General features: G+C 50.5%; 34 protein-coding genes and 5 pseudogenes. 13 read left to right on the top strand and 26 right to left on the bottom strand.

Annotated elements, in window-relative coordinates; all coding sequences use genetic code 11:
- Together NDA02_RS17245 and NDA02_RS17250 are read left to right on the top strand one after the other, a co-directional pair.
- Positions 1–149, top strand: a pseudogene (locus NDA02_RS17245) (IS5/IS1182 family transposase); the annotation flags it as partial.
- 319 nt (positions 150–468) lie between these two features.
- Positions 469–1468: pseudogene (locus NDA02_RS17250) on the top strand (hypothetical protein).
- A 79-nt stretch (positions 1469–1547) separates the two neighbouring features.
- Here the strand turns inward: NDA02_RS17250 and NDA02_RS17255 are convergent.
- Positions 1548–1775 (bottom strand): annotated as a pseudogene (locus NDA02_RS17255) (CorA family divalent cation transporter); the annotation flags it as partial.
- A gap of 158 nt (positions 1776–1933) precedes the next feature.
- On the opposite strand from NDA02_RS17255, the pseudogene NDA02_RS17260 reads away from it, so the two are divergent.
- Positions 1934–2176: pseudogene (locus NDA02_RS17260) on the top strand (group 1 truncated hemoglobin); the annotation flags it as partial.
- An 893-nt stretch (positions 2177–3069) separates the two neighbouring features.
- Here NDA02_RS17260 and NDA02_RS17265 read toward each other — a convergent pair.
- Positions 3070–4158, bottom strand: a complete 1089-nt coding sequence (locus NDA02_RS17265) for a RuBisCO accumulation factor 1 (protein WP_348247358.1) — start codon at positions 4156–4158, stop codon at positions 3070–3072.
- Between the two features lie 63 nt (positions 4159–4221).
- On the opposite strand from NDA02_RS17265, the gene NDA02_RS17270 reads away from it, so the two are divergent.
- Positions 4222–4419 (top strand): hypothetical protein, encoded by a 198-nt coding sequence (locus NDA02_RS17270; protein WP_348255467.1) that lies wholly within the window; start codon positions 4222–4224, stop codon positions 4417–4419.
- A 23-nt stretch (positions 4420–4442) separates the two neighbouring features.
- On the opposite strand, the gene NDA02_RS17275 is transcribed toward NDA02_RS17270, so the two are convergent.
- The 10 genes from NDA02_RS17275 to NDA02_RS17320 all read right to left on the bottom strand — a co-directional run bounded on the left by NDA02_RS17275 (position 4443) and on the right by NDA02_RS17320 (position 24340).
- The gene (locus NDA02_RS17275; protein WP_348255468.1) at positions 4443–10832 is read right to left on the bottom strand and encodes an amino acid adenylation domain-containing protein; all 6390 of its coding nucleotides are present in this window, start codon (positions 10830–10832) and stop codon (positions 4443–4445) included.
- Complete coding sequence (locus tag NDA02_RS17280) at positions 10829–14164, bottom strand: amino acid adenylation domain-containing protein (RefSeq protein WP_348255470.1); 3336 nt, start codon at positions 14162–14164, stop codon at positions 10829–10831. Before NDA02_RS17280 ends, NDA02_RS17275 begins: the two co-directional genes overlap by 4 nt.
- A gap of 194 nt (positions 14165–14358) precedes the next feature.
- Positions 14359–14484 (bottom strand): hypothetical protein, encoded by a 126-nt coding sequence (locus NDA02_RS17285; protein ID WP_348255471.1) that lies wholly within the window; start codon positions 14482–14484, stop codon positions 14359–14361.
- A 151-nt stretch (positions 14485–14635) separates the two neighbouring features.
- Positions 14636–16270: an ATP-binding protein gene (locus NDA02_RS17290; protein ID WP_348255473.1), complete on the bottom strand. Its 1635-nt coding sequence runs from the start codon at positions 16268–16270 to the stop codon at positions 14636–14638.
- 438 nt (positions 16271–16708) lie between these two features.
- Complete coding sequence (locus tag NDA02_RS17295) at positions 16709–18736, bottom strand: response regulator (RefSeq protein ID WP_348255475.1); 2028 nt, start codon at positions 18734–18736, stop codon at positions 16709–16711.
- Positions 18736–19164: a response regulator gene (locus NDA02_RS17300; RefSeq protein WP_190793716.1), complete on the bottom strand. Its 429-nt coding sequence runs from the start codon at positions 19162–19164 to the stop codon at positions 18736–18738. Before NDA02_RS17300 ends, NDA02_RS17295 begins: the two co-directional genes overlap by 1 nt.
- Entirely contained in the window at positions 19121–21424 is a 2304-nt protein-coding gene (locus tag NDA02_RS17305) for an ATP-binding protein (protein WP_348255476.1), read from the bottom strand. Before NDA02_RS17305 ends, NDA02_RS17300 begins: the two co-directional genes overlap by 44 nt.
- 394 nt (positions 21425–21818) lie before the next feature.
- The gene (locus NDA02_RS17310; protein WP_348247352.1) at positions 21819–22256 is read right to left on the bottom strand and encodes a response regulator; all 438 of its coding nucleotides are present in this window, start codon (positions 22254–22256) and stop codon (positions 21819–21821) included.
- A 353-nt stretch (positions 22257–22609) separates the two neighbouring features.
- Positions 22610–22762, bottom strand: coding sequence for a hypothetical protein (locus NDA02_RS17315; protein ID WP_190793719.1), 153 nt, complete (start codon positions 22760–22762; stop codon positions 22610–22612).
- A gap of 36 nt (positions 22763–22798) precedes the next feature.
- The gene (locus NDA02_RS17320; protein WP_348255477.1) at positions 22799–24340 is read right to left on the bottom strand and encodes a heme peroxidase family protein; all 1542 of its coding nucleotides are present in this window, start codon (positions 24338–24340) and stop codon (positions 22799–22801) included.
- Positions 24341–24795: 455 nt separating this feature from the next.
- Here NDA02_RS17320 and NDA02_RS17325 point away from each other — a divergent pair, with 455 nt between their 5' ends.
- Both NDA02_RS17325 and NDA02_RS17330 read left to right on the top strand, forming a co-directional pair.
- Complete coding sequence (locus NDA02_RS17325; RefSeq protein ID WP_348255479.1) at positions 24796–25623, top strand: DUF2993 domain-containing protein; 828 nt, start codon at positions 24796–24798, stop codon at positions 25621–25623.
- Positions 25624–25705: 82 nt separating this feature from the next.
- Positions 25706–26329: a GerMN domain-containing protein gene (locus NDA02_RS17330; protein WP_348255481.1), complete on the top strand. Its 624-nt coding sequence runs from the start codon at positions 25706–25708 to the stop codon at positions 26327–26329.
- A gap of 230 nt (positions 26330–26559) precedes the next feature.
- Here NDA02_RS17330 and fusA read toward each other — a convergent pair whose 3' ends face one another.
- Positions 26560–28641: an elongation factor G gene (gene fusA, locus NDA02_RS17335; protein ID WP_348247349.1), complete on the bottom strand. Its 2082-nt coding sequence runs from the start codon at positions 28639–28641 to the stop codon at positions 26560–26562.
- Positions 28642–29229: 588 nt separating this feature from the next.
- Between fusA and NDA02_RS17340 the strand changes: the two genes are divergently transcribed.
- Positions 29230–31221 carry a GUN4 domain-containing protein gene (locus NDA02_RS17340; RefSeq protein ID WP_348255482.1) on the top strand — a complete coding sequence of 664 codons (1992 nt, stop codon included), beginning with the start codon at positions 29230–29232 and terminating at the stop codon, positions 31219–31221.
- A 41-nt stretch (positions 31222–31262) separates the two neighbouring features.
- On the opposite strand, the gene NDA02_RS17345 is transcribed toward NDA02_RS17340, so the two are convergent.
- Positions 31263–32063 (bottom strand): phytanoyl-CoA dioxygenase family protein, encoded by an 801-nt coding sequence (locus NDA02_RS17345; protein WP_348255484.1) that lies wholly within the window; start codon positions 32061–32063, stop codon positions 31263–31265.
- A 665-nt stretch (positions 32064–32728) separates the two neighbouring features.
- Here NDA02_RS17345 and NDA02_RS17350 point away from each other — a divergent pair.
- A complete protein-coding gene (locus NDA02_RS17350) occupies positions 32729–33922 on the top strand; it encodes a helix-turn-helix domain-containing protein (protein ID WP_190793725.1) in 1194 nt (397 codons plus the stop codon).
- A 74-nt stretch (positions 33923–33996) separates the two neighbouring features.
- Here NDA02_RS17350 and petH read toward each other — a convergent pair whose 3' ends face one another.
- Positions 33997–35253 carry a ferredoxin--NADP reductase gene (gene petH, locus NDA02_RS17355; protein ID WP_190793726.1) on the bottom strand — a complete coding sequence of 419 codons (1257 nt, stop codon included), beginning with the start codon at positions 35251–35253 and terminating at the stop codon, positions 33997–33999.
- An 839-nt stretch (positions 35254–36092) separates the two neighbouring features.
- Here petH and NDA02_RS17360 point away from each other — a divergent pair.
- Complete coding sequence (locus NDA02_RS17360) at positions 36093–37103, top strand: phosphoribulokinase (RefSeq protein WP_190793727.1); 1011 nt, start codon at positions 36093–36095, stop codon at positions 37101–37103.
- Between the two features lie 1007 nt (positions 37104–38110).
- Complete coding sequence (locus NDA02_RS17365; protein ID WP_190793728.1) at positions 38111–38554, top strand: ATP-binding protein; 444 nt, start codon at positions 38111–38113, stop codon at positions 38552–38554.
- Between the two features lie 34 nt (positions 38555–38588).
- On the opposite strand, the pseudogene NDA02_RS17370 reads toward NDA02_RS17365, so the two are convergent.
- The 3 genes and pseudogenes from NDA02_RS17370 to glgP all read right to left on the bottom strand — a co-directional run.
- A pseudogene (locus NDA02_RS17370) lies at positions 38589–38779 on the bottom strand (IS66 family transposase); the annotation flags it as partial.
- A 156-nt stretch (positions 38780–38935) separates the two neighbouring features.
- Complete coding sequence (locus NDA02_RS17375; RefSeq protein WP_348247346.1) at positions 38936–39811, bottom strand: DUF2382 domain-containing protein; 876 nt, start codon at positions 39809–39811, stop codon at positions 38936–38938.
- 779 nt (positions 39812–40590) lie between these two features.
- Positions 40591–43245 carry an alpha-glucan family phosphorylase gene (glgP, locus tag NDA02_RS17380; RefSeq protein WP_190790306.1) on the bottom strand — a complete coding sequence of 885 codons (2655 nt, stop codon included), beginning with the start codon at positions 43243–43245 and terminating at the stop codon, positions 40591–40593.
- A gap of 1070 nt (positions 43246–44315) precedes the next feature.
- Here glgP and NDA02_RS17385 point away from each other — a divergent pair.
- The gene (locus tag NDA02_RS17385) at positions 44316–45284 is read left to right on the top strand and encodes an RNA polymerase sigma factor, RpoD/SigA family (RefSeq protein ID WP_190790305.1); all 969 of its coding nucleotides are present in this window, start codon (positions 44316–44318) and stop codon (positions 45282–45284) included.
- Positions 45285–45612: 328 nt separating this feature from the next.
- Here NDA02_RS17385 and NDA02_RS17390 read toward each other — a convergent pair whose 3' ends face one another.
- From NDA02_RS17390 to NDA02_RS17410, 5 genes are all read right to left on the bottom strand, one after another.
- Entirely contained in the window at positions 45613–46422 is an 810-nt protein-coding gene (locus NDA02_RS17390; RefSeq protein ID WP_190790304.1) for a tetratricopeptide repeat protein, read from the bottom strand.
- Between the two features lie 225 nt (positions 46423–46647).
- The gene (locus NDA02_RS17395; RefSeq protein ID WP_348255486.1) at positions 46648–48507 is read right to left on the bottom strand and encodes an ABC transporter permease subunit; all 1860 of its coding nucleotides are present in this window, start codon (positions 48505–48507) and stop codon (positions 46648–46650) included.
- Positions 48476–49231, bottom strand: a complete 756-nt coding sequence (locus NDA02_RS17400) for an ATP-binding cassette domain-containing protein (RefSeq protein ID WP_348255488.1) — start codon at positions 49229–49231, stop codon at positions 48476–48478. The genes NDA02_RS17395 and NDA02_RS17400 overlap by 32 nt, the downstream gene beginning before the upstream one ends.
- Positions 49232–49268: 37 nt before the next feature.
- Positions 49269–50186: a putative selenate ABC transporter substrate-binding protein gene (locus NDA02_RS17405; RefSeq protein ID WP_190790302.1), complete on the bottom strand. Its 918-nt coding sequence runs from the start codon at positions 50184–50186 to the stop codon at positions 49269–49271.
- Positions 50187–50385: 199 nt separating this feature from the next.
- Positions 50386–51621, bottom strand: a complete 1236-nt coding sequence (locus NDA02_RS17410; RefSeq protein WP_348255489.1) for a methionine gamma-lyase family protein — start codon at positions 51619–51621, stop codon at positions 50386–50388.
- A gap of 165 nt (positions 51622–51786) precedes the next feature.
- Between NDA02_RS17410 and NDA02_RS17415 the strand changes: the two genes are divergently transcribed.
- Positions 51787–52602 (top strand): fatty acid desaturase, encoded by an 816-nt coding sequence (locus NDA02_RS17415; protein ID WP_348255490.1) that lies wholly within the window; start codon positions 51787–51789, stop codon positions 52600–52602.
- A 306-nt stretch (positions 52603–52908) separates the two neighbouring features.
- Positions 52909–53388: a hypothetical protein gene (locus tag NDA02_RS17420; protein ID WP_190794657.1), complete on the top strand. Its 480-nt coding sequence runs from the start codon at positions 52909–52911 to the stop codon at positions 53386–53388.
- A gap of 34 nt (positions 53389–53422) precedes the next feature.
- On the opposite strand, the gene NDA02_RS17425 is transcribed toward NDA02_RS17420, so the two are convergent.
- The 3 genes from NDA02_RS17425 to NDA02_RS17435 all read right to left on the bottom strand — a co-directional run bounded on the left by NDA02_RS17425 (position 53423) and on the right by NDA02_RS17435 (position 57563).
- Positions 53423–54682, bottom strand: coding sequence for a glutamate-5-semialdehyde dehydrogenase (locus tag NDA02_RS17425; protein WP_348247341.1), 1260 nt, complete (start codon positions 54680–54682; stop codon positions 53423–53425).
- 12 nt (positions 54683–54694) lie between these two features.
- Positions 54695–55102 carry a hypothetical protein gene (locus tag NDA02_RS17430; RefSeq protein WP_348247340.1) on the bottom strand — a complete coding sequence of 136 codons (408 nt, stop codon included), beginning with the start codon at positions 55100–55102 and terminating at the stop codon, positions 54695–54697.
- Between the two features lie 304 nt (positions 55103–55406).
- The gene (locus NDA02_RS17435; protein ID WP_348255491.1) at positions 55407–57563 is read right to left on the bottom strand and encodes a polysaccharide biosynthesis tyrosine autokinase; all 2157 of its coding nucleotides are present in this window, start codon (positions 57561–57563) and stop codon (positions 55407–55409) included.
- Positions 57564–57671 lie beyond the last annotated feature (108 nt).

Below are 57671 nucleotides of genomic sequence, written 5' to 3' on the forward strand. Positions count from 1 at the left end.
AATCGCGAGTGGTCTGTGAAAATGCGTTTGCTGGAGTCAAGCGTTACAATGCGGTGAGCGCTATCTATCGCAATCGAAAAGCGGAGTTTGATGATCACCTTATGCTAACCGCAACAGGATTATGGAACTTCTACCTGACTGCGGCATAGGAAGAACTTGAAAGGTCGCATTGGCTAGCTCTGTTCTTATTTCCCGACAACTCTAGTTTCTGCTGCTAGTGCTTCATGGGTGCGTGTCACGTTCTTGGTAGGAAAATCATAGCTGCTGATTGAGGTAAGCGCATCGCTGCGCCAACACTTTTGGCACATGGGCGGGCTTCCATCTCGCCCCTGAAATCTGCAAGCGACGGTCAATCTCTGGAGTTTAGACTAAACGAAGGATGGAACAGCTAAAAAAGAGCAGCCAAAATAAAGAAACTGGCTGCTCCTGCCATTCTGAGAAAAGCACTACCAATCCTCAGAGGCCGATATGAATGCTGACAAATTGCTTGCGTTTCGTCAAACTGCCTATGAGTGCTTAGGACGCGCTCATGATGCGATGTTTGAGTTGGGTGACGCAGTCTTGAGTAGTCCCAGGGTGAACAGCTTTGCTGAACTCAGTTGTAGTCCTCTGTTCCGACGGCAATGGTCGAGTCTGTACGAAGCCCTGCAAGATAGCCGACCGCAGCGTCGCAAGTTAATGCAGCTGTACATTGAGCAGATGAGTCAGATGGAGCGACCGGTAATTGCAGGTGACCACACGATCTGGGCACGCCCCTATGCCGTCACCTTGCAGGAACGCACCTACGAACATCAAGCCACAATGTTAGGCAACCGCCCGGTTGGGGTCGGACAGGGATGGAGTACGCTGACGTGGATTCCCGAAGCGGGCAGTAGTTGGGCGTTACCCTTACGACTCGAGCGCATCACCAGCTTTGAAAGTCCCATTAGCAAAGCCGCCTGGCAATTGCGCCAGGTGTGTCAGGCACTAAATGTCCGGGCGATCTCGTTGTGGGACAGTGAGTATGGCTGTGCCCGGTTTGTGCTGGCAACGGCAGATATTGCTTGTGATAAGTTGATACACTTGCGCTCGAATCGTTGTTTGTGGACAGCACCGCCTGCTTATGGGGGCAGGGGCAGACCGAGCGTGCATGGCGACAAGTTCAAACTCAATCACCCCACCACTTCATCACCCCGACCAGCAGAGCGAGGTGGATGACCCAAAACAGGGACGGTTGCGCTTACAGGGCTGGCACAAGATGCACTTTCGCACCACCGCTAATCATTCAATGCAACTAATCTTAGTGGAACGACTTGCTCAATCGATGGCTGCCCTTTTTACCCAGCTTGGCACACCGACCCAAGTTCCCAAACCGCGAGGAAAATCACCAGGCTGGATACCAGGACAATCTCGTACTCCTCGTGTTCGCGCGCCCATTGTCAAAAAACGCTACTCCAAACGCAAAAAGCAAGCTCAAACCTCTGCCTGAACGTTTAGCATCCAGTTCCTCTAACCTTGCTCAAGTCTGCATTACAGGCTGGGCTTATTTCCGCTTGGTCTAAACTCCAGTCATAACAATCGCGCAGGTAAAGGCGAACGTCGTCACTAATCAAATCACTGCCATCGCGAATTAGAGCATTGAGTGCCTCTCATTGGAGCCAGATTGCCCGTCGTAGGATCAGCAGTTCTCGCTTCACTTGATGAATTTTTTTCAGGGTCTGTTGAGTTGGGTTCTCTACCACCTCTCCTACGAGATCCTCGATCAATTCGCCGTAGGCTTCCAAAACAGGGAAGAATCGGTAATGTTCTAGACCTATGGACGTGAGAGAGAATAGAGCTACGTCCACCTCCAAACGTCCCGATGGTTTTAGAATCCGTACTGTACAGGAACGCTGGTGATGGCACGCGATCGCTCAGGACAGTGGGACAATCCTGTCCGCCTAGTGTCTACGTCCAGCATCAAAAAGCCTTTCTAACCTACGCTTTTGGTGGTGCTGAACACTGGAATGGTCGCCCTCTGAGGGACGCACATTAAGAATTAGTGGCTGAGATGGGCTTAACTGACAGTCACTTCGATGCGATCGCGGAGGATCTAGTCGCGACTCTAGTTGAGATGGAAGTTCCCCAAGCCTTAATTGAAGAAGTAGTGCAAATTGTTGGCTCCACTGCTTCTCGAAATGCTGTCTTAAATCGCTAAGACCTGCTTGTAACCACAGCTGAACTATAAAAAAATAGTTTTGGCGATAGTTCCTCCAGGTTTAGCAAGACACCTTTACAGGAACATCAAACATTGGACGTAGTTGCTAGGCGAATTTATTTTTAGTTAGTTTGACGACTAAAACAACCGCTAGAAATAGAGCGCAGCACAATACTGCGACTAGCGTTTCGTGGATTCTTGGTGAGACCACTACGATAAACCCCTGCCCTTTAATCAAAGCAGAAAAGCTTGAGACGCAGAATGGCATCAGATATAACCTGAATGTTTGCCAGGGATCACTTCTGCTAGTCTTGCCAGAAGAAACACTGAATAAGAGACCTGTCCCAATGACCGCACTGATACCAATTGAATTAATCCATATCTTCAGCGAAGGATCAAAATAGAAATAAAGGATTACAAGATACCAAATGAAATAGCACCAGAGAATCGCTTTATCTAATTTGATTTCATCAAGATATTGAATCAACCCTTTCATACATTACTGAACTACAGCAACGACATTCTTTAATTTCGCCACGACTGAGCAAATGGCTCTTTGTGTGTTAGCTGCAAAACTGAGAAAGAATTGATAACAGACCAACAAAAACGGTGCTACCTTTAAGCTTCTTCAAAGTAGAACTATCTCACTAATCGCCATGAGCTTTCTGTATAGAATGCAGCTTTAGGTGAACACCCTACCCATCTCCGTCAAGCTCAACCTCGCATACCTCACAGAGACGAGCGGGATCGTCAACATCAACTACCTCCTTGAATCAAGATAGAGCATGAGTAGACATCGGAGGGGATAAGGCAAAGCCAGGCTTGTTTGCCTTACCATCGATCGCTTTTGCGACACAGCCGCCTGTCTTCATCGTGATCGATCGCAGTAAACACTACTCATCAATCTGCCACAGCTCCTTGTTGTATCCTTCATCCAGCACCTTCTTCGGACGCAAAACTAAAATCACGCGACCCAGCAACGTTTTCTCTGGAGCTTCCTCAAACCAATCAATCTGAATCTGTCCCTCCTGCTCGATTGCAAAGTAGCTGTTGTCCTGCCATTCGCGTTCCGCCCGATCGATCACAATCATCACTTCTTCGATCGTTTCTAAGTCATTATTGGGAAGCCGATCGCTGTCTGCCAAAAACGCAACCGGATCTTCCGCCGCAAAAATCACCTGCCAACCCGGTAAGCTAACCCATACTCCTGTGCCCGAAAACTGAACAAGCTGAAACGTTCCCTGCGGCTCGACCAGCGGCACTGCCTGAAGATCGGCGATCGCCAGCGGTAATTTCCCTACCACAGGCAAAATTCGTGGCTGCTCAGTCGCAGACTCTAACCGATAAAAAGGCAATCGCGGAGCAGGACGACTGCGCGTAACCGAAAAATCAGTTAACAACTTTTCAACCTGCTTTCGGGCAGTCTCACTCTCTGCAAACCGCAACGCCTGGGCAATAAGGCGCGATCGTGCCTGAAGGTCAGTCTGCTGCCGCGCCAGCTTCCAGTAGTAGTAGGCAATTCCATCGCCAGCCGCAGCGGTAAACCCCGTAGGCGGATTAGAGAGCCGCGAATACTCCTTCATTGCTTTCGCCACATCCCGCGCCGCTTCTGAATCGATTCCTTTTTCAACCGCCAGGGTCGCCGCCGCCGCCCGATCTGCCTGAGTTAAGATTCGAAATTCATATAGCGTATCGCTCCCAGTCCGCTCGAACCGCGCCAGCACATCTGGACTCACCGTTCCAGAGGCGATCGACTGATAAACCTGAGCTGCCACAATCACCTGATTTTGCTGAACTGGCTCAAATCCCGTTTCCTCAAAAATTTGCTGCGGCGAATAGCCTGCCTTCTGCAACTGCTGACAGGCTTGCCCCCAGACAACCCAATTTTCTTCTTTGCGTCGGAGTTGCTTCAGCAGAACGGCTGCCGCTTCGCTATCTAATGAATTCGACTGCTCCGAAGAGTCGGGCGGTAAAACAGACATAAAACCAAACCTGGCAAACTTCACTTTAAATTTTAGAAGTTGGTGGGGCGATCGCTCTCCCTCATGCAACAATCTGTCGAAATTGCAGGGGCGATGCAAGGCTGTTTCTCCCAAGGCGATACGAAGCAGTTCCTGCTTTGGAGCGATCGAGCCCAGCAAGGATGGACTTTATTCTGCCCACCGGCTTACCTGCACTGGCGACGATTTGGCAGCAATACTTGCGTCGCTTTGCGATCGATCAAGCTAGTTTTGGGGCGTTAGATCTGCAACGTTTCAAACTGCTTCTAGGAAAGATAGGCTTGAAGCTGCTGCGCTAGAACCTGCACGTGGGGCAGTTTAAGCATCGATAAATGATTGCCCGGAACAGAATGCACCTGAACTCGATCGCATAATTGACTCCAGCCCAGTGTGGGATCAGAACTGCCGTAGTCCGAGGGATTCGTCGCTTTGAAGAGGGTTACAGAGCCAGGATAGAACTGCGGCATATAGCGATAAGCTGCCTGGCTGTTCGCATAAAAAATTCGCATCAGCGGCACGATCGCCGATTCATCTTGGAGCCGGAGCCGCGCATCGGGCATCAGGCGCGTAATTGCAGACCATTGCCAGCGCGAATACCAGGATTTCCAGCGTTGCGATTGGGGCAAAGCATTCGGCAGGGTATTCAGGACAGGAAATCGATTAGTGACGATCGCGCCATAGTCTAACAAGAACGGCAGCGTAGACCAGAGCGCAGTTTTCAGCAAAAACTTGAGGCTCTGTACCAGAGAGGGCTGCTGATGGGCAAGGGGGGCGGGCGTATCGAGAATTGCTAACAGCGCAACGGTTTCACCTGCTTGGCTAAGCTGCTGCGCCATCTCGAAGGCAACCAGCCCACCAAAAGACCATCCGCCCAGAAAATAGGGTCCGTGAGGCTGAACGGCTCGCATCGCTGTAATGTAATAGGCTGCCATCGCCTCGATCCGGTTAAACGGCAGATGTTTTCCGTCTAATCCGAGCGGCTGAAGCCCATAAAAACTGCGATTCACTGCTGAACTAGTTTCTAAAAGCTGCGCCAGTTCTAGATAGGGAAACACCACGCCAAATATCGGATGCACACAGAAAAAGGGCGATCGCGTAACGCTCCCAGGACGATATCGATTTCCCTCAACGGTTAGGGGAACTAGCGGCGATCGGGCTTTTGCAGAATTACTATTGATAATTTGATCAGTTAGTCGATCGTCATTCGATCGCGGAACAATTTCTAAATTAGATTTAACAGCCTCAGATTTAACAGCCTCAGATTTAACAGCCTCAGATTTAACAGCCTCAGATACAACTGATTGATCGAGCCGTGAATATTGATAGTTTGACGACAAGGATACCAGCGTTGATGACTGAGCCAATCTCTCTGTCTTTGTTCGGAGTGTGTCTGCTCGGGCTGTGTCTGTTCGGGCTATGTCTGTTTGAGCTGTGTCTGTTTGAAAATCGCTTTCTGACCGCTTCGATCGCTGCCATCGATAAACCGATCGATCCAGACGCCCAATTGGCGGAGACTGCATGAGAGTGCTATCGCGAAGTCTGTCAATCGCTGGAGCAAGTTGGGCGATCGTGGGAGTTTCAAAGACCCGGCGGAGCGGGAGTTCTACCTCAAACCGATCGCGAATCCGCGAAGTCATCTGGGTTGCCAGCAGCGAATGCCCACCCAGTTCAAAAAAGCTGTCGTGAATGTGGATTTGCTGAAGCCGCAGCAGCTCTTTCCAAATGTCGATCAGGGCGAGTTCGGTAGGAGTTTGGCTTGCTTCATTGGCGAGAAGATTTGGGCTTGGAGCCGATTCAAGCGATTGCCAGTCGAATTCATTCTGTTCGAGCAGGGCAGCGCGATCGATCTTGCCGTTGGGGGTGAGGGGAAGGGTTTCGAGCGGCACAAAGGCAGTGGGAATCATGTAATCAGGTAGGGCTTGTCCCAGAAAAGCGCGAAGTTCAGGAATAAGCTGCCGGGCAACCTGAGACTGAAGCGGACTATTGGTATAGCGATGCCAGGATGAATTCTGGGACAAATCCTGAGATGAATTATTCTGCTGAATTGTGCGTGAATGAATCCGTGAATAAATTGGTGAATTGAGCGGTGAATGAGTCGCAAAATTAACTTCCGAGGCAATGCCATTTCTAATTTCATTCTTGATGTCATTTCTAATTTCATTCCGAATCAAAACAACATCATAGGTTCCGGCTTGGGAATCGCTCGACCAGCTTATTTCAACCTGATAAGGCAAAACCTTTTCTAGATCCCACCAATCTTGTGGATCAATCGCAGTTTTAACAGAATTCTGTAGCTTTTCCCGAAATTTTCCTACTGTTTTAGGTAATGCTTTACTTGATAGCCATTCAGCCGTTTGTACAGCATTATCAACACGATCGTTGGCAATATTCCTTACCCCAAACAGATCAGGCTGATGCTCAAGCAAGTATCTTTGCGTATCGCTGACGGTTATCTTTTGAGTTTTCCAGTCTATCCATTGCATTTGCTGCAAAGGTGATCCGAAGCAGTTCTTCTTTTGGAAAAATTGGAATTCGTTCTCAGATAAATCATGCTGACCGATGTGCAGCAACACGTTATAGCGAAACTGTGTCATTTCGTTATGGCTGCGACCACGCGCAAGACGAATCTGTACCCGATGAATCCTGGGAAACGCATCGCGCAGGGCATGAAAAAAGGCAGGATCGATCGCCAGCTCTGATTCTTCAAACTGCGATCGTTCAACCTGTTGGCGAAGCTGAGTTCGTTCTGTAGTTTCATCTGCCTGAGACAAACCGACCCAGGCATGAAAAGCCTTCAGCAGCGGCAGGCTTCGCACATCGCCCAGAAACACTGTGCCGCCCGGACGCACTGCCTCGATCGCCCCTGCAATGACCTGCATTAAGTAATCCACATCAGGAAAATATTGCACCACCGAATTGAGAATCACGACATCAAACGCAGACGATGCAACGCCCTCAAAATCCGCTGCCGATCGATGCAATAATTTCACCTGAGACAATCCTCGATCATTCACCTGCCGCTGCACCGTCTCCAGCGAAACCGTCGAGAAATCGATGCCCCAGTAAGCCTCGCAGTGCGGCGCAATTTGAAAGAGCAGTAGCCCTGTGCCGCAACCAATTTCTAGCACTTGTTTAGGATGAAGAGCGAGAATTTGCTGCACGCGATCGTCTACCCATTCGCGCATCTGGGCTGCCGGAATTGGCTCTCCGGTGTAGCTGCTGTTCCAGCCTGTGATGTTGAATGCCGGATCAGCCGGACGATCAGGCGATCGATAGGTCTGGTTGTAGAGCGTCTGCCAGTGCTGGATTTGCTGGGCTTGAAGTAAGCCTGGTGTCGATTGTGTGCTGCCAGAATTGGAGTCGCCAGCGTTAGAAATCAAGGGACGAGTCAGACTGAAATAGGCAAGCAGCCGCTTGGCGTGGGAGGCTTCGCCCGTTGCTAAAACGATCGCCTCCTGAACTGCCGGATGACGTTGCAGCGCAGTTTCAATCTCGCCCGGTTCGACCCGAAATCCGCGAATTTTAATTTGATCGTCCGATCGTCCACAAAATTCTAAATTGCCATCTGCCCGATAGCGCACCCGATCACCCGTGCGATAAAGTCTCGCCCCCGAACTCGACAGACTGGCATCAAACGGATTGGCATCAAACGGACTGGAAATAAACCGGTTCGCCAGTTCAGGACGATTCAAATAGCCTCGTGCAACGCCTGCCCCGCCGATGTAGAGTTCGCCCACCACGCCGATCGGCACAGGCTGAAGCGCACCATCCAGCACGTACACCTGCATATTCGCCACCGGACGACCAATCAGCGGTGCATCACCGGGACACAGTTCGGCAACCGTTGCCCAAATCGTAGTTTCTGTGGGTCCGTAGGCATTGAAGAAGCGGCGATTGGCTGCCCACCGATCGATCACCGGACGGGGACAGGCTTCGCCTCCGGTAATCAGCGTTTGCAGCGCAGGCAGATCTGCAGACGGCAGCACCGCCAACACCGCCGGAGTGAGCAGCGCGTGGGTAATTGCATGATCCTGCAAAAACCTGACCAGAGCAGCTCCGGGCAACTGAACAGACTGCGGCGGAATGTAGAGCGTCCCCCCTGAACCGATCGCCAGCGCAATCTCAAACACTGACGCATCAAAGCTAAGCGAGCTGAACTGAAGCACCCGAATTTTGCTGGATGAATCAGCAGGTAAATCAAAAGCTTGACGCTGTGCTGCCACCACATTGCACAGCCCGCGATGGGTAATTAGCACTCCTTTCGGCGTTCCAGTCGAACCGGAAGTATAAATCACGTACGCCAGCGAATCCTGGGTAAAAAAGGGAGAATTGCCCCCTAAATCTTCCAACGTTGGAGAACTTTGAGCGTCAGAATCATCAAGCTCGGTTCCTTCCAGATCGGTTCCTTCCAGAATTGAGGGGTTAAAGGGACGGCTGAGATTTGAATTCAGCACTGAAACTTTAACTTTTTCATTCACCGCAAGCGGCTGATCGAGACAGATGATTTGCGCCTGCGATCGCGGCAAGGTTTCCCGTAGCCAGGATTGCGTCAGCAGAACGTTCATTTGTGTATCGATCAAGATAAACTCAATGCGATCGGTGGGATAGCTGGGGTCGATCGGCACATAGGCTGCCCCTGTTTTGAGAATGCCAAGAATGCCGATGATCAAGTCAGCCGATCGATCGACACACAATCCGACTAAATCATTAGGCTGTGCTCCAATTTGTTTGAGCGTATTCGCTAAGCGATCGGCTCGATCATTCAATTCAGCGTAACTGAGGGATTCCGATTCGGTGACTAAAGCAATTCTTTCAGGAAACTGATTGGCCTGTCTTTCAAATAAATGATGAAAACCGAAATGATAAAAACTGCGATCGTTTAGAAATTCGGTTGCCGTTTGATTCCACTTCACCACAAGCTGCTGATGTTCGGCAGGGGTGAGCAATGGCAGGTCTGACAGCCGTGCGTCGGGATTGGCAACAATACCATGCAACAGGGTTTGAAAATGTTCGACAAATCGGTGAATTGTGGCGCGATCGAAGAGGTCGGTGCTGTAGGAAATAAAGCCGCTTAAGCCTGCCTCAGACTGCCACAGGCTGCTTAACCCGTGCGACGGCTGCCACAGATGCACCTCCAGATCAAAGCGAGTTGTCTGCGGCTCCAGCGGCACAGGTTCCAGGCGAACTCCGGGTAATTCCAACGGCTGCATCGGCGCATTTTGCAGCGCAAAGGCAACCTGAAACAGGGGATTTCCGCTCAAATCTCGCTCTGGGTCAAGCTCCTCGACCAGCTTTTCAAACGGCAAGTCCTGATGCTGATACGCCTCTAACGCCACATTTCGCACCCGCCCCAGCAATTCTCGAAACGTGGGATTGCCCGACAAGTCCGATCGCATCACCAGACTGTTCACAAAAAAGCCAATTAACTCCTCGAATTCGCTGCGGTGACGGTTGGCAATCGGTGAGCCGATCGCAATATCGGTTTGTCCGGTGTAGCAGTGCAATAACGTTTGAAACGCTGCCAGCAGGGTCATAAACAAAGACACTCCTTCCTGCTGACAGAGTGCCTCGATCGCCCCGGTCAAAGTCGGAGAAAAGCGAAGGGGAAAGGTTGCGCCCCGATAGGTCTGCATCGCAGGACGCGGACGGTCAATCGGTAAATCTAGCCGTGAAACGTCCTGGAGCTGCTTGCGCCAGTAAGCCAACTGATTCTCCAACACTTCGCCCTGAAGCCACTGCCGCTGCCAGCAGGCAAAGTCTGCATATTGAATGGGTAATGGAGCAAGGGCTGCCGATCGTCCTTGAATGCCGGCTTGATAAAGCTCAGCCAACTCCCGAATCAGCACACCCAGCGACCAGCCATCTGCCACGATATGATGCAGCGTTAACAGCAAAATCGCCTCCGACTCGTCAAATTGCAGCAGCGTCACCCGCATCGGTAAATCGGTACTTAGATTAAAGGGACGCTGGGCTTCGGCGGTGATGAATTGTTGCAGGATATGTTCTCTATCGCTTCGCAGTTTTTTCAGGAAAGCATCGCTGGGGGCAATTGTTTGCATTGCAGTTTTCTGCAAGGACGATCGCAAATCAACGACAGGAATTGTAATTCTGGCTTCTGGTTCAATCACCTGCACAGGTTCACGATTTGCGGCGGTAAAAGTCGTTCGCAGAGCAGCATGACGACGGACTATCTCGTTAAACGATCGCTCCAGCACAGAGCAATTGAGCGATCCGGTTAGCCGAATCGCTGCAGGCACATTGTAAAAAGGATTATCAGGCGCAATTTGATATAGAAACCATAATCGCTGCTGAGCAAACGACAAGGGAAATACTGTTTCTGAAGAATTAAGTGGAATAGGCTGGGATAGGGTTTGCGGAACACGATTTTGAGAATCGGGTTGAAAGTCCGGTTGAAAGCCTGGTTGAAAGCCTGGCTGAGAATCTGGCTGTAGATTATGCTGTAGAAAATCGATAATCTCTGCTTTGCAATCGATTAACTGCTGCCTCAGTTCAGAAGTTAAAACCCCTGCTGGAGCGTTGCAGCGGAGACGCGGCGATAAAGCCAAACCCTCCGAAATAGGCGATTCCACAACCGCTAACTGAACATCTAGACGTTGCAGCTCTGCCAAAAATTCGGCGATCGAACGATGGCTCATAGCTCAATCTCCTCACGGGACGGCATTGCGGCTGATAGTTGAGCCAACGACTGAAACTGAGACAAATCCACGTCCGGCATTGCCTCAATTTTTTGTGCTAGAGCTGCGATCGTCGGCGTTTCAAACACGGTTCTTAAAGGAATTTCCACCCGAAATCGATCGCGTAGCCGCGACACAAGCTGAGTTGCTAGCAGCGAATGACCGCCCAGTTCAAAAAAATTGTCGTGAATGCCTGCTTCCCGTCCCAAAAGCTGTTGCCATAGATCGACTAAAACCTGCTCTAGCGAAGTGGTGGGCGCAGTTGCCGTGACTGGATCGGTCGATGTCAGGGTAGGCAGGGGCAGGGCGCGATGATTTACTTTGCCATTGGGCGTGAGGGGGAGCGCATCCAGAACCACAAACGCCGCAGGCAGCAGATAGGCAGGCAATTTTGCTTTGAGAAAAGAGCGCAGCTCCAGTTCTGTGACCGATAATCGCTTCACAGCTTTGGGAACGACATAGGCAATCAGTTGGCGATCGGCTTCGATTTCGCGCACGGTCAGGAGTGCCGCCTCAATTTCTGGATGCTGAAGCAAAGCTGTTTCAATTTCGCCCAACTCAATCCGAAAGCCGCGAATTTTAACCTGATAGTCGGTTCGCCCCAAAAACTCAAGATTTCCATTGGTGTCATAACGGGCACGATCGCCTGTTTTATATAATCGCTGCTGATTCACCGGATGATCAATAAAGCGTTCCTGAGTTAACTGCGGTTGGTTCAGATATCCCTGCGCTAATCCATCGCCGCCCAGATAAATCTCACCAATAATCCCAGGGGGAACGGGCATTAAATTTGTATCCAGCACATACACCTGCGTATTCGCAATTGCCTTACCGATCGGAATCGTAACCGCATTCTCCAGCACATTCTCAACTTCATACCAGGTTGAAAAAGTTGTGTTCTCGGTAGGACCATACACATGAATTAAATGCTGCGGTTTACCCTGCTCCAGAATCGTTCTGACGCGATCGGGATTGGCTGCCTCGCCACCAAACAGAAGATAAGTGAGCGATCGAAACGCCGCGGGAATTTGGCTCACCGTTTGATTCAGCAAAGCCGTGGTGAGAAACATTGCATCAATCTGCTGCTCTTGCAGTGCTGCGGCAAAGTCTGCCGGAGACAGGGTAATATCTCGCTCAATTCCCACCAGACAAGCTCCGTTAAGCAACGCACCCCAGATTTCAAACGTTGCTGCATCAAATGCCAGATTTGCCGCCTGTGCCATTCGCATTTCTGGTTTAATCTGCACATAGTTTGTATCGCACACCAAGCGGACGATCGCCCGATGCGAAACCATCACGCCTTTGGGAGTTCCTGTCGAACCAGACGTGTACATCACATAAGCAAGCGGATTGTTGGGGCAGCGATTTGCTAAATTCTCCTCAGACTCTTGTGCGATCGTCTGCCATTCCTGCTCTAAAGCAATCACCTTAACGTCATTCTCAAATAAATTCTGCCATCGCAACTGCGTGATCACGATTGGAACTTCAGCATCCTCCAACATAAAACGCAACCGTTCCGGCGGATAGTCAGGATCGAGCGGTAGGTAGGCTGCCCCAGCTTTCAAAACTGCCAGTATCGCAGCGATCGTTTCTGCAGATTGTCCCAGGCAGATTCCCACGCGCATTCCCGCCTCAATTCCAAGCTTTTGCAAATAGCGGGCAAGCTGATTACTGCCTTGGTTCAGTTCCCGGTAGGTAAACTGCTGCTGTCCAAACTGAACGGCAATCGCATGCGATCGCTGCCTCACCTGGGTTTCAAACAGCTCATGCACCGTCCAATTTTCCGGGTAGTCGGTCTGGGTTTGGTTCCAGAGGCTCCACTGCTGCTGTTGCTCTGCCTGCGTCATCAAAGGCAACGTCAATAGGCGCGAGTCTGGATTGGTCACAACGCCTTCTAACAGCCATTGAAACTGCTGCCGCAACCGGACGATCGCCGCATCGTCAAACAAATCCCGGTGATAGACCACCACGCCTCGCAACCCCTCAGACTGCTGCCATCCCTTGCCCCACAGACTTCTAAAGTTGCCGTCACATTTCCAGACATACAGTTCCAGATCAAAGCGCGTTGTTTCCGTTTCAAACGCCACCGGGCTGAGCGTTAATCCCGGCAGTTCAAGCTGCGTCATCGGCGTATTTTGCAGCGCAAACACTACCTGAAACAGCGGATTTTGATTCAAACTGCGGACGGGCTGCAATTCCTCGACGAGCTTTTCAAACGGCACATCCTGATGGGCATACGCCGCCAATGTCACTTCCCGCACTCGATCGAGCAGCACCCGAAAGGGGGGATCGTCCGACAAATTCGATCGCAGCACCAGGCTATTCACCAGAAACCCGATCAGTCCCTCCAGCTCACTGCGATGACGATTCGCAATGGGTGAACCGATCGCAATATCCGTTTGTCCGGTGTAACGGTGCAATAACGTTTGAAACGCCGCCAGTAGGGTCATAAACAGCGTTACGCCTGCCGCCTGGCTCAGCTCCTCTAGTTGATCAAGCAAGCCCTGAGGCAGCTCCAGCAGTTGGCTGGCTCCCCGATTGCTCTGCCTGCTGGGATAACCCCCTAATCCGTTGAGCACAGGCAAATTGAGTCGGGGCACATCTTTGAGCTGCTGCCGCCAGTAGTGAAGCTGAGCATTCAGCACCTCTCCCTGCAACCATTCCCGCTGCCAGCCAGCAAAATCTGCATATTGAATGGACAAGGCTGGCAACTCCAACGGGCGATCGTTCACTGCTGCTGCATAAAATTCACCCAGTTCTCGAATCAAAACCCCGCTCGACCACTCATCAAAAATAATGTGATGCAGCGCGATTAGCAGCAAATGATCGGTTTCTCCCAACCGCCACAGCCCTAGTCGAAACAGCGGACCCTGAGTCAGATCAAACGGCTGCTGCGCTCGCTCTCGAATCTGTATCAGCGCAATTTCTTCTCGGCTGCTTTCCAGTTCTTCAGCGAGAAAATCGCCTTCTGGCAAGCTCTGAAGCTCAACCAATGGCAGAGCAACCGAAACCCAATTGCAAACCACCTGAACCAGTTGCCCATCGACCACATCAAAGGCAGTTCGCAGCACTTCATGACGATGAACGATCGCCTCCAGGCTAGATTCCAGTGCCGCTCGATCCAAAACGCCTGTCAGCTTTAAGATAATCGGGATTGTGTAGAACGAAGCTCCTGGCATTAGCTGATCGATAAACCAGAGTCGCTGCTGAGCGAACGAAGCCGGAAACACAAAAACCTCTGCCTCAGCCCAGTCAGAAGCCAGGTTGAAATTGCTTTGCTTACAATCAGCCACGCCATCCCCCATTTTACCCCACTCTGTTTTAAGGGAAAATCCGAGCGAAAAATTGTCCTCTAGGATAGATTGACAGTTCAATTAATGTATTTTTTTGCTGCGATCGAATGGATTTCTTGTAGGAGGATGTTTGAAAAGTTATCGCTGTGACCAAACTGCCTCCCTCGCCTCCGATTCTAAGCAAACCCGATGGGTCACTTGGCATGAGCATCGCCATTCGAGGAAGCAGACCGCAAAGGCAAGACAGATGGGGTACAAGCCCCAAAGCCATCCAAGCGATGCTGCGATCGTCGCAAACGGGACACTTTAGACTGCCGCATTGAGTTCTCTCAAATCGTTACTTTCTCGGATTGAAACCGTCTGAGATTTCTACACCACTAAGCTTCTCAGATATCCTCTAACCGGTTTGTATAACCAATTTGTACGATACCACCCCGCCAATTGGCATGGCATTAAGCCAGTTCCTAAAAACTAAAGTATTGAAGGAAGAAAAAACTTAAAGGTTGTACCGATTCCAACACAACTTTCAACCGTAATCTTTCCTTCCATTGCGTTAATCAGCTGATTAACGATTGCTAATCCTAATCCAGTTCCAGGAATCTTGCCTACATTCCTTGCTCGGTGGAAGAACTCAAATAAATGGGGTTGGTCTTCTGGGGGAATGCCAATTCCTTCATCCTGAACATGGAAAAGCACCTGTGACTCCTGACAACTTACTCGAAACTGAATTCTGCTCCCTTCAGGCGAGTATTTCATTGCATTAGAGAGTAGATTAACGAGAATCTGTCGCAGCAGCTTTTCATCCAGATAAACGCAATGGTCTGTACAGTTGCTTGTAAAAGCGATCGTCTGTCGGCTCCCCGCGTGCAATTGCATTTGATTCACGAGGTCGTGACAAAACTTAGATAGGTCTAGAGCAACAGGCTTCGATTGAATCTTTCCAGCTTCAGCTTGACCAACAATCAGGATGTCTTCAAGCAGTGATTTCATTTCCTTCGCTGCGGTTTGAATACATTTGAGTCGTTCTAGTCTTTCTGCCTCGCTCCAACGATGGCTGTAATGTTCCAACAGTTCAGCTGCAAGCATAATTGTACTGAGGGGGCTACCAAATTCGTGAGAAGCCATCGAAATAAACTGAGATTTCAATGCTCTCAGCTCCTTTTCTTGGGCTAGAGCTTGCTGCATCTGTCGTTCGGTTTGCTTGCGCTTGGTGATATCCCGCACCATGCCCCGATACCCTTGGAGCCTGCCTTCTTCATTCAAAATAGGACAACCACTCGTTTCGAGTTCAACAGCATGCCCGTTTTTGTGAAGCAGGACTTTTTCTAATCCGACAAAAGGAGTTTGCTGAGCGATGAAGGGACTCAGAAGGATAGAAAATTGCTTGGCTTCTTTTGCAGCCATAAAGTCGAACGTCGTTTTCCCCAAGACTTCTTCAGCTCGATATCCTAAAATGTCAAACACTTTGGGATTGGTGTAGGTAAAGCGACCGTCAAGGTCAATTTCCCAGACCCAATCATTTGTCTGTTCGACCAGGTTGCGAAACTTGGCTTCGCTCTGACGCAGTGCCAATTCAGCCGCCTTGCATTCCTCTGCCAGTAACACCGATTTCATCAGGCTATGCCGCAGCTCTAGTTGAGTAACGACCTGTTGACCTAGAACCTGCAGAACTTCAATTTGCTGAGGCGTGAGTGTACGAGGAACCCGATCGATTACACAGAGCGTTCCCAATACTTCTCCGGTGGGAGTGAGCAAAGGCATCCCCGCATAAAAGCGGATCGTCAGGTTGGAAGTCACGCGTGGATGGGTTGCAAATCGTTCATCCTCCAGTGCGTCTGGTACTATCAACACTTCGCGCTGTAAGATGGTATGGCTAAAGAATGCAATATCGTAGGCAGTTTCTGTGGCTTCTAGCCCCACCTTTGACTTAAACCACTGGTGATGAGCATCAATAAGACTGATCAGGGCGATCGGTGCACCACACAAGTGCGCGGCTAGGCGGGTAAGGTCGTCAAAGGCAGCTTCAGGTTCAGTCTCTAAAATGCCATACTGCGAGAGGGCACAAAGCCTTACTGATTCATACTTAGGCGAAGGAGCTATCTGCATACAATTCCAATCTTCATACAATTCCAATCTTAAGCACGGCTAGCACAAGCTATTGATTTCATTAACATTGATTGTACTGTGACGTCCCAGTATTCCTGATTGAAATAAGAAAGATAACTTCCATGTTTCAAATTATTGAATTATCTATAATTATTCAACTGTTTTTGAGTTGCTGAACTGGAATCTTAATGACAAATTCAGTTCCTTGTCCAGGAGTAAAAGAACAGTACCGTGAACCCTCATGCTTTTCTACCGTAATTTGATAGCTGTCGCTGATTGACTTCCTAATCCTGTTCCTTTCCCAGCAGATATTGTGGTCAAGAACGGATCAAATACCCAAAGACTTGATTGAGTTGCCCCGCCTATCCCTGCAGCCCGCTGCCCCAGGCTCGACATCTTCTCACTCTGCACCAATTGAGCTTGCGCTTGCCGGATTGCTTAAACCCGATCGATCGCCTTGAGGTGAGAGCCAATCGTTTGCAGTAAATCTTTCCGCGTAAAGGGCTTTTGCAGGAATCCTTGAAATCCCACCTGTTCCGCTCTCGCAGTGATATCGGTTGAAGTCACGCCGCTCATTGCGATCGCACACAGATCAGGATTAAATCGACGTAACAGCGGCAAGGCTGTAAAACCATCCAGCGTTGGCATCATTAAATCCATCACAACGCAGCGAACGCTTTCTTCATGTTGAGCCAGCAGCGCGATCGCCCCGATGCCATCGTAGGCGGTCAGAACTTGATAATCCTGAGCCAGCAGCGTTTCCTGCATCGTTTCACGAATTGCGACTTCATCATCCACGATTAAAATGAGCTGTTGATCACCCGATCGCAACTCCAGCTCCTTATCGATGCAGGGGGCGATCGTTCGGCTAGCAGGCAAAAAGACTTTAAACTGGCTGCCTTTGTTCACTTTGCTTTGGACATCTACAAATCCGCCGTGACTTTTGACAATGCCCAGCAGCGCGGAGAGCCCTAAACCCGTTCCTTTGCCCACTGCTTTGGTGGTAAAGAATGGATCAAAAATGCGATGCAAATGCTCTGGCGCAATCCCGATTCCTGTGTCTGTAATGGTCAGAACTACATAGAAACCCGCCGCAGCGTCAGGGTACATTCGGGCGTACTGTTCATCGATCGTCACGTTTTCTGCGTTGAGCGTTAACGTACCCCCTTGGGGCATGGCATCGCGAGCATTCACACAGAGATTCATGAGCACCTGATGCAGGTGGGTTGGATCGCCGGAAACCAGCGAGAGATCGGGAGCAATGGCAGTTTTGATGTCGATCGCCTTGGGCAATGTTGGCTCGATGATCTGCTTAATTTCGAGCAGCAAATCGTTAAGCTGGATGCAAACGCGCCGCCCTTCGACTCCTCGTGCAAAGGTAAGAATCTGTTTGACTAAATCGGCTCCACGACGGGCACTGGCTTCAGCAGTCTTGATTAAATCATGATTGTGATCGCTGAGGTCTGCTATTTTCAGCGGTAATAGCTGCATCACGACGAGAATTGGCGTGAGAATATTGTTCAGGTCATGTGCAATTCCCCCGGCAAGCGTTCCCAGGCTTTCGAGCCGTTGCGCTCGTAAAAACTGTGTCTCAAGCTGTTTCTTCTCGGTGATATCGATATGAATACCGAGCATCCGAACGGGCTGATCGCCTTCATAAAAGAGGCTGCTTTTCACCGCAATCCAGGGGGTGCTGCCGCTGACATGTAGAATCCGAAACTCAGTATCCAGCCCATGTCGGTTCTCGATCGCCTGCTGAAGTTCCTGCTCAATTCGACTCCGATCGTCTGGGTGCAGGGTTTGAATCCAGTCGTCGTACTGCCCATCGAAGCTCCCTGGGGCTAAACCATATAACGCTTCAACTTCCGGTGTCCATGAAACCGTATTGGTTTGAATATTCCACTCAAACGTCCCTGCTTTTCCCGCTTTCTGCGCGAGTTCCAGCCGTTCCTGAATTTTCTGAGCGCGAGCGATTTCCTGCTGAAGTCGCTGGTTTGCCGTTTCAAGTTCGATCGTGCGTTCCTGAATGCGCTCTTCTAAAATTTCGTTGGCTTCGTGGAGGGCAACGGAAGCCTGTTTGCGCTCGATTGCGTACTGAATCGACCGGATCAGGATATCGGGATTGATCTGCCGCTTCACCAGATAGTCCTGTGCGCCCTGTCGAACTGCCTGGATTGCCAGTTCATCGTTATTGGTATTGGTCAGCACGACGATCGGCAGGTTGGAAGATTCCCCGATAAGAGTGCCGAGCGACTCCAGCCCGGTACTGTCGGGAAGCGTGAGATCAAGCAAAATAACGTCGAAGTGTTCGGCTCGCAAACAGGCGATCGCTTCACTGATTCGCTTTGCGGAGGCAAGATAAAACTGATTGACTACGGTGTTTTTTAGAATCTCCTGAAGCAAGCGCAACTCCGCTGCATTGTCCTCTACCAGCAGCACTTTGATAGATGAAGCAGAGTCACGCATCAAAGCGTGAGGGGCAGTGTCGCTGTTTCTAACCAAAATTCCTCGATCCCCCGAATAATTTTGAAGAGCTGATTGAGATTGCGCGATTTTGCAATATAGCAATTGACGTGCAGATCGTAGCTTTTGGTAATGTCCTCTTCGTTGCGCGATGTTGTGAGAACAACGACGGGAATGTGTTTCAGGGAGGGGTTCGCTTTGATTTCCGCCAGCACTTCCCGCCCATCTTTTTTAGGCAGATTGAGATCCAGCAGAATCAGATCGGGATGAATTACCTGATCCTGCTGAAGATACTCCATGGCTTCCACACCATCCCGTGCAACGACAACATCACAGTCTACCCCCGTGCTTTTCAGGGCTTCCTGAATGAGCCGGATATCGCCTCGATTATCCTCGACGAGGAAGATAGTTTTTCTTCTGTCCGATCGCATGGCTGTGATCCCGCTCTCCTACCGGAATGGTGAAATAGAAGGTTGCCCCCTGACCCAGTTCAGACTCAACCCAAATCGTTCCGCGATGGCATTCAGCAATCTTTTTGCAAATTGCTAGCCCCATGCCTGAACCGGGATATTCATCGCGTGTGTGCAGTCGCTGAAAAATGACAAAGATGCGATCGCTAAATTTCGGGTCAATTCCAATTCCGTTATCGCGCACTGAAAAGAGCCACGCCTCTTCCCGACGCTCTACGCCCACATGAATTCGCGGTGCTTCACTGCTTCTGAACTTAATCGCGTTCGCAATCAGGTTCTGGAAGAGCTGCATCAATTGCGTTCCGTCTGCCACAATTTGCGGCATTGGATCATGAGTCACGATCGCTTCGGTTTCAGCAATCCGTCCGCGTAGATTGCTCAGCGCATGGTTGAGGGCAGTTTCAGAATTGGTTAATTGCCATTCAATCCCCTTGAGATCGACCTTTGAATAAGTCAATACATCGTCGATCAGGGTTTGCATCAAGCTCACGCCTTCCACCGCAAACTCGATAAACTCGCTGGCATCTTGGTCAAGCTGGTCGTGATAGCGCATCTCAAGTAACTGCACATAGTTCGCGACCTGGTTCAACGGCTCCTGCAAGTCGTGAGACGCGACATAAGCAAATTTCTTGAGCTCCGCGTTCGATCGCTCTAAATCCTGTGCCAGGAGTGCCAGTTCTTCCGCCTGCCGCAGCACGATATTGACGATCGCTTTCCGCAGTTCCAGGGTCGCTTGAATCTCTACTGGTTTCCAGGGCAGCGAGTTGAGGCGAACGGTTTCCTTCCAGAGTTCAAACGACTTACGAGGACAAAGCCACTGCCGATCGCCTGATTCTTGCAGCTCGTAGGCATGATTGGGATCACCGCCCCAGTTCACTGTTTGAATCACCTCTGGACGGAACCACAGCACATAGCTCCGCTTCGAGATGGGAATTGCCAGCAGTCCGCTTGCCACGTGCTTAAACCGCTCGGCATCCGAGTAGACTAAAGGCAGCGAACTGGTGTAGAACACTTCTTCATCCACATTTTTCGCAAGCCATTGAACGAGATAATTTAGCTCTTCCTCGGAAGGGGTTTGCCCGATCGTTGTCCAGCGTCCGCCAAAACAAATTGCCGCTCCTTTTGCGTCTGTCAGGTCAAGCAAGTTTGGTTCGGGCTGCATCAAGCCATCCACAAAACTGTTGGCTTCAGACATTGATTCGATCAGGACAGATTGTACGTGCGCCAGGTGCATCCGATAGTGATAATCCGCCGTTTCTTCACGGGTGGAAATCTCTGCAAAAATGACCCGCCCCAAAAATTCGCAGGCTTTTCGCAGCTCATAGGAAACGTATTTGGGCGATCGATGGTGGCAGGCAATTAATCCCCAAAGTTTGTCGTCTTTCATCAGCGAGATGGTCAGCGATGCACTTACGCCCATATGGTGTAGATACTCAATATGGCACTGGTAAGGACTTCGCAGAATGGACAGTGTGAGATCGGTGGGCTGCTGCGTAATTGGATTATTGCCTGGATAGAGCGAAGCCGGTTCGGCATGGGCATCGGGAATGACGCGAATCCAGTTTGACAAAAACATTTTGCGAGCCGGAACAGGAATATCCGATTCAGGAAAATGGAGACCGAGATAAGATTCCATCTCGTCTACTTTCTCTTCGGCAACGACTTCACCATGTCCATCTGCGTCAAATTTGTAGAGCATGACGCGATCGAAGCCAGTCACGTTACGCACTTCCCGCACAATCACCTGACAGAAGTCCTGTAGATTTGAGGTAGCTTCAAGCTGATTAATCGATGCCTTTGCAAGATGATAAAAACTCAGAAACGGAATGTTCTGCTGCGTAAATGCTGGCTCCAGCTCTAGCACCAGAAAACCATCTGCACTGCGATGGAAAACCGCATCAAACACACCATAGTCATCGCCGTTGCGCCGCACCCAGACGCGGGTGGGATTAACAAAATCTAGATTTTCTTCAGCTAACCCAGCTCGGAAGCGATCGACCTGAAACGAATCAAAAATCTCATCCAGTGTTTTACCCAGCAGCGAGGCAGGCGAGCGTTGCAGCAATGCCGTCGTATTGGTACTTGCCTGCAAAACAGTCAGCGTAGGCTCTTCCAGAATCAGCAAAATGCCATGTGGCTGAACCCCGGTCAAACTATGAATCGCGGGCTGTTTTAAACTGGTGAGATTAATGAGTTGCGTTTCCAAATTAAGATTGGTCATGATAGTTCCTTAGCTGTGCAAAGCGCACACCCTTATAAACAGCAATCGTTGAGGCGACAATATCCCAGCAGCTTCGTCTAAAAAATGAACAAAAGACTGACGAAACTCACTTCACTTGTTCTTCACTCGTTCGGCTTTTATTACGTTTCCTGAAGGGATACGGAAAACAATGCAAACGAATCAGTCAAAAGGTAGAACTACTATCTTTATTTTTGCTCTACGTTAGCAGCATAACGTAAAAGTCGTAGAATTTGAGTCGGAATTGTTAAGTAAAACAAAAGCCTATTTTGATTAAAATAAACCAATTTTTCTTAAGCTAAAGCAATTAAAAAAACAGCTTTTAAGTTAATAAAAATTAGAATCCTTCAAGAAAAGTTTTAACAGGGATAGCGTTCTACTCTAACGGTAAAGTAACAATTCCCAACCAAAACTCCTTAATCCGCTGGACGATTTGGTGAAGCTGATCGCCATTTCGGGGATTGATGACATAGCTATTTCCTTGCAGCAAATAGCTTCCGAAGATGTCTTCCTCATCATCGGAGTCTGTCAAAATGATCACTGGAATTCGTCTTAGGCCTGCATTAGATTTTAATTCCTCCAGAACTTCTCGACCGCATCCTTTCAAACGAAGGTTGAGCAAAATTAAATCTGGACGCTGAGCCTGGGTATATTCTCCACGACGATGGATAAAATTAAGGGCTTCTGTACTTTCTGCGATCGCTTTGACTCGAGAGGTAACCGCACCTTCACGGAAGACGTTTTGAATCAGAACAGCTTGCTCTGGATTGTCTTCTAAAATTAAAATAAAGGGTTGAGACGAGGATTGTTCCATACTGAATATCCTACATTAATCATCAATAACCCTATTGTGTGGCTAAAACTTTGTCATCCTCAGAAATAATGCGATTTTGTTAATTTTCAGGTGTGATGAATCAATCAAACTGCAAGTGATTGTTCCGGTAGTGCGGCAATCTGATGTGGAATTGATAGAGTAGAGAAGCTCATTAATCAGAAATCAGGGGATGCAATGCCCTCTGTGGAGTCATCGCAAAGCCTATACGCATGGCAACATGCCCAATGGTCATCAACGCGATCGCTGCCCTACTTGCCATCAAACCTTTTGTGAGTCCTTTGATAGTCTCTACTGCCGTCGACCGCATCTGAAGAAGACGATTCAGCTTGCGTTTAAACCTGATTACGGGGCTGCTCAACTATGAACTGGCACATCCCTCCTGACTCATACAGGAGGTCTAGTTTTTGCAGCACAACCTGGAAGAAGTTGACCGCAATTAATGCGCCCTGACTTCCTGCGAGACTGGCTGCGAAAGTAGGACGCATTCATGGGCAAGTTGAGCGTAAGAGAACTTAAGCGACTTAAGCCACTCTTGCAAAGGTGAGGAGATCCACCATCGTAAAGTTTCCGTCTGTCCTTCCATTTCGGCGCGGTAGGGTAGGAGTCCAGGTTGGCTTCTGGCTCCAATAGGAGCTCGAGTCACTCAGCAGAAGTCCGAAGAAGACCTCGGCAATGATCCGGCTTCCCACCTGACCAAGCCTTTGTCCGCCCTGTTGAACCAGTGCCTCTTTCAGGATGTAGTACCACAGTGGCGTACTTCTATGGAAGTTGAGGTGTCTCAATTCTGCTAGTTCTTCTGGCGTGAGCGGGGCATACCCCAGTTGCTGAGCGATCGCCTGCCCTGAGGGAATCCCATGTTGCAGATGACGTTCTAGATTGCGACCTGCAAGCGTTCTCACATCTTCCACCGGATCAGGCAAACCTGGACCCACAGGCAGATCGAACATTGGCGAAGAGATAAACGGATCAATGCGCTTGTTCGGCTTCACTCTGGGCTGCACTACAGCTTGACCATTTCTCACCGCAACTTCTTGAACACCAAAGTCAAAGAAGATGTCCCACTCTACAAATCGTCTTGGTGCCCGCCGACCGCCGCGCAGATCATTCGGATCGCCATCTTGGGGATCGATCACAGGGTCAAAAATGGGTGCACCGAACCCTTGGTTGGGTTTATAGCCTGGTCGAATCTGGCTGTGTCCAAATCGATAGACGCTAATCTGGAACTCGCGCGGCATTTTAGGTTTGGCAGAAGGCTGGAAGATGGTTGGACCGTTCTTCTTGACCTGCTCATAAACAACTGGATCAAGAGTCGCCTTCAGAAATTGATTGACGATGATGTACTGGTAGTGCCAGCGAACCAGACGACGGGCTTCCTCAAACATCCGCTTGGGATCGGAATTCGCAGGGTTCTGCTCCACTACATAATCAATCACCTGGTTATGAAACTTAAGGAATGCCAGATGGAGCTGAGAAATGATGACATTTTCATCGTTGCGGGGGTCAGCAATAATTGCACGTTGCTGGCTAGTTCGCGGTAGGTCACGCGCAGCTTCCATGTCAATCAAGAACTTGGTTGGGGCAGGACGCTGCAATTCTGGAGAGCGATCGTACAAGATGCTGTCTATATCTGGACCTCGTCCATATACACTATCCAGATCAAAAAATGGCGATCGCAGGTTTTTACTGTTGGTCACGGTCGAGGTCAGTGGCAGCGGATCAAAGGTAATGTCATGATCCAGGAATTGCCCCAAGAAGGTGAAACCAACCGTCATCTCTGGGTTTTTATTATCTGGATTACGTGTTGGATTGCCATCCAGTGGGTTCGTGATTGTAACGAGCGGATCTTGTGCATCCATCAGTCCGCCCTTCTTTCCCAAGATACGGAGGCGTTGCAGCACATCTTGCCGATTCTGTCCTTCTGCAAAGGAGGGCAGGCAAGGAAATAGCTTACTAAAATCGTTTTCTTCAGCTCGAACTGCATCTACCATAGGCATAAAGCTTCGGTAGAGCGAGTCCTCGAACATTGGAACATCCTGGAAAGATTGCTTAACGATCGTCTGCATAAACGCCTCCTAAGTTATTAGGGAGTCACTGTAGTTTCATTCTGGGTGGGGCATTAACTTTTAACCTTACCCACACGGGTACTTTTTCGGCTTACAGTTGCGATCCGCTGTCGTGATCGATAGAATCGTGTGTCACGAACTAGATTCATCACAATAATTATCGATAGAATTTTGTGTCCCGAACCAGATTTATCACAATAATTTTTGAAACAAGTGCTTAACGTAATGGAGGCAATATCCTTTTCGTTTGCCATCAATTTGCTATCAAAAAGATTTCAGAACCCAGTTCCTGGATCTATCAAATGCTTCTCATCAATTTTTTTAGAATTCCATAATGTTGTCTCACCTTTGTAAATGCTTCAATGCAGCGATCGGGAAGAAACAAAACTCATGGATAGCTCTGATTGAAACCCCTTAACTTATGACATAGTGTAATCGTTGATTTGTGGGCGTATATGGAATTTCTGACTGTTCTGCTGGCTGCGTTGCTGGGCGTTTTGTCTCCGGCTGGGTTTGTCGCCGATCGCCTCGCTGCAAATGCCATTCGGCAGCAGTTTGACCACATTGAGGATTTAGCCGTTCGGATCGACAGCACGCCGAATTACCGCCTACTTCAGGGCAGAGCCGATCGGGTACGAATTGCAGGACGAGGCGTTTTTCCGATCGCTGATGTTCGCATCGATACACTGGAAGTCGAAACCGATCCGATCGCCCTAAATCTGAGCGACGCAAACGATCTCAAGCAGCCAATTCAGGCAGGGGTGCGGCTTGTCCTGACACGGGAGGATTTGAATTCTGCGCTACGCTCGGAACCCGTAACAGATGCCCTGCGCGACCTTAGCCTGAATTTTTTGGGCGGCACAGCACAGCAGCTTCAGCGATACGACTTTGTGGAGCCGCAGGTGCAGTTTATCGCAGGCAATTCTCCAGAAGCGGAAACTCGTGTGCGGTTTCAGGTGAGTTTAGTAGAGCAGCCAGCCGAAGAAACGGCGCAAACCCCACCTCAGGACAATCGGATTGAAATTACAGGAGAAACAGGGCTGCAAATTCTGGCAGGAAAACAGCTTAGCCTGGTCAATCCAGAAATTCGCATCAACAATGAAGCCGTGCCGCCGGAACTGGTGAACCTGCTTTTAGGCGGCATCAGTCAGCAGCTCGACCTGGGCAACTTGCAGGACTCCGGCATTTTTGCCCGCATCCTCGACCTTCAGATCCAAGACGATCGCCTCACGCTCGCTGCCTTTGTCCAGCTTCAGCCCGGCTTCGATTTTTCCGATCGCTAATTTCCGAAATACCAGGAATCAAATCCGTAGTTATCCTGAATGTGGCTTACCCCACACCTAAACTTTCAGGAGGAATCCTGCAATGCAAGACCATCAATCCTCAACTCCGAGAACTTCCACGCCTCGCCGTGCCCCGGTCGTCATCATTGCTGGCTTAGCAGCGGTCGGTTTAGCCATTGGCGGTGGTGTTGCCTGGTGGAATGGGCGCTCAGCCGCCCCAGAAGCAAACGCCCCGACCTCAACCGCCGTTTCTCCTTCTCCGCAAACCGCTCCCGCACAGCAAACTGTTCAGATTTACTGGTTGAAGACGAACAGCGATCGAATTGAACTGGCTCCCGCTTCAATCAGCGTTCCAACCAATGGACAGCCCGATGCCACGCTCAAAGCTGCCTTTGAAACCATGCTGAAAGGCTCACCCGATGCCGCTCTCACATCCACTATTCCCCAGAACACGCGCCTCCTTGGATTAGAAGCTAAGCAGGATGGCATTCACGTTAACCTTTCTCAGGAATTTACATCAGGCGGCGGCAGCACCTCGATGCAGGGCAGACTAGGACAGGTAATTTACACCGCAACGGCGATCGATCCCAATGCGAAAGTCTGGCTTTCAGTAGAAGGGAAGCCGCTCGAAGTGCTGGGCGGCGAAGGACTCGTGATCAATCAGCCCACTAGTCGATCGGATTTTGAGCAGAATTTCAGCCTCTAAACAATTCCCACTAATTGCATCACTTCACTGGGTACCACTTCACTGAGTGCCCTCTATTTCCCTATTTCTGTTCAGACGGAATCAACTGGTGGCTACACAGCAGACTTCTATAGGGACGGTTTTTCGTATCCCAACTCCTTAAAAAAATTCCCGATCGCCTGACGACAACCGGGAATACTTTCGCTAATTTAATTCATGCTGATTGGCGATCGGAGAAGCAATTCAAGCGATTAAGCAGCTTGACGCTCTTTCGCTTCCTTGATCACAGCTTCAGCAATGTTATTCGGGCAGGGCGCGTAGTGCGAGAACGACATTGAGAACTGTCCCCGGCCGGAAGTCATGGTACGCAGGTCGCCGATGTAGCCAAACATTTCGCTCAGCGGTACATCTGCCTTAATCCGCGCTCCGGTAACACCCGTTTCCTGAGACTTCATCATGCCGCGACGACGGTTGAGGTCACCAATCACATCACCCATGTAGTTATCTGGCGTGAACACATCTACATTCATGATCGGCTCTAGCAACTGCGGACCTGCTTTCGGCATCGTCTGACGATAAGCTGCTTTTGCCGCAATCTCAAACGCGATCGCCGAAGAGTCAACCGGGTGGAAGCCGCCTTCAATCAGGGTGAACTTCAGATCCATGCAGGGGAAGCCTGCCAGCACACCTCTGTCGATGCTGCTCTCGAAGCCCTTTTGCACAGCGGGCCAGAATTCACGGGGAACGCTGCCGCCCGTCACTTTTGACTCAAACACAAAGCCCGTAGTAGGTTCGCCGGGTTCGATCGCATAAGTAATCTTCGCGTATTGACCCGAACCACCCGACTGCTTTTTGTGGGTGTAGGTATCTTCGGTGCGACGGGTAATCGATTCGCGGTAAGCCACTTGAGGCTTGCCCACTTCGACTTCCACGCCATAGGTGCGCTTGAGGATGTCCACCTTAATGTCCAGGTGAAGTTCGCCCATGCCCTTCAGAATCGTTTCGCCGCTTTCCTCGTCGGTCATCATGTGGAACGAGGGGTCTTCCTGCACCATCTTGGTCAGAGCTGCGACCATCTTCTCTTCACCGCCCTTCGCTTTCGGCTTAACAGCGATCGAGATCACGGGTTCCGGGAAGACCATCGGTTCCAGGGTTGCTGGATTCTTCGGATCGCAAAGCGTGTGTCCGGTCTGGACATTCTTCATGCCCACGATCGCCACAATATCGCCTGCCTGTGCCGAATCGATCTCTTCACGTGAGTTTGCATGCATTTCCACCAAACGGCTGACCCGCTCGGTTTTGCCCGTTGCCGTGTTGAGGATCGTATCGCCCTTCGACAGCGTACCGGAATAGAGGCGGGTAAAGGTGAGTGCGCCGTAGCGATCGTCCATGATCTTGAACGCCAGTGCGCGTAGCGGCTTCGTGGCATCAACAGTCGCAAATGTACCCGTTTCGTTGCCTTCCAGATCCATTTCCGGCTGGGGATTGACTTCAGTCGGGTTGGGCAGGTAGTCTACCACACCATCCAGCACGAGCTGTACACCCTTGTTCTTAAAGGACGAACCGCAGAAGGTCGGGAAGAACGCCATCTTGATCGTGCCCGTGCGGATGCACTGCTTCAGTGTATCGATGTCCGGCTCGTTGCCTTCGAGGTACTGCTCCAGCACATCGTCATCTTGCTCAACGGCGGTTTCGATCAGCTGTTCGCGGTAGGACTCGACCTGATCCACCATATCGGCAGGAACGGGTTCAATCCGGTAGTTCATGGGGTCGCCAGACTCATCCCAGATCCAGGCTTTGCGGTTCAGCAGGTCAATCACGCCTTTGAACTCGTCTTCGCGACCGATCGGCAGGGTCATCACCAGCGGCTTCGCGCCGAGGATCTGCTCCACCTGCTTCACCACGCGATAGAAATCTGCGCCCGTGCGATCGAGCTTGTTGACGTAGATAATCCGCGACACTTTGGACTCGTTGGCATATCGCCAGTTGGTTTCAGACTGGGGTTCTACGCCGCCCGAGCCGCAGAATACGCCGACGCCGCCGTCCAGCACTTTCAGGGAGCGGTAAACCTCGATCGTGAAGTCTACGTGCCCGGGAGTGTCAATAATGTTGAGCTGGTGATCGTTCCAGAAGCAGCTTGTAGCAGCAGATTGAATCGTAATCCCCCGCTCCTGCTCCTGTTCCATGAAGTCCGTCGTGGCTGCGCCTTCGTGAACCTCACCGATCTTGTGGATTTTGCCAGTTAGTTTCAGGATTCTTTCAGTTGTAGTCGTCTTCCCCGCATCAACGTGAGCGAAGATGCCGATATTGCGGTAACGAGTGAGGTCTTTCATTGTGTGCGTGTGTTTTCTAAATTGAAAATTTGACGAACCGTTGATCAGGATTTTAGGTTGATCAGGGTTGGGATCGATGATTGCCTGCAAGCGTTATCCAGGGACACCGTTGCTTGTTAACGACTGCGGGGAGAATTTCGTGACTGAAGAAATTAAGAAACCCTTTTCCACATTTACGGCAACATAAGCCATTGTAAAGTGTTGTGACTTAAAAGTGTGGTGTTGTAGACGCAGAAACACATCCTCCTATAGGTGACAGACAGGCTGAAGGCAAACCAACTCCTAAACAAACTTCTATTGTGCCCCAAAGCTGGAACTATCCTGCTGCTCAGCAATTCCTTTAAATCGTCTAAGTTTCGGTATTAATGGAAACCAGTATTACTGAAAATAATTCGCTCTCCTCGCCTCCCAATTTTGGGAAGAATTAATTAACGTTCAGGTTTCAAAGTCCCCGGTATTAGGAATCTACCAGTATTGGGAATTTAAGAGGCGATGTAGAAGTCAGATCAGCAGTAGTCGTATATTCATCCGTTCCACTAACTTGCACTCATTCCAGCTTGTCTTCAGGTTTAGCTCTAGAACAGCCTCATGAATCGATCCCTCTTTGCTTTCCTTTTGTTTGGTACAACTCTGGTTTCCAGTCTTGGTCGCTTCAGCACCCCGTCAATACAGATTTCTCTTGCTCAAACGCTTGCTCAAACTCCACCGCTCTCCTATCTAACTCAATCTGCTCCGGTAGACTTCAGCACCCTTCGATCGCAGCTTCGGTCTCAAAACTGGCAGGCTGCGGATGCTGAAACTCGCCGTATTCTCCAGACATGGGTGCATCCCAACGGAGATGTCTTCAGTTCACCGCTTGCCAGCAATATTCCGCCTGAAATTCTGCAAACCCTCGATCGCCTCTGGATAGAAGCCAGCAACGGGCGGTTTGGGTTCAGCGTTCAGCGGCGAATTTGGGAGGAAGCCCAATCCCAGCATCCTAACAATACCGACACGGCTGCTAAGGCCTTTGGCGATCGAGTCGGCTGGACTCGCCCGACCCCCAACCCAGAAAACTTCGTCTCACCCGACTGGCTCACAGAACCAGAGCTAAATTACTCAAAGGAAGCTCCCGCAGGTCATCTACCCTGGGCAGGCATTGACTGGGAGCGAATTGATGCCATGCTGAATGCTCAAAGCTGTGGAAGCTGCATGATTGATGCGATATATCTTCAAGGGGAACGCTTTAATCGCTATTTGCCCGTCCTCTTCAACTGGCTTACCACCGCCCTGGAATCTCCTTTACCAAGAGCGGGCTCCTGGCAGCAGGCAAGCCTTGCCTATTCGATCGATCTGAGGACGCTTTACGCCAACAGTAATCCAAATAATTCTTGTCCGGTCAATGAACTGGCAGAGGCAATCAGCCCCGATAGCACCATTCTAGCGATCAGCAGCTACAGCTATGAGCGATCGTGTGGCGGAAACCCGAACCAGAACCGGAACAACAGTACGCTGGCAATCTGGAACGCCCAGCGCGGCAATCGGATTGTTACCCTGCTACGGGGACAGGCGACTGAATCTTTCTCCTTTACAGGGCAGGCTCAGGAACCGCCGACTGAAGCCAATCGAATTGTGGGAGATGTTGCCAATGCGATCGCATTTACCCCAGACAGTCGCCTGATTGCCGCCGGACTCTCAAACGGTACAGTGCGGCTCTGGACAACAGATAAAGGAGAAGCAGTGCGGACGTTTACCGGACACCAATACGCGGTGAGGGCGATCGCCATTAGCAAAGACGGTCAGTTGCTTGTTAGTGCCAGTGCCGACCAGACAATCAAGCTCTGGAATCTGAAAACAGGTCAACTCCTCCGCACGATTCGCCTTAATCCCTCAGACGGCATTGCTCATACTGTACTGATCAGCCCGGACGGTCAACGGCTGGCAACGGCAACACATCGCAACACGCTACAGCTCTGGAACACTCAAACCGGACAGATCATTCGCACCTTTACTCAGGCAGCTACTCAGGCAGCCGATCGACCCCCTGAACTCCCGATTGCCTTCAGCCCTGATGGACAAATTTTGGCAACGGCGGATCGCGATCGCTCTGTTAAGCTCTGGAATGCCGCTACCGGAGCACGGATGAAAACGCTGAGTAGCCACACAGAAGATATTCAGCATCTCGCCTTCAGCCCAGATGGCACATTGCTTGCCAGCACGGACGCCAAGAAAGCCCATCTCTGGAACCTGCAAACCTATCAGTCAGTGCAGAGTCTTGATTTAGTGCAGTCGGCGGGACATCCCGTGATGCCGAACAATTTGGCAGAGGTGTCTTTTAGTCCAGATGGGAAAGTCCTTGCGACCAGCACGCTGCTGCTGCCGTTGATTCAAAGCGAACCCATTCCTCAGCAGGGCATAACGCTCTGGGAAGTCGCAACTGGGCATCCGCTCAAGCAGATTCATGAAGTCGCCCAGTTCCAATTTAGTCCCAATGGGCAGTTTTTCATGGCAAACGGTCAGAGCGTGCAAATCTGGCAGCCTTATCGCAGTCTGATTAGAAATGCGATGCAAAGCAGTTTTCTCATGGGGCGATCGAACTAAACTGAGGAACTTGCAGAATGAACCCCCTAATAGTGAACTCCCTAATAAGCGTATGCCTGGTAAACCTCAGCGGCAGATCGGTCTTCTAGAGATGCCACTACCGGGTTAAACCGCAGCAGATGACGGGCGCGATCGGACAGCTTATGCCACTCCTCACGGGGAATCTGAATCGACACTTCTGGGCGCAATAGCCAGCGTCGGCTATAGCCAATCACTGCCATCGGGCGAGGGGTATCAGTGTAGTTGGGCGTTCCCCGGTGCAGTCCACGCACATCTCGGATCATGACATCACCCATCTTTAGGGTAATGGGTTCGAGCTGCACAACTCCTGCTTCCAGTAGACGAAGTCCCTCTTCTTTCGTGACCCGGTGCGTTCTGCGTGCCACTTCAAACGGTCCATTTTCCGGCGTCACATCTACAAGCGGAAAATTCACGGCAAGCTGAAACGGAGGAGTCTCTTGCTCAATCTCTGGGAATAGGGGGGGCGCGTCCCGGTGAATGGCTTGATACTCTGACCCCAAAAGCGGCGTATCCGTTGCAAGCTGACACATCACAGCATCTTCACCCACTAACCTGGCAACGATCGCCAGAACATCGTCGTCTTCATAAATTGCTGGGTCGGCAAACGGAGCCATAAAGGGCAGCGTCACGTAGTAGCGGGATGTCCCTCGATTTTTCAGGTTGCCTTCGCGATCGATATGTTCTGTGAGCAGCGGCGTAAAAGCTTCCTGCCATGTCTGAAGGGTATCTGGCGAGAAGTGATTGCGGAGAATGCAAAACCCGTCCTCTAAAACGGCTTGCGTGAATGCTTGAATCTGTTGCTGGCTGTAGCGTTCTGTCATACCCGTTTGAACCGTACATCAAAAGCCTCTCAATCTTAAGAAGCAAAGATTTTCTTGGTGTTAAAAGTTACAAATTGTAGCCATCAGCTTGTAATTGAATCAGCGATCGAATTTCCTAAAATCGCCCTGATCAAAGCTCAGTTAAGATACGCTGAAAGCAAGAAACACAGTCAAGGAATGCCTCGATAAGTACCGTCCTGGATTTATCACCGATCGCCCAGCTTACTCGTGAACAGTTTTATCAGCGCTGCATGGGAAATCGCGACATCCTGCTCGAACGATGCTCAAACATCTGCTTAGGCAATTACTTTTAACTTAACTTTGAACGGGGCGATCGTTGTTGTTAGTCTTTCTGATTCAGTAGAGGGTGATGGATATCTTCTGCCTGACTTCTGCTGCTGACCCTAAAAATACTCAATCTTAAAATTGAACGTATCTCTAAAGAAAGGATCTATATAAAGCACGGCTGTACATACAATACATTTGCTCTTAATCAATTAATTACCAATCCATGGAGCGATTGCCAGGCAAGGGCTAGGGCGAAATTATTTAATAAGTTTGAGTGGAACAAAGAGGTGTTTTTCTATGCCAAATCCAAACTTGCTAAGGTAAGTTGAAAGAACTGGTTTTCTTCCCGTTTAAAAATCGAATTTGAGATTTACCTTATGAATTCTTCAGAATCGTTCGGAAGACAACTCGGTGCATTACATAGCCGTTTAGAGAAACTTTATGCAAATCTTGACCAACCTACGGCTCTTTCAACAGAAGCTGTTGATTCAGTCTGGAAGGATCTGGGAATTGCGGCTGAAGAGCTACAAGTTGCAAACGAGGAACTGAGCCAACAAAGCGACCACATTGCACAAATGTTGCAGGACGCATCGGTGCAGCATCGCTATTATCAAAATCTAATTAATCACATTCCTGAAGCGTATCTCACGACCACCCTGGAGGGAAAAATCCAGGAGGCAAATCCGATCGCCGCTGGGCTATTCAACCTGCCCCAGTCTATGCTAATCGGGAAACCGCTGGTAACTTTTGTGCCGCCAGAACAGCGGATGCTATTTCGCACAGAAATGCTGCGTGTCGCTCAAGAAAATCGCCCCTACACCTGGTCATGCTGGTTTCAGCCCCAAAGCTTGACTCCCATCCACCTAACACTGACCGTTTCTGCTGCCGCCCATGTCCAGCAAGAACAGAGCAGCCTGCACTGGATTTTGCGCGAGGCAAACGAAGCCTGGATCAAATCTTCTTTTCCCCAGCAAGAGAACTTTGCGAACGAGGACGATCGTGAGCTGACAATCGATCGCCCCATTCTTCGCTATAGCAAAGGCGAAGCGATCCCGCTCACTCCTCAAAACCTGTGGCTCGTGCATGAAGGACTAGTCAAGCTGCATACCCTGACTGAAGAAAACGAAGAGGTGCTGCTGGGGTTGATTGGGTCTCTGATGCCTTTTGGCTCTGGCTCATCCTTTTTGCCCGTTTATCAGGCGACTGCTATGACCGATGTGCAGCTTCTCCAGTTCTCGACCGCAGAAGTGAAAACCTATCCCCACTTGGCGCGGCTGATTCTGCCCAAGCTCAACGATCGATTTCAGCAGATGGAATCACTGCTCTCGATCGCCGGACAGCGGCGCGTTCGCCAACGACTCTATCTCTTGCTGCGGCTGCTTAAACAAGAGATCGGAGAACCGATTGCAGGCGGAGTGCGGTTAAAGCTGCGGCTGACCCACGAAGAAATTGCCAGTGCCTGTTGTACCAGTCGAGTTACAATCACACGCCTGCTAGGCGAGCTGCAGCGACAGCAGAGAATTGCGATCGACTCCCGCTTCCACATCGTAATTTTGAACTCTGAGCTTTAGAGACCAATTACTCATTAAAAAAACCGGAAGGCTGTCTCCCGGCTTTCTTTTGATTTAGAACAAGTTAGCTCTGGTTAGTAGGTTTCAACGTGCCAGCGTTCTTTGATCGATCGCTGATACTCTTTCCAAGTGATGCCTTCCTTCGCGCAGGCTCCCGCCATAGCAGCATCAATCCCGTCTTCCATGCCCTTCAGACCACAGATGTAAGTGTGGGTTTTTTCCTGCTTCACTAGGTTCCATAGCTCATCGGCGTGTTCTCCAACACGGTGCTGAATGTACATTCTGCCGCCTTCTGAGTTCTTCTGCTCGCGACTGATGGCGTAGGTAACGCGGAAGTTATCAGGAAACTTGGCTTGCAGTTCGTCCAACTCTTCTTTATAAAGAATGTTGGGCGTAGTAGGAATCCCAAAAATCAGCCAGGCAAATCCCTTGAACTGGTAGTCGGTGTTGACTGCTCGCTCGTTGTCCTTAAACATCCGCCACAGGTATGCCCGCATCGGCGCAATCCCGGTTCCGGTTGCCATCATAATGACGTTGGCTTCGGGGTCAGCGGGCAGCAGCATCTCCTTACCCACCGGGCCTGTGATCTTCACATCATCGCCAGGGTTCAGATTTTTCAGGAAAGTCGAGCAAACACCGTACACGGTTTCGCCCGATTCAGGGTGCTTGTATTCAAGCTGACGCACGCAAAGAGAAACGGTCTTGTCGTCTACGTCGTCGCCGTGACGGGTTGAGGCGATCGAATAAAGTCTCAGCTTGTGCGGCTTTCCTCTATCGTCGGTTCCTTCGGGGATAATGCCGATACTTTGACCTTCAATGTATTTGAGGTCTCCACCAGAAATATCAAACTTGATGTGCTTAACGGTACCGATGCCGCCTTCACCCACAAGTTCCTCGTTGGAGATGCACTTGCCGATATAGGGGTTATTCGGACGATAGATGTTCACGGGAACATCGGGCTTTGCTGCCCTTTCTTTAGGCTGAGCTTTCGGCTGAGATGACGGTGCCTGAGTCATTGGCTTGCTCTCTTCTGCTGACTGAACGGTTATAGGCTCGGTCTTTGCTGCTTCAGAGGACGCTTTGCCGTTAACTCCACCTTCAGCGGTGACAGGGCGGATGCTGACAATTCTGCCACCCATGCGCGTGATCCGCTGCATTTCCTGGTTCATCCGCGAATAAGGGACAGTGATAAACACACTGCCGCTCTTCCGAATCGGATAATCCATTTTGTCAGTTTCTTCGTTCTGGCGTAGCCCTTCGACTTCGTAAATAAACAGGCGGTTACCGTACTGCGTGTTGGAAGCACCACCCACTGCGCTTGGATTGTACATTGCTAATCAACTATTCTCCTAACCCTCATTATTCAGCACGATCGACCTATCAGCCTAATAGTCGGCTCAGTAGATCGTTCAACGCTGGTGCCACCACAAGTCAACTCCATGCGGCACAAACCCAAGGAGTCGCCAATGATTAGGTATTAGCGTAACATTGCCAAGCAGTCCTCTGATACAGACTTGAGATACAAAAACGGGCAGGATAGGAATTCCTACTCTGCTCCAGCCCTAACATACCGGCTTCGGCAGAGTCAGACTGTCCTATCCGAACGATTTCTACTAATTTCAGGTTCGATAATGGCTTAAGGGTCGGAAATCTATCGAAAGTTTGAAGTTTTGCCTGCTTTGTCTTCAAATCGCTTCTTCTTAAAAATCATCTTGAATTGCCCTTGAAGCGGGGATCACATTTTGATAACATTCCAATATTAGAAGTATAAATACTTAGTCGGACTTGCCTGGTTTGATCTCCAAACTGAGGCGATTCTAGCTGAATGTAAACTTGCTGGGCATGAAGCAAAGGAAGAAATTGCTTTCTCTCTATGCTTTTAGTACAGCCACCTCTCCGGTTCACTGTCCTGATGCAGCAAATCGCGAATCCAGACAATTCAAACTTTGAGCGTTCCCCATTAGATCTAGTAGTAGATCTGGGTTCACCTTAATGGTTTGATAGTTTAAGCGATGCTTGCCGTGCAAAAGGCGGAGAGAGTCATCCGTTCGAGATCTAACTTTATAAATCTGTGTTCGGATCAGCAAAATTCGGATCAGAAAGGTCAGATCGCAAAGTTCAGATCAAAATCTATCGAGTGAAAACCGTTCTTGTTGCCTAGAGGAAACCTATGACCAGTAAGCCAGACCGTGTGGTTCTCATCGGCGTTGCCGGAGATTCCGGCTGCGGCAAGTCAACCTTTCTCCGTCGCCTGGCAGATTTGTTTGGCGAAGAACTGATTACCGTGATCTGCCTTGACGATTACCACAGTCTGGATCGCAAGCAGCGCAAAGACCACGGCGTCACCGCACTGAATCCCGCCGCTAATAACTTTGACCTAATGGCGGAGCAGGTGGCCGCTCTGAAGAACGGTCAGGAAATTATGAAGCCGATCTACAACCACGAGACAGGCATGATCGATCCGCCGGAACTGATCAAGCCTACCCCGATCGTCGTGATCGAAGGCTTGCACCCGATGTACGATGAGCGCGTCCGTGCCCTGCTCGACTTCAGCGTCTACCTTGACATCGACGACGAAGTGAAGATTGCCTGGAAGATTCAGCGTGACATGGCGGAGCGGGGTCACACCTACGACGACGTGCTAGCTGCCATCAACTCCCGCCGTCCTGATTTCGAGGCATATATTAACCCCCAAAAGCAGTATGCCGATGTGGTAATTCAAGTCCTGCCGACTCAGCTCATCCCAAATGACACCGAGCGTAATGTGCTGCGGGTGCGGCTGATTCAAAAGGATGGCGTGGAAGGCTTTGAACCCGTTTACCTGTTTGACGAAGGTTCGACGATCGACTGGATTCCCTGCGGTCGCAAGCTGACCTGCTCTTACCCCGGCATTAAGATGCACTATGGTCCCGACGAGTACTACGGTCACAGCGTCTCAGTACTAGAACTCGATGGACAGCTCGATCGCCTCGAAGAAGTGATCTACATCGAAGGACACCTGAGCAACACCTCGACCAAATACTACGGCGAGATGACCGAACTGCTGCTTCAACACAAAGAGTATCCTGGCTCGAGCAACGGCACAGGCTTATTCCAGGTGTTGACAGGTTTGAAGATGCGCGCAACCTACGAGCGTCTGATGGGCGTAGAAGCCAAGATGTCGAAGGTCGCTGCAAACTAGTAGGGCGTTACCCCAGAAGGGAAACTGCTTCGCATCGGGCTTTTGACTCGGCAGGTTTGAATTGAATTCATTGAATGAACAGATGACTCCCAGGCTTTGATCTGGGAGTTTTTGTTGGGCGATTGAACGTTAACCTTGCTCAGGATCTACCCGATAAGGACGGACAACACGTTTGCCAGTAAATCATTGCGGCTATTGCGGCGAGTCAAGACAACTTCTGAAGTGACAAGCCGAAAAGAGCTAGTGCACTAATGTCATATTCCCAACTTATTGCTTCAGTAGGAATACGGTAGGTTCGAGAAGATGACAACAAAGGATTTAATCCTGAAATTCCGTATTTGCCGCCACGCGCTCCTTGTATTCCTATGATTTGATTAAGGTACATTCCTTTTTTATCGATTCGCTCTTAAATTCGCCTGTGTCCAAATTCGCTGATTAGATTTCCCCTTCTTCAAATTTTTCTCCCATAGTTTATTCTGTTGTCACCTATGGTTTTCTACTTATTTGGAGCCACGGCTACCTTCAGCATTCTGTTTCACGCCTTCTGCAAAGACACGACAACTTCAAAAACAGACGTTACTTCCTGGCTTGTCTTGTTGATAGCAACTTTAATCTGGTTCATCACCCTTCCCCGAATTCTGCAAAAGAAACTCCAGCCTGTAAAAACGCCTTATTATCAAGGGTGGGCGAAGTCGAGCAACTTCTGAAGAGCTTATTCCTGACGCTTACACTGGCTGACTAATTCTACAAAATGGCCTGAAAGTAACCTCAACTAATAACATTGGAATCCTGAGTTGTCCTGCCAACTATTGAGTACCGTCGATGGTTGCAGGACGTTTCATTACAAATTAACATGAGGGTGCTGGAGTTAACGAGCGGAAGGTGATTTCAACCGACAAGCTTATAAAGGACTGCTGTAGCTGCAATACAATAAGTTAAAGAGTGAACGGATATCAAAACTTCGCCCATTAATGTAGTTCTGATGCTTGACCTGCGAGTCTACGTTCGTGAATCTACTAGCTCAACTTCATACCCTGCAAGTTCGTACCCAAGTTAAAACTGATCTAAACTCTCTAGGGCAGGTGCTTTCCTGGTTTGAGCAGCTTGCTTGCCCGGTTCTGCCTCGTACGATTTGGCTTCAGTGCCAGATTGCGCTCGCAGAAGCCTTCACCAATGCTGTGCGATATGCCCATTGCAGCAAGCCCGCTGATACGCCGATCGAAATCGAGGTGACGTTCAATAGAACCACACTCGAAATCCGCATCTGGGATTATGGAGCCGAATTTGACCTGGAGAATTTCCTCCAGAAAGCTCCTTTGGTTCCAGAGCAGGCTGAAGGAGGGCGCGGTTTACGGCTGATGGAAAAAATTGCTGATGGGCTGGCTTATTGGCGAACAGAAGATCAGCGCAACTGCCTGCTAATTGTGAAAAATATCCTTCCTGAGGGGTAAGAATTCGGGCATTGCTGATTGAATACAACGATCGCTTATGTCCCTCGTGCCCCGCTTCCCTGGATTCTTTTTCCCCTGCTGCTTGCCTTTTGCCTTAAAGCCTTTGCCTCGATCTTGAAACGGGGGCTTAGATGAGTTCTTGCTATTGGGCTGCAACGGCTCCTTGAGCAATTGATTCTCCGACTTGACTTCCTTGTATTACCGTTCTAGCTGTTCAATGCGCCCCGTACGTCAGCAATGATAAGCAATCGAGCCGGATTAATTATCAGCATAACTTCAACAATAAAAACTCACAGGCAGGCGCAAAAATTACCTGACCTATGAGTTTTTGCATTCGGATTTAGGGAATTAGATCAACGAATCCCGGTAGAACAACCCTAATTACAGGTTCGGATTGTTGACGATCGGGTTGCCGTCTTTGTCGATGTTGAGTTCTTCACGGCGCAGAGTTTCATCTGCAACCACGGTATCGCGATCGATTTCCTTCCGTACCGTTACTTCCTCGCGCAGGACGGTTTCTTTGCGAATGTCGGGCGTTTCTTCGTAGACTTCCATCCGCACAGCGTCATCATGGAAGGCATCACTCGTGTCGCCAGCCACCACCTGGCCAGCAGCGGTGCGCTCGATGACAACCCGCTCTCTCTCGATGGGGACTGCAACATGCGCGGTTTCAGTTTCAACTGTTTTACCGATCGCTACTTCACCCGTCTTCTGGCGGTGCTTGTTAGCAATCAGGCGTTCCTGATACAGCTTCAGAGTTTGGTGGTCGCGATCGTTCATGCCATACATAGCAGCGTCACGATCGTAGGTGTAGCTGTTGCGATCGTAGGTGGTGTCAGCGGTGACAGGCGTATCGATCGTATCCATTGCCGTCATGTCAGAAGTCATCATGCCAGCCGTTGATGCCGTACCCATTGTGGTTGCAGCAGTCGTAGTACCCATGGACGGACGATAAACGCCACGCACTTCTTCTTCGTAGTCGTAGTCAGTTTTTTCCAGGTCGTTGAACTTAGGTAAAGCTTCAACCTGCTCGCGAGTCAGATTGGTTGCATAGATACGCTGGGAGGTAGAATCAATGCTTGCCATACCAACAGGCAGCAGCACTTTCTTACCGAAAATCCAAAATCCACTGTCAACCACAAAGTAGCGGAACTCACCTGTTTGATCATCCACTAAAATGTCATGCACAGAGCCAACCTTATCATCGCCCTGAGCATAGACATCATAGGACTTAACATCATCAAGGCTAGAACCCATTTCAGAAGAGAATTCTTGATGATCAGGATAGAAATCCTCGAGTTTCATTAAAGGCATTTCGTGAAGTCTCCTTAGTGTTTGTTGTGTGCCGTATTTATTCTTTAACATTAAGGATTTTTCAATCTAAATCACCTTTCGTTGGGGAGACAATTAAAAATAAGCAAGCAAGACTTTAGTTGTAGATCAGCCTGAAATTTTTAGCGATCGCGAGCATAAACGAGCATCGACAACCTATGACACTCCAGACAATCTGAAAAGGGATAACGAACATGGTTTAAGGAGTCTGGAATGATTGGCTTGAGAGGGTTTGGCCTCCTAAATCCTCATTACAAACGGCAGGAAATTTTTCATTTTCGCGAAAAAATGGAACATCATCCTACTATTCTTTTCTGGGAAAATTACAGAAGAACTTAAGGCATTGCTGATCCGAGGGATGAATTCTGTAAGAGTGGCTTGCAAACTACCCCTAGCGCAGAACCCCCTATCCGAGAATCTGATTTCCATTCAGCAATGCCGGACTTAACTCTCGAATTGTTTCTGAACGATAAATTTTTCCACCTTACTTCTGGTCGAACCCGTTCTGCGGGAATCTGTAACATCACCATTAGGAATTGGCGTCCCTAACTTGTGACCTTTTAAGGCACATACCACCGTCCCTAATTCCGAGGAAACCAGCCTTCTTTAGGGCTTGAAAGTCCTCAGGATTAGGGAACAGGTCAGGCAACGGATTAGAAATGATAGAGGGCGTTGTAGAGCCTCAACCCTGCTGAGGTAACCGCCTAACTCGATAGCGTTAGTCCTGCTTCATAAGGACTGCTGAGGTTTTCATGTTGCGGCATGACACGCAGCGAGAACCCTTGTAGACCGCTATTCTGGTATGCAATGTCAACCATGTAGATGCTGATATGGGGATGCTGTGGATCTGTGCCCTGGTACTCCATCACGACTGGGGAACCCCGTTCGATATCACCATTGGCATTTACAGCTCCTTGATACAGTTCCACCCGCACATCTTGAGGTGTAAGTACCCCTAAGCTGAGTCTGGCTTTTACACCGATCGCCTGACCCACTTTAACGTTTGCGGGTTCAGACACATCCACCTGTTCGATCTTGATGTCATACCAGTGTTCAAACAGATGGCTTTTCCAGTGCGCCAGTTCTTTGGCAGGGGCATAGCGGTCAGCCATCATAATGCGATAGCGATCGCTGGCAGGGAAGTAAGCGCGTGTGGCATATTCACCAACCATCCGTGCAGTGTTGAAATGAGGACAGTTGATCCGAATCGCGTCCTTCATTTTGGCAATCCAGCCATGCGGCAGTCCTTCATCATCGCGATCGTAAAATAGGGGCACGACCTCCTGTTCTAAAAGGTCATACAGGGCATTTGCCTCGACTTCATCCTGGTATTCCAAGTCGTCGTAGTCTTCGCCGTGACCGATCGCCCAGCCCGTTCGCACGTAGTCTGCTTCGGCCCACCAGCCATCCAGCACGCTCAAGTTTGGCAGTCCGTTCATCGCGGCTTTCATGCCGCTGGTTCCCGATGCTTCTCTGGGACGGCGGGGCGTATTTAGCCAGACATCGCAGCCAGCCACCATTAGCCGGGCTACATGAACATCGTAGTTAGGCACAAAAACAATATTGTGCTGCATGCCCTGTTCACGAATGAAGTGCGTGACTTGCCGAATTAGCTCTTTCCCTGGGCTGTCTTTCGGGTGCGCCTTGCCCGCAATCACAAACTGAACCGATCGCTTCTGGATTGGATCTCCTTTGGTGCGATCGGCATTTGCCCCCAGCAGAATGCGCTTAATTCGCTCCACATTGCGCAGGAACAGGGTGGCGCGTTTGTAGGTGGCAAAGCGGCGGGCAAACCCAATTGTCAGTACCGAGGGGTCAAGCACATCTTGAGCAGCAGCAAGCTCAGTCGGAGAAGCACCGCGATCGCGCAGGCTGTGCTGCAAACGTTCCCGCACAAAGACGATCATTTCCGATCGGCAGCGTTCATGGTTGCGCCACAACTCCTCGTCGGGAATGGAATAAACCCGCCCCCATAGGGGATGATCCGCCGGGGCACTCGACCAGCTTGGACCCAAATAGCGATCGTATAGATCCTGATTCGCAGGCGCAACACAGCTTCGGGCATGAACGCCGTTGGTAATAGAGGTAATAGGCACTTCGTCGGTGGGCAGTGTAGACCAGAGTTTGCCGAACATCGACCGCGACACTTCGCCGTGAAGCTGACTCACCCCATTCACAAAAGTTGCCGTCTGAATTGCCAGCACTGCCATACTAAACGGCGAAGACAAATCCCCAGTGTTTTCGCGCCCCAGCGACAGAAACTCTTCTCTGGAAAGTCTGAATTTCTCAGCGTAGTACCCCAGGTAGTACAACACCTTGTCAGGCGGAAACAAATCGATGCCGGCCGGGACAGGCGTATGAGTCGTAAAAATCTGGCTGGACTGCGCCACCTGCTTTGCTTCTCTAAAGGTTAGCCCTTCTTCTTCAATCAAAATGCGGATTCGCTCCAGTGCCATAAACGCAGAATGCCCTTCGTTCATGTGGTATGCCGTGGGTTGGAGCCCCAATGCTCGCAGCATTCGCACGCCGCCAATGCCAAGCATGATTTCTTGATGAATTCTTAGATCGAGGTCTCCGCCGTAGAGCTGGTCGGTAATATTCTGGTCGTAGGTGTTGTTTGGCTCAATGTTGGTATCCATTAAATAGAGCGGAACCGTTCCCACCTGCACTCGCCAGACCCGGGCATAAACGGTTCGACCCGGATATTCCACAGCAATTCGCAGCTCCGAGCCATCTGGATTGCGCTCCAGGTGCAGCGGCATATTATAAAAGTCATTGAGTGGGTAACGTTCCTGCTGCCAGCCATCTGCGTTCAGGTATTGGGCGAAATAGCCCTGCTGATACAGCAAACCCACGCCGACTAGCGGCAGCCCTAGATCGCTTGCAGATTTGAGGTGATCGCCTGCCAGAACTCCTAAGCCACCCGAGTAAATGGGCAGAGCGACGGTTAAGCCAAACTCTGCTGAAAAGTAGGCGTAGCAATCTTGAGACGTCGAGGCACTCGTTGGAGGTTCGGCCAGACCCTCGGCTGTGCTGCCGCTATTGTTGCCTTTAATATTGCGGTGCTTGCGATACCAGGTGCGCTCGGTTAAATACTCCTCAAGTTGGCGGGCTGCTCGGTGCATTTGCGCCAGAAACCCTTCATCCTCTGCTGCCTCTCGCAGGCGTTCCTGGCTGATGGTTCCCAGCAGCAAAATGGGATTGTAACGGCTGGATTCCCATAGCTCGCGATCGAGCCGTCGAAATAAATTTGCAGTCTCAGCATTCCAATCCCAATGCAGATTGTAGGCAAGCTGGCGTAGGGGTTCTAGCTTGGTAGGCAGAGAAGGGGAAACATTAAAAATGCGAATTGGCTTCATAGTTCAACCAGGCTCCGTCGATTTTGGGCGAGAGTCTCGGCACGAATCTCTAGCAGAGATCTTGTAGCAACAATCGGGGGAACTGACCTCTACCAGGAGTCTCTAGTCATTGTGACGCTGGCAGCCGGAACCAGGGAAAGTCTTAATACTCTTTTCTGAGTTTTTCTAATTTCTTCGCGGTAGAGTAAGGCTGAGCATTAGAAAAGTTAACAAAGCGATCGTTCAAAAGTTCGATTCTTCTCAGGGAAAATTCCCCTGATTTTGTGTCTCAGGGTGCATTTGTAAATCTAGAACGCCCAGTATTCTAGGATTTATCAAAGGAAGGGGCCATACAAAGTCGAATTGTTTGAGGGGTGTGACAAACACGTTAACTAATGTTACGATTATTAAAATTCAAGTTATGAAGGGGTCAAATAGCAGTCAAGCACAAGGACTCTAGACTCAGAAATACAATGCTCGCATTGCTGATTCTGCTTCCAAGTCTTGATTGCATTCGAGAAACGGTGTTGCATTCGAGAAACGGTGTCGAAAATTTTTGTAACATCTTGCGGTAGCTGTCACATCCTGAAGCGATATCTATCCCATCTCTCTCCGGTATCATCGCTCTGACCTGATACGGCGACTGATTCTCATCAAATTTCAGCAGGTGTAGTGCTTTTAGCTTCTCTTTAATGAAGTTCTCAGCTCTCGTCAAATCGTGCAGAGCAGGCGATCGTCTGTTCTAGCTACTTTGTTTTACACATTTTGTTTTACAAAGGGCGATAAGAAAGAGTGACAAGTCTGAGCGCAGTTTGCAGTTCATGCTGCAATTCCATGATTAGTTCACAGTGAATTCATAAAACTCACGGTGAATCGACTGCGAACCGACTGTAAACAGGAATTTGTGAATAAGTACTGAGGTAGAGCCTTCCAGCGCAGCTATCTCTCTAACGCATTTGTCCTGAGTCATTTGTTACTTCTTTGTTTCAAGCATCTTTGTTCTAAACAAAGTAAATCAAGCAAAGTAATCCTGCGAATCGTCAACCTAACCCATCCCCACTCGTGTCCTCAGAAGCTAGAGTATCGGCAATATGAAGACGACTTTACCCTCCACATCTTCCGCAGACATGGTTCGCGCCTACCTCCGCGAGATTGGTCGTGTCCCTCTGTTAACGCATGAGCAAGAAATTCTTTACGGTAAGCAAGTTCAGCGACTTAGCATTTTTAATGAAATCAAGGAAGCCCTGACTGAAAAGCTGGGGCATGAACCCAGTCTTGAAGAGTGGTCAACCGCAGCAAAAACCTCCCTCGAAGAACTCGATCAGGTTATCATCGAAGGCGAACGAGCCAAGCGAAAGATGGTCGAGGCAAATTTGCGTCTTGTGGTGTCGGTTGCTAAGAAGTACATCAAGCGCAATGTCGATCTGCTCGACCTGATTCAGGAAGGGACGATCGGAATGCAGCGCGGCGTTGAGAAGTTCGATCCGACCAAGGGCTATCGCTTCTCGACCTATGCTTACTGGTGGATTCGCCAGGCAATTACCCGCGCCATTGCCGAAAAGGGACGCACTATCCGCCTCCCGATTCACATCACCGAAAAGCTGAATAAAATCAAAAAAGCACAGCGACAGCTCTCGCAAAAGCTTGGACGAGCTGCAACCCCGGCAGAACTGGCAGCAGAACTGGAACTCACCCCCCGCCAGGTGCGGGAATATCTGGAACGGGCACGCCAGCCCCTCTCCCTAGATCTGCGGGTCGGAGACAACCAGGACACCGAACTCGGCGAACTGCTGGAAGATACGGGTCCATCTCCTGAAGATTTTGCCACTCAATCTTCTCTGCGAACGGAACTTGATCAGCTCATGGCAGACTTAACGCCGCAGCAGCGCGAAGTCCTTTCCCTCCGCTTTGGGCTGGAAGATGGGCAATCGCTCACCTTGGCAAAAATTGGCGATCGGCTCAACATTAGCCGAGAACGAGTCCGCCAGATCGAGCGGGAAGCTCTGACCAAACTGCGGAAGCGCAGAGCCGACATTCGAGAATACCTCGCTGTTAGCTAATTCGATTTTCCGTCCAGTTTCGCATTAGCAACGCGATCGGAGTCACCTAATCGTCACTCAATCCTGAAATTGGGACGATCGATTTTGAGCCGAAGATAGAGAGGTGAATTGAACCTCCTATCCTGAGTTGAAAGTCGATCGTCCCACTGTCGTCTTTAAAAGTTGTCCTTAAAAAAACGTCCCTTCCCTCTGATCAACTCAAATTTGAGATGAGGCTTTAGACGATCGCTAGGGTGCATGAATTTCTGGATGAGAGGCATTCCCCCCAGAAGCTGATGCGTGACGCTACCCCATCCTACGGAAACTCACTCGTTCGCCTACCCATTCCCTATCGCACCAACTCCTGAAACTGAGCATGACTCCGAACTCGATCGAAGCAGGGATCGGTTTGTGCCATGACCCGGTAAAGATTAGGACTGATCACGATCGCCCGATGCAGGGCTCGCAGGGTTTGGTCGATATCGCCTTGCATCGCATAGGAACAGGCTTGACCATACCAGGCGTTGGGGTTGTCTGACTGATATTTAAGGGATTTGTCGAAGCAGATAAGGGCTTCTGCATGGCGATCGAGCTTGATCAGCACTAAACCTTTGTAATTCCAGGCATAGTAGCAGCTTCGCTTGATTGCAAGGGCAGTATCGATGCTGGTAAGGGCATCTTCGTAGCGGCGCAGCGAGGCAAGAGCAACGGCACGGCTATACCAGGCGCGATAGTTATTGGGCTTGAGTTCGATTGCCCGATCGAGGGCAGTAACCGCTTCCCGATACTGGTAAAGGCAAAGGTGAGTGTGCCCGGTGTTATACCAGACTTTGGCATTATCTGTGCCGTACTTAAGTGCCTGAGTGAAGCTGGTGATGGCTTCTTCTAACCGTCCGAGTTTTGCCAGCGCGATGCCTCTGCCGTGCCAGGCGAGGGGATACTTTGGCTTAATCCGAATTGCCTTATCAAAGCTGACGATCGCTTCTTCATAAGCGCCCATTTCGTAGAGTGCACAGCCTCGCTGGCTCCAGACCTCGTAATGATCGGGCTGCGCTAGCAAAAACTTATCGAAGCGGGCAATGGCTCCCTCGAAACGTCCAACGCGAAATAGGGCAGTGCCCTGGTCGTACCAGGTTTGTAGCTCTTGACTTTGACTCATAACGGATGTGAGTCTGACCCCGCTCTAGTAAAGATTGACAGATGGAAATTCTAATAAAGATACAGAAATAAAGCCTGGGTGAATGTTCCCAGCCGTGATTTCTTCAACAGATATTCTGCCGATGATGATGGTGTAGTGCAACCCTGCCCTAATCTTGCCCACTTTAATGAACGGAACCAAACTTTTGCCAAATCGCGGAAGGGGAGATTTTCACCCAGTGGCTTTTCACCGCAGCAATCGTCTAGCGGTACGGCTGATCCAATCCACGCCAACCGTCATCAAGACGAAACAGCCCAGCGTCACAATTAAACTGCTGTAGTTAAAACTGCTCAACTGTTCGCTAACCAGCCGCCCCAACCCACCTGCTCCCACCAGCCCAACAATTACGGTTTCTCGCGTGCAGACCTCCCAGCGATACAGAATGTAGGCAAGAAAACGGGTCAAGGTAAGCGGCAGCATTCCATACAAAAAGACGATCGCTGCTGGAGTTCCCTGAGCTTTGAGCGCAACGATCGGACGTTGATCCAGGTTTTCATTTACTTCTGCCATCAGCCGTCCTAAAATGCCCCAGTTGTGAATGCCCAGGGCGATCGCTCCGGGCAAAATTCCGGGAAACAGGATAAATAAGGAAATCAGTGCCCAGATCGGGGCGGGGATCGATCGAAACAGCAGCAACAGCAGCCGAGACGAAATCAGCAGCAGCCAGCTTGATCCCTGCGCGATCCTACTTGTGCTAAAGGGTTGCAGCAGTCCGCCCGGCAGGAAAATGTTGCGAGCCGAGGGGAAAGACAGCACAATCCCGCCCAATCCTGCTAAGGTAATCGCGAGAACCGACATGGCGATCGTTTCCAGGCAGAGGCGAATCAATTGCGGAAATTGAGCGAGTTGAAAGTTAGGCGGGAAGGTTGTTCGCCCCACTTCTCCTAACAGCATCACGGTACGAGGCGACCAGAGTTTGCTGTAGTCTGCCCCGACAAACCAGAAACAAAAGGGGATGAGGACGATCGCCCCCAGTCCTGCCAGGGTGAGGCTGGGCTGCCACCTGGTTTGGAACAGGAACCTGGAAATTCTTGAGGGGAAGCTGTTTTCGTGGGGGGGCTGAAGTTGGGGGTAAATGATCAATCCTCTAACGCTTGCATTGCCCCCTAAATCCCCCAAGGCTGGAGAACTTTGAGACGGAAGCTGCCTGGCTCGGCGGCGTAGATTGAGATCGAGGCGCGTGGGTGCTCCGAGGCGATGGCGCAGCAGGGCACTGGCTAGATCGACCAAACTGTTGAGCATGATCAGCGCGTAAAACAGCGTCCAAAGCTGCTCGTAGCGGAGCGATTGCAAACTCAACAAAATTTGATATCCCACTCCTCCGGCTCCGATGATCCCCAGAACGGCAGCCGATCGCAGTGAACATTCAAAGCGATAAAAGCTATAGGAAATCAGATCGAGGGCAGCCTGGGGAAGCAGCGTGTAGAAGAAAGCAGTCAGGGGCAGCACACCGCTATTCAGCAGGGCATTGAGCGGTTCGCGGGGGGTTTCGTCCAGCGTTTCGGAAAAGACTTTAGAGACGATCGCGCTGTAGGGAACAACGATCGCCACAATGCCCACCAAGGGATCAAGCCCAAACAGATTAACGAAAAATAGTCCCCAGATCAGCTCATGAATTGCACGCGGAACCAAGAGGATTACCCGGAGTCCCTGTCCAAAAAATTGCCCCGCTGCCCAACGCGGAAAGACAGACTGCCACCAAACTTCTGAGATCAATACGCCGCCCAGAAGTCCCACAGTGACACTGAGAACTGTGCCGCAGACGGCAAAGGCAAGCGTGACTAGACTGGCATTCCAGGTAAGCTGCAAGAATTCTGGACTTAGATCGGGGTGAATACTGGCGCGAAAAAATTGTCCGAGCTGAGGCAGCCCCCGAAAGTTCAGCAAATCCTGCTGGAAGAGTCCCGCCATGTAGCCGGAAAAGCCGATCGCCCCCAGCATCAGCAGGAACCAGCGCGTTTGGGCAGTCCACAGCGAGGGGCGCGGCATAAACCGAGAAGACATCAGCAGTTCCTCATCGCTGGTAAAGGCTGGAAATGAGCGCATCACTTACCTGATGAACAGGCAGATCAAAGAAAACCTGTCCGGCGCGCAGTCCAATAATGCGATCGAAGTGGCTTTTTGCCAGCTCGATCGAATGAATGCTGACCACCAGCGTTTTACCGTCGATCGCTGCCAAGCCACAAAGCAGATTCATAATCTCGCGGCTGAGCTGGGGATCAAGACTGGCGACGGGTTCATCTGCCAGGATTGCGATCGGGTCTTGCACCAGCACCCGGGCAATGGCAACGCGCTGCTGCTGTCCGCCAGAGAGAGAATCAGTGCGATCGTAGAGCTTCTCTGGAATGCCGACCCGATGCAGAGCCTTGGCTGCCGTCTCCAAATCTTGCGGATAAATCAACGACAGAGCCGCCTTCCAGAACGACCATCTGCCCAAGTGACCCGCGTTGACGTTGTGAACGACGGCGAGATGATTCACCAGATGAAACTGCTGATACACCGTGCCGATCTGCCGCTGAACTCGCCGCATTTTCGCCGCCGAAAGAGAATTCAAAGGCTGTCCCAGTGCCCAGACTTCCCCTTGCGTGGGGAGCAGTGTGCCGTTGAGTAGCCGCAGCAGTGTGCTCTTCCCGGCTCCACTCGACCCGACTAACGCCACCCGCTCTCCTGAATTAATATGCAGATTTAAACCAGTCAGAGCTACGAACTGCCCAAACCACTGCGTGACCTGCCGCAGTTCAAAAATCGGGTCAAAAAGGGGAAGTGCCACGATCGATCAAATGGATGAGTGAAATCGATAAGTGAAATTACTGAATCTTGCCAATTTGCCGCCCAACTTGCTCGATCTGCTGATAGTTCGAGTTTTTCGTGGGGATGAACTTCTTTGCGCCAAACAAATCGAGGATTTCCTTTTGCTCCGGCACATTGGGATCAAGCTTGAGCAGGGCTGTCTTCAATTTCTCAACAAAATCAGCCCCATAGCGTTCAGCCAGTTGGGGATTGACGACCCAGTGATAGTCGAAATAGGCGGGAGTCCGCCAGAGAACTTCAACTTTATTCAGATCAACCTCGCCCGCATCGACGCGCTTTTGCCAAACCTGCTCGTTCAGCACGCCTGCATCGTAGGTTCCAGCTTCTACCAGCTTGAGCGTAGCATCGTGATTTTTGGAAAAGCCGACCTGTCCTTTAAAGTCTTCCAGCTTCATGCCTGCCTGCTCCAGGAAGTATTGCGGCATCAACCGCCCTGAGGTAGAAGACTCGCTGCCAAAGGTGAACGTGCGTCCTTTTAAAGTTTGTAGCCCGTTAATTTCCTGAAACGGCTTCAGTCCAGACTGCTTATGGGCAATAAATACGCTGTGAAAGTCTGCATCAATGTCGCGCTGGACGATCGCCTCCGCCCCCGGAACCTGAAGCCGCGCCTGTACGCCCGTTAGTCCGCCAAACCAAACGAGATCGAGATCGCCCACCTTAAAGGCAGTCACCGCTGCCGTGTAGTCCGTCACGGGCTTGTACTCAACCGGAACGCCCAGTTCCTGGGTCAGATAGGCAGAGAGCTTGCCATAGAGTCGCTGAAGCTTTTCTGGATCTTGGTCGGGAATTGCCCCTGCAACCAGCGGTTTAACTGCTGCCTGATCGCCAGAACTTGCCGTTGAATTGGGGTTTGAGGTACAGGAAGCGATTGGCAAAAGCAGTGCCAACAGCGCAGGAACAAAAACTCGTTTCATACAATTCCTACAAAACAATGCCTATAACTAAGAATGAAAAGAAAGCAATTCTCTATCGTAACGAATTTCTCCGGCTAGACAGAAGGCGAGTGACCTTTGCTCAGAAGCTAAAATTAGCCAGTCTCTAACTTTGCAGGACGCCCTCCTCGCAGTATTCATCGCCTCTAAGCTTGAATCCCTGCACCTTGCATCCATCCCGTCATCCCTCACATTGCCCCACCTCCTCGATCGCTGCCTCTAGCGCAAGCGCAACATGAGTCCAATGCGTCCCACCCTGACAAAAGACAACATAGGGTTCGCGCAGCGGGCCATCGGCTGAAAATTCGGAAGTGCTGCCGTCGATAAATGTGCCGCCTGCCATCACCAGATTGCTTTCGTAGCCGGGCATTTGAGCAGGAACCGGACTGAGATAAGAGCCGATCGGAGAATAAGACTGAACCGCTTTGCAAAAGGCAATAATTTTTTCGGGTGAGCCAAGCTTGATTGCCTGGATTACGTCTCGCCGCGGAGCAAAAGGCGCAGGGTTCACCGGATAGCCAAGCTGATCGAACACATAAGCCGTGAGGTGATTGCCCTTCATCGCCTCGCCGACCATTTGCGGAGCCAGAAAAAGTCCCTGAAACAGCAGCCGATTTTGATCAAATGTTGCACCGCCTTCTCTGCCAATGCCGGGAGCCGTGAGCCGAAACGCTGCTCGCTCCACTAAATCGGCGCGTCCTGCTACATAGCCACCTGCCGGAACGATCGTCCCTCCCGGATTTTTGATCAACGATCCGGCAATGAGATCCGCGCCTACGGCAGGCGGTTCCTGGTCTTCGATAAATTCGCCATAGCAGTTGTCCACAAAGCACACCGTTTCAGGATTTTGCTGCTTAACCAGGCGAACAATTTTTTCGATGTCTAGAATCGAGAGGCTGGGTCGCCAGGAGTAGCCGCACGATCGCTGAATATGAACCAGGCGCGTTTCTGGACGAATGGCAGCGGCAAGGGTTTGCCAGTCGATTTCTCCTGATTCGGTCAGTTCTAGCTGGCGATAAGTAATGCCAAACTCTTTGAGGGAACCCTGTCCCTGTCCACGCAGCCCGATCACTTCTTCCAAAGTATCGTAGGGCGCACCCGCAACAGCAAGCATTTCATCCCCCGGTCGCAGCACGCCGAACAGCGCAGCGGCGATCGCATGTGTGCCCGACACAAACTGAACGCGCACGGCTGCGGCTTCTGCCCCCACCACATCAGCAAACACGCGATCGAGAATTTCTCTGCCTAAATCATCGTGTCCATACCCGGTCACACCCGCAAAATGGTGGACGCCAACCTGGTGTCGCCGGAATGCTTCTAGCACTCGCCGGAGATTTTTCTTGACCTTCGTGTCAATAGAGGAAAAAATCGGAGATAGTGTCTGCTGCGCCTCCTGAAGCCGGTTAAAGCTGTTCATTGCCTGGCTGTTCATTGACTGTTTATCTCCCGGCTCCTTGCAAAACATCTGGCGATCGAATGGGATAATCCCTTGGTAGGAGGTTCCAAGCAGAATCTCTCGGTACGATCGCGTTGTTCATTGTCGCGCAAATTCAGACCGACTTGTTCACATTGAGATTGCTACATGACTACTGCATCAGTTAAAACACTCCGCCGCGATTGGGTCGTCATCGGCTTTATGGTGTTCGTCCATGCTGTGGCACTTCTTGCCCTGCTTCCGAGTAACTTTAGCTGGACGGCAGTTGGGCTAGCGGTATTCTTGCATTGGTTTACGGGTTGCTTAGGAGTGACGCTGGGTTGGCATCGATTGATTACGCACCGCAGCTTTCAAACTCCTAAATGGCTAGAGTATGCGTTAATGTTTTGCGGAACGCTGTCTATGCAAGGGGGTCCGATCTCCTGGATTGGGCTGCATCGTCACCACCACCTTCACTCAGACGAAGATAGCGATCATCACGATTCCAATAAAGGCTTTTGGTGGAGTCATCTGGGCTGGATGCTCCGAGAAATTCCGGCAAAGGCTGACGTGCCAAGGTACACCAAAGATATTGGAGACGATCCCTTCTATCAGTTCTGTGAGAACTATTTCTTCCCGATTCAAGTGGCGTTTGCGGGCATTCTCTATCTGATCGGCGGGATGCCATTCCTGATTTGGGGTGTTTTTGTGCGTCTGATCATGGTCTATCACTCAACCTGGCTGGTGAACAGTGCCACGCACAAGTTTGGCTACCGCAACTTCGAGTCTACCGACAAATCGACGAACTGCTGGTGGGTTGCAATCCTAGCTTATGGCGAAGGCTGGCACAACAATCACCACACCTATCAGTACTCGGCTCGTCACGGACTGAAGTGGTGGGAAATTGATGTCACCTGGTGGATGGTCTGCGTTTTGAAATCTCTGGGATTAGCGAAGAAAATTAAGCTGGCTGAAAATCCGTAGCATTAGATTGATTTGAAATTCTGTTAAAAACTTTTCTCTCGCCCGTATCGTCGGGCTTTTTTTATGGCGATCGGTACAGATGACAAAAGTAGCCGATCATGGTTTAAATGATCATGCGGAATCCGGGCTGGAACTGATGAAGCTACCCGACTGTCAATCGAATTATCAGGACCTTTGAAAGAGAATCATCAGTTTAGAGAGAAAATAAATATTCTGTTGATCCTGCTGTAAATGGCGATCCTGCTGTAAATGATTGCTGTTGCTCTCAGTTTGCCCGACTACACGAAGAGGAATGTTCATCAGGCTATGGCTAAACGATTTTTAATTCTTATGGCTGGAGCGGCTGCCGCGATCGTCGCTGTCACGGGCTGCACCCAATCTGCCCCCACTGCTTCTGCCCCAGAGCAGCCGCAAACCGAAAATACCGCAACGGCAAATGCGCCCGCCGCAGAGAGCGAGTTCCGTGTGGTTGAAAACCCAACCCTTCCCGCACCGGGAGCCGACCCCCTGACCATGGTGGTTTCACTGCGTCCAGGCGCACCAGAACCGATCGGGTCAGAGCAAATTCGCCTCACCTATCCCTCACAAGACAAGGCGATCGTCACCGTCACCCAGTCTGGATTGCCCGATGATTCTGTCCGGGCAAAACGCACGCGCTATGAGCTAACCCCGGCCGAGGACGGCGCAAACGGCGAGAAACTCTGGAAGATTACGCAAGTCACTGAGCAAAACCGCTGCCAGCCCGGACGCGGAGCTGAAGACTGGACAGGCGATTTGTGTAATTAATTAGCGTCCTGAATCGGGCGTGATGAATCGGCTCCTAGCCCATTCCATTTCCCTGCACAATATGCTTCACCGTCGTTAGGGTTTCAAGACTGATCAGCCCACGACGGTGTCCTTTTTGGTTCGACATCCCCAGCACGATCGGGCTACCCCGCTTCGGGATGCGATAAAACCGGGGAGAGGCGTTGATATAGCTCATGGCACTGGTAATGCCCATCGCAAACTGGCGGCTCTCCTGGTAAGACTCAGTGGCAAGACAGTCGGCATGGCCGCTGCTGTGAGCATTCATCCAGGCGATCGCCGTCTCTAGCCCGTCTACCACCTTGAAGGCGATCGTGCTGTTGAGATAGGCCTGATTCCACTCAGATTCTTTTGCCTCTGCGGTAAAGATTTCGGGAAATTCGGCAATAAGTTCGGCATCCCCGCGCAGCTCAAAGCCTTTTTCCTTCAGGCTGTTCCAAAGCATCATTAAAGATGTAGTGCTGTGCTGCCGATACACCAGCACTTTTTCGATCGCATTGACCGCATCCGGCTCGCTCTGGTGGCTATCTAAAATCATCCAGCGCGTTACTTCTAAATTTCCAGACGGCGACCAGTACAGGTAGCAGTTACCGATCGCTGTTTTCAGCACCGGACAAGTTGCCTGCCGAATTACCTGCTGTACCAGGCTCGAACGTCCGTAGGGAATCACCAGATTCACGTAGCGATCGAGCGTCACCAGTTCTCGAATGTTATCTCCCTGATCCGAGGGTAAATGCTGTAGCGCATCCACCGGCAGACCGGAATCCTCGATCGCCAACCGCAGCGTCTCGCCGATCACCTGATTAGAGTGGCTTGCCTCCGTGCCGCCCCGTAGAATTAAACTGTTTCCCGTTCTGATACAGAGTCCGGCGGCGATCGCGCCCAGTTCAGGAAATGCCTCATACACCAGCGCAATCACGCCCAGCGGCATGAGCTGATAATAAGTCTGGCACTGATCGACTTGAAACGAGGGAATATTGAGCACCTGCTGAGTGGGATCAGAAATCTCTGCGAGTCGCTGTAGGATTGATCCCGTGGTTTGCAGCCGCTCTGGGGTAAGCTTGAGCCAGTCCAGAATCAGTTCCGGCACTGCCATCTCACGGCTGATCTCCAGATCCAGCGTGTTTGCTTCCAGAATATCGTCCTGCCGCTCTAGGAGGGCTTCTGCCATAATTTGCAGTGCACGGCTGCGATCGATGCCTCTTGAAGCGGCAAGCTGAAGAGAAGCCGCATAAGCCTGATGGGCAGCGGAGGTGAGATCCGGAGAAGCGTTCAAAGAAGTTCCTGCCTAACGTCTACAAGCTAGCCACAGCATCAAGACTAACATCATCGACAGCAACAGCGCAGCAATGACGCGAAACGCAACGCTGGCACTAATCGGAAACTGAAGGACAGTCAGCAGCAGCAAAAATACCAACCCAAAAATCATCAGCAGCGTAATGGGGAAATAGCCTCTGCTCAAGCTGGAGTGGGCGACATTCCACTGATGCCCTGTCCATCGCCAGGCTCGCTTATAGGGATAGGTGGTCGAAAGCTGCTCAATCACATGACCGTTATCCTGCACCACGAAGATTTGCTGACAGCGTGTGCAGCCAAAGGCTTCGGTCAGCGTAATGGGCGTGAGACGACCCCGACGACGACAAGGACAGGGATAGTCTGCGGTAGTGTCAATCTTGTGAGCTTTTTGGGGTTGCACAGTCAGCTTAGGTGAATGTTGCTTACTAGAAACGGACAATAAGCGCGAATCAGAATGCTAGGAGGCAGCCTGAAGAAAGAATTACCCCGCTTACCGCTTAGGGGGAACTGCTTTGCCGCACTACCCCGACTTGTGGTTTCCTCAGCGAAGCTGCTCCCCGTTTAGAGGATTCGATTTCGCTTTGTCCAATGTTAACACTCTCAATCTAGCTCAAACTCCGTAGACGCTCACGATTGTTAACGGTCTTTTTAACTCATCAAGGGGTCGAGCAGAGCAAAGCACAAATGACCAAGCATAAATCGTTTTACCGACCGTTTGCGACCAGTCCCAGCAGGCGGGCGCGAGCATGGCTCAAACTCTCGATCGCCTTTGCGGCCGCGGCTTTGTCCGTTTTATGCAGGCGCACGACCAGAAGCAGACTGTCAGCGTGGACAGAGAGCTGAAGCGCATCTGCCAGCCCATTCACAGGGGGAGCGTCGTAGATCACCAGATCGAAGGTGTCTTTTAGCTTGTTTGCTAGGGCATGCATTCTGGGCGATGAAAAAACCTGAATGGGATCAAGCGTTGTTTCCCCGCTCGGCAGGATGTAGAGGGGACTGTCCGGAAGCGGCTGCTGAATCACGTCTTTCAGAACCAGATTTGAGGAGAAAAGCTCCCCTAAGCCTCTTGTTTCCGGGAGCTGGAGCCGGGCTTGAAGCTGGGATCGTCTTAAATCAGTATCCACCAGCAAGACTCGTTGCCCCATTGATGCTGCAGTTTGGGCGAGATACCACGCTATCGTCGATTTGCCGTCTCCTGCCTGAGCAGAAGTAATGACGATCGTTTGCATCGACTGCCCAGAGCTAGACTGCATCATTTGCAGATTGGTTTGCAGCAGTTTAAAGGATTCCTCAAATTCAAACACATCGTAATCATCGGGCTGAGGCATAAACGGCAGGCTGCTGCTGAGGCTCTTGCGGATTGCTCTAAGCTGGGTTTTGATCTTTCGCAAAAAGTTCTTTCGACGCCGCGAGCGGACGCTGTACTCCACACCCAACAGATCAGACTGCAGCGGAATTACTGCCAGAACGGGCAGCTTAAACTTGCGGCTGAGGGCGTCTGCGGTGTGGAATGTCTTGTCCATTTTCTCCACCAGGAAAGCAGTAGCCACACCGAGCGCAAGGCTAGCAGCAACCCCAATGAGTAAACTGCGAGTCGTATCGGGACCGCGACTGGCAGCAAGCTGTGGCGGCGGCTCCACAAGCTGCCAGGGAATTTCTTTTTGTGCCGCTTCTACCTGGAGGTTTTCCCGCGTGGCTAAAAACCGATTCAAGCTTTCGGTAGCAATCTGGAGTTCGCGCTGCAAGTCGGTATACTGGCGAGAAAGCCCGGGAATTTGCTGAAACTCCTGGTCGAGCGTGTTTTGAGTTTCAGCGATCGCCTGCTGCTGGACTTGCAGAATTTGAATTCGATTACTAATTTCTGCTGCCTTGCCGCCGATCGCTTGACGTGCCTCACTGCCGAGTAGCCCCAACACATTTGCCTGTTTTTCGCGCAGTACTCGAATGGTGAGACTGTCATCCTGAAAACGCGTTCGCTCCAGCGCAATTTGGGTCTCTAACTCTCGGAGTTGACCGACAAGCTGCTGGTATCCTGGAGAACTATTGAGTGTAGCGATTGCCCCTGTTTCTTCCTGCAGTCTAGCAAGTTCAGCCTCTGCCTGCTGTAGCTGTTGATCGAGTTCAAGCTGCTGCTGGGCAAGCTGTTCAGATTGGGCAATAACCTGCCCCGCCTTGCCATCAGGGTCAAAAAATTGGTTGTTTTGTCGAAATGCTTGCAGTCTGAGTTGAAGCTCATCCACCCGTTCCTGAGCAGAGTTGAGCTGATTCTGCACAAATTGCAGCCCCTGCCGCAGGTTAGTTTGCCGCTCGTTCAGGCTGTATGACAGATAGTCTTTAGAAAGTTGCTCCAGCACTGCCGGAACTTCTGCCGGGTTCATGCTTTGATATTGTACCTGAATGATCTTAGTGCCCCGGAGCTGGCTGATTGATAGCCCTTGCACCAAATTGTTATAGGTCAAATTGGGATACAGAGGACGCAGCTTTTCAATGCTTCGATCGAGTAAACCGGGACTTTGCAGCACTTGAATTTGGGTATCGTAGTCCAGCTCAGAAGATGGATTGTTATTGTTGTTGCTGCCATCCGCTAGTTGAGCATTAACGTTGTTAACTGGCTCAACAAGGAGCCGGAACTGACCCACATATTCTGACTGCTGCTGCAGCGCGGTACTCACGAAATAAGTCATGCTAATTAGCCCAACTCCGGCAATGATCCACCATCGCCGCTGCACCATTTCCCAGAAATTGATCGCATCCTCAGAAGTGCTTTGCCCCTGGGGGACGGTCGTGCCTCGAATCAGTGCATTTTTAGGCACACTGCCATTTTTTTCGATCGCGATCGGTTTCGGTTCAGCGTCTCTCATGGTAAATGTCATCCTTAATCTATAGGGCACTCGGGACACTCAGCCGAGGGAAAGCGGTAAGGCAGGGGAAAATCGAAGTGAGGAATATGGGTGAGGATGAAGGCTGGT

It is taken from the genome of Leptolyngbya sp. ST-U4 (genome assembly GCF_039962215.1).
In the GTDB taxonomy this organism is placed as follows: Bacteria; Cyanobacteriota; Cyanobacteriia; order Elainellales; family Elainellaceae; genus Leptolyngbya_A.

Bases quoted from the DNA above. Each gene is read 5' to 3' on its own strand.
- NDA02_RS17265 (WP_348247358.1), bottom strand. From the start codon at position 4,158: ATGTCTGTTTTACCGCCCGACTCTTCGGAGCAGTCGAATTCATTAGAT.
- NDA02_RS17270 (WP_348255467.1), top strand. From the start codon at position 4,222: ATGCAACAATCTGTCGAAATTGCAGGGGCGATGCAAGGCTGTTTCTCC.
- NDA02_RS17275 (WP_348255468.1), bottom strand. From the start codon at position 10,832: ATGAGCCATCGTTCGATCGCCGAATTTTTGGCAGAGCTGCAACGTCTA.
- NDA02_RS17285 (WP_348255471.1), bottom strand. From the start codon at position 14,484: ATGCGGCAGTCTAAAGTGTCCCGTTTGCGACGATCGCAGCATCGCTTG.
- NDA02_RS17290 (WP_348255473.1), bottom strand. From the start codon at position 16,270: ATGCAGATAGCTCCTTCGCCTAAGTATGAATCAGTAAGGCTTTGTGCC.
- NDA02_RS17295 (WP_348255475.1), bottom strand. From the start codon at position 18,736: ATGCGTGACTCTGCTTCATCTATCAAAGTGCTGCTGGTAGAGGACAAT.
- NDA02_RS17300 (WP_190793716.1), bottom strand. From the start codon at position 19,164: ATGCGATCGGACAGAAGAAAAACTATCTTCCTCGTCGAGGATAATCGA.
- NDA02_RS17305 (WP_348255476.1), bottom strand. From the start codon at position 21,424: ATGACCAATCTTAATTTGGAAACGCAACTCATTAATCTCACCAGTTTA.
- NDA02_RS17310 (WP_348247352.1), bottom strand. From the start codon at position 22,256: ATGGAACAATCCTCGTCTCAACCCTTTATTTTAATTTTAGAAGACAAT.
- NDA02_RS17315 (WP_190793719.1), bottom strand. From the start codon at position 22,762: ATGCGTCCTACTTTCGCAGCCAGTCTCGCAGGAAGTCAGGGCGCATTA.
- NDA02_RS17320 (WP_348255477.1), bottom strand. From the start codon at position 24,340: ATGCAGACGATCGTTAAGCAATCTTTCCAGGATGTTCCAATGTTCGAG.
- NDA02_RS17325 (WP_348255479.1), top strand. From the start codon at position 24,796: ATGGAATTTCTGACTGTTCTGCTGGCTGCGTTGCTGGGCGTTTTGTCT.
- NDA02_RS17330 (WP_348255481.1), top strand. From the start codon at position 25,706: ATGCAAGACCATCAATCCTCAACTCCGAGAACTTCCACGCCTCGCCGT.
- fusA (WP_348247349.1), bottom strand. From the start codon at position 28,641: ATGAAAGACCTCACTCGTTACCGCAATATCGGCATCTTCGCTCACGTT.
- NDA02_RS17340 (WP_348255482.1), top strand. From the start codon at position 29,230: ATGAATCGATCCCTCTTTGCTTTCCTTTTGTTTGGTACAACTCTGGTT.
- NDA02_RS17345 (WP_348255484.1), bottom strand. From the start codon at position 32,063: ATGACAGAACGCTACAGCCAGCAACAGATTCAAGCATTCACGCAAGCC.
- NDA02_RS17350 (WP_190793725.1), top strand. From the start codon at position 32,729: ATGAATTCTTCAGAATCGTTCGGAAGACAACTCGGTGCATTACATAGC.
- petH (WP_190793726.1), bottom strand. From the start codon at position 35,253: ATGTACAATCCAAGCGCAGTGGGTGGTGCTTCCAACACGCAGTACGGT.
- NDA02_RS17360 (WP_190793727.1), top strand. From the start codon at position 36,093: ATGACCAGTAAGCCAGACCGTGTGGTTCTCATCGGCGTTGCCGGAGAT.
- NDA02_RS17375 (WP_348247346.1), bottom strand. From the start codon at position 39,811: ATGGGTTCTAGCCTTGATGATGTTAAGTCCTATGATGTCTATGCTCAG.
- glgP (WP_190790306.1), bottom strand. From the start codon at position 43,245: ATGAAGCCAATTCGCATTTTTAATGTTTCCCCTTCTCTGCCTACCAAG.
- NDA02_RS17385 (WP_190790305.1), top strand. From the start codon at position 44,316: ATGAAGACGACTTTACCCTCCACATCTTCCGCAGACATGGTTCGCGCC.
- NDA02_RS17390 (WP_190790304.1), bottom strand. From the start codon at position 46,422: ATGAGTCAAAGTCAAGAGCTACAAACCTGGTACGACCAGGGCACTGCC.
- NDA02_RS17395 (WP_348255486.1), bottom strand. From the start codon at position 48,507: ATGCGCTCATTTCCAGCCTTTACCAGCGATGAGGAACTGCTGATGTCT.
- NDA02_RS17405 (WP_190790302.1), bottom strand. From the start codon at position 50,186: ATGAAACGAGTTTTTGTTCCTGCGCTGTTGGCACTGCTTTTGCCAATC.
- NDA02_RS17410 (WP_348255489.1), bottom strand. From the start codon at position 51,621: ATGAACAGCTTTAACCGGCTTCAGGAGGCGCAGCAGACACTATCTCCG.
- NDA02_RS17415 (WP_348255490.1), top strand. From the start codon at position 51,787: ATGACTACTGCATCAGTTAAAACACTCCGCCGCGATTGGGTCGTCATC.
- NDA02_RS17420 (WP_190794657.1), top strand. From the start codon at position 52,909: ATGGCTAAACGATTTTTAATTCTTATGGCTGGAGCGGCTGCCGCGATC.
- NDA02_RS17435 (WP_348255491.1), bottom strand. From the start codon at position 57,563: ATGAGAGACGCTGAACCGAAACCGATCGCGATCGAAAAAAATGGCAGT.